Origin of the sequence: Sphingobium sp. SYK-6, assembly GCF_000283515.1 — a bacterium.
Taxonomy (GTDB): domain Bacteria; phylum Pseudomonadota; class Alphaproteobacteria; order Sphingomonadales; family Sphingomonadaceae; genus Sphingobium; species Sphingobium lignivorans.
In genome coordinates, this window is sequence record NC_015976.1 from 2,370,210 (window position 1) to 2,422,349 (window position 52,140).

Below are 52,140 nucleotides of genomic sequence, written 5' to 3' on the forward strand. Positions count from 1 at the left end.
CGACGAAGCGGGACATGTCTACCATGTCGTTCATATCACGATTTCCTCTTCTTCACGCCGCTCCGTCGCCACGAGCCTGGCATTGCTGGCCAGCGCCTCGTGGTAGAGCTTCAATTTCTCGGAAAGCCGGCGCTCAAACTCACCGGCCGCGTTGACGATCGCGTCCTGAATGACGGGATCGGGATAGACCCGGATCGCAGGCATATGCAGGCCGCCGCAGTAGGATAGAAAATCGATCCACTCCCATTCCGCGACCAGCAATCCGGTCTGGCACTGGATCACATAATCGTCGGGGATCGTGCCCTGAAGGACGTGCTCGACCAGCGTCTGGATCTGATACTTCTGGCGCCGTGACTTGCCCTCAATGCCGGCTTTCTTCCCGACGATCTTGCCGTCCGGGCTGTAACCGAGCGTGAAGCCCCAGCGGTTGTTCGTAATGAAGCCGATTTCCTCGACCGGCTCGTAGTGCTCGGCATATGCTGCGCGCGCGAGGATTTCGTCTTCCTGCCCACGCAGCATATCATCACTGACATAGTGCGGCTCGACATAGCCGGTGATGCGCTGGGCAAGCAGTTCGTAGAGGTGCGCCGTCGCCTTGTCGTTCTGCGCAGACTTGAGCGTCTTGGCGGTGATGACGTGCTTCATCTCGCTCGCAGTCAGAAGCCCGCAGCGCGCCTGTAGCCACTGCTCTGAGCCTTGTTCGAACTGGTTGTGGATGGTGATGTGACCGGTGCGCGGCTTGGCCTTGGGCTCGTCGCGCGGTGCCTCGAAAAGCTCCGGTTCGCGATAGTCTGGGGCGAAGGGGTTATCCATGGCTCAAAACCTCAGCGAAACGTTGGGGACTTCGCCGCTGCGGATCAGCAGCACGATCTTCTTGGCGACCTCCTCATCCACGCCACAGGTCATGATTGCCTCCTTGGCGGCCTTCATGACGGCGGTGCGGTGGGCCTTGTCGGCGTCGCGTTTGGCCTGCTCGGCTTGCTCGGCGGCGATGCGGTCGCGTTCTGCCTGTGCAGCACGCTCCACTTCATCCGCGCGCGCTCGCTCGGCAGCCAGTGCTTCCTCATGCTCGCGCTGGATACGCTGGCGCTCGGCCTCAGCAGCAGCTTCAGCTTCACGCTGGGCACGTTCAGCAGCCTCGCGCTCAAGGCGCGCAATGCGCTCGGCCTCGGCCTTCTCGGCCGCGATACGGCGCTCTTCGGCGACACGGGTAGCTTCGGCCTGGGCAGCAACCCGCTCCTGCTCAGCAATGCGCTCAGCCTCGACCCGGTCACGCTCTTCCTTTTCAGCGCGCAGCTTCTCCAGCTCGGCGCGCTCTTCTGCCTCCCGCTTCAACCGGGCCAATGCCTCTTTGAGCACGGAGACAGTCTGATCCTTCGCCGCCTGCGCTTCCGCTGCCAGATCGCCGAACACCTCGGGATCAATCACGATGCCCCAGATGTCGGTGCCGCGCTCCTGCACGCTTTCAACCGTGTCGACGATGGTGACGTTCGCGGCGGCACGGATGCGCGCGATGGTATCGCGGCAGTTGGACAGGCGCTCATTCTCAGCCTGCTCCCAATCGGTCAGGGGCTGGCGGACCTCGGTGGCAAGCGCTTCAAGCCGCTGCTCGATGATCTTTCCGGCCGCGTTGGCCTGCGCGGTCATGTCACGCCATTCCTTGGTCAGCGCGAGCCGCGACTTGTCGATCGCTGCCTTCTGCGACCGGACATTGGCGGCGAACTTGCGCAGCGCTTCCCGGCCCTTGTTCGTGGTCACATCGGCATCAACCGGCGCGTCCGCTTTGAGCTTCTCATAGAAGACATCGAACTTTTCGGTGTCGAGCAACACGATGCCGGGGTTTTTCTGTACCGCGACGACAATGGCCGTCGAATCCTGGGCAGCGTCAAGCAGGGGCGCGGTGGCCATGTCGGTTTCCTTTCGGTTGAGAGAAGTCATCACCCCATCCACCACAGGCTGGCCGCGCACACCCCGGCGCACAGGCCGAGCACGCACCCGGTGTAGAGGCCGCAGACGAACTGCCGCCAGATCGCCTCGCAGGCGTCCTCATCGGTGAGCTGGTGCAGCTCGGCGGGGGGAAGGTGGGTGTATTCACGCATCTCGACCTCCAATGTCCCCGGCGCTCAGCACGCGGGTGATTTCGTCCTCGGGAAGGTTGGCGTCGCGCAGGACTTGCTCGTCACGCTCGCGGCGATCAGGGCGGCCGGCGTCGAAAGCCCGGCTCCATCGATCATATTCCTCGCGGCGATCAGCAGCGTCGTGCGGATCACGCCAGCGTCGCGCCAGCTCATCCAGATTGATCGGCTCGCGTGTGGTGGCGAACCGGCCCTGTGCGTCGCGGGCTTGCTGCGCTGCTTCCGCAAGGGCGGTGTAGTGTGCGAGGGCGGTCATGCGTTCTTGAGCAGCCATCTGGCAAGCTCCTCCACATCGCTCGCCGGAACGTGGATTTCGGCCTCAAATTCTGCATCAGCGTCACCAAACGGGGCCGACCAGACCTCGATATTCGCTCCACCGCTACTGGTCAGACCGACACGGGTGCGGTCGCTGCCAATGAGATGCATACGATATGCCATCACGCACCCCCAACCGGCTGAGAGGGGGGGCGGGCTGCGAGACGAGCGCGAACACTATCGCGATGACTGCACCGCTCTGTGCTCATGCACTCGTATGGCCCCGGCTCTATTCCAAGCCTGCAACCATGAACGCAGCCATATTCTTCGAAGCGCTCGGCCTCGTAATCGTCGATCTCGTCCATGGCGGCTTCAAGGCTGGCGACAGAACCATAGCGGTTGTCGCAGGCATCATCGGCGCCATCGAAATCGTCGTGCCAGTAATGCCAGTCCATCGTGCGCACCGGGATCGGCGGCGGGTCGTACTGGATGTGCCAGTCACCGTAGCGGATAGCGCTCACTTCGCCTCTCCCTGACCAGAGAGGGAGGCGGCTTTGAGGGCGGCCATATCAGCCACAATCGCGCGCACATTGTCATTGTCGCGGAGCCAGCCTTGGCTGGTGAGTTCGCCGACGCGATAATCCAACAAGCGGTCGATAAGGTGCATCGCCCGGCCATTCAGAGCCTCGATGCGCTCGATGTGGGCGGCATAGAAATCGTGAGCGCGGCCCAATTCGGCGCGAAGATAGTCCTGCCACCAGTTAACGTCACCACCGCCGAAATCGTTCAGCAGCCCAGCGTCATAAGCATCAATCGTCATGAGGCCCTCCGGTCGCGGAGAAGGCCGGCAAGGAACTCGTCGGCCTTGTTGATTTCAGTGAGAAGCGCTGCAACCTCAGGGATCTTGTCCTCGGCAATCGAGTGATCGCGGACGACATCGGAAACGAGATCGTAGGCGTCGGCTAGGCGCGGGTCGGCCCAGAGCGTGTAGTGACGGGCACTCATCCCCTCACTCCCCTCGTCAGTCCAAGAGCGGCAGCGCCAAGGCCGTGCTCGTGCGTGCGCCAGTCGAGATATTCCCGTCCGGCGTGTGTAAGTTCGTCGATCGCGGCTTCAGCCTGTGCGAACGTGTCGTCGAGTTCGGTGTCACCAAACACAGGACGGCTGTTCAACTCGGCGAACACAGCATCGAGCATGTCGAGCAGGTCGTGGGTCCGGACCTCGCTCAGGGGGTGGAGGGCGGTGGGGATCATGCGGCCACCAGCTTTCCAGCCTTGCAGACGTACCAAGTGTCGGGGGCGATCCCATCGACACCGGCGATGCCGGCGGCTACCGAGATAATGTTGAGGTCTTGGTCGCGTTCAATAGCGAACAGTGCGTTGCCAGACGCGCCGCGCACCTTGCCCTCGTAAGAGGACATGGCAGCGCCTCGGGTGCCGGTGGCGGACGCAGCGCCTTGGTAGCCGGTGGCGGACGCAGCGCCTAGGTCGCCGGTGGCGGACGCAGCGCCTCGGGTGCCGGTGGCGGACGCAGCGCCTAGGTCGCCGGTGGCGGACGCAGCGCCCTGGTAGCCGGTGGCGGACGCAGCGCCTTGGTAGCCGGTGGCGGACGCAGCGCCTCGGGGGCCGGTGGCGGACGCAGCGCCTCGGGGGCCGGTGGCGGACGCAGCGCCTAGGTCGCCGGTGGCGGACGCAGCGCCTCGGGGGCCGGTGGCGGACGCAGCGCCTCGGGTGCCGGTGGCGGACGCAGCGCCTAGGTCGCCGGTGGCGGACGCAGCGCCTAGGTCGCCGGTGGCGGACGCAGCGCCTCGGGTGCCGGTGGCGGACGCAGCGCCTAGGTCGCCGGTGGCGGACGCAGCGCCCTGGTAGCCGGTGGCGGACGCAGCGCCTTGGTAGCCGGTGGCGGACGCAGCGCCTCGGGGGCCGGTGGCGGACGCAGCGCCTCGGGTGCCGGTGGCGGACGCAGCGCCTAGGTAGCCGGTGGCGGACGCAGCGCCTTGGTAGCCGGTGGCGGACGCAGCGCCTCGGGGGCCGGTGGCGGACGCAGCGCCTCGGGTGCCGGTGGCGGACGCAGCGCCTAGGTCGCCGGTGGCGGACGCAGCGCCTTGGGGGCCGGTGGCGGACGCACCCTCTTTCTGCGTGCAGCGGTCGAAGACATATTTCACCGCGCGGGAAATCAAGTCATGAAGGCTTACCTCGACGCCGATGGTGATCTTGGCCGACGCGATCTTGATCTGATCGTCGGAGTGCATTTCTCCGGACTGGATGACCTCGCAGTAGCGAGACGTGGCCGGAGGGTAATAATTGAAGACCGAGAGTGGGTGAGCATCGGCGTCACAGGCGTGGAAGCCGCCTTCGCAGGCACGGACGGATCCATCATGCTCGAAGGTCTTGCCGATCTCGAACTGATATCCCCGGCAGGAGAGATTGCTGTCGAAGCCCTTGATCGACTTCTTCTCGACAACCGCCGTCTTCGTCGGCTTCTTCGCCATCGTCATTTCCTTCCATCACGCCGGTAGGGGCGATGGAGGGATATATACCGTTTCGGTATTTGCGCGTCAATACCGTTTCGGTATATTTTTAAAGCGCACGCAAAAAGGCCCGCCTGGCGGGGCGGGCTAAGGAGATTGGTGTAGGCCGATCGCGCTAGCGTCGGCCCACTATATGAAGTTCAACAGGTCGCCGGCTGCCTTGGCGTTGATTGCCAAGATATCGGTTTGCAGGTAGATGATACCCGCATCTTTGAAACGCCTGATCGTCTCGTCGGAGAGCTGGCCGTTTTCGTCAACGGGATCGGCGTGAACGTCGAAATAGCCCAGGCAAAAGAATGGGACACCCTTGGTCGGCAGGTTCATGTGGCTGATTTTGAGGCCCAATTGCTCCAAAAGCTCCAGAGCTAGCCAACTGGTTTCCGGCGCAAACCCGAACTGAAGCCGATCAAAACAGCAGATGAAGCCTTTGTCGCGCAGATATCCGACCGTGCCCTCTCGGGCTAAAAGCTGATTTTCGGCATATATCAGCTTAACGCCCCGAATGGTGTTTCCCAATCCTTCAAGGGCGCTCATCTCCCCGCCCTGCAAGTCAAGTTTCACGAAGTCATATTGAGGTTCCGCGTCGAGGCGAACGACCTCAACCTCCACCGTGTCGGCGTAGTGAGCGCCAAGCATGCCGTCATACGACGTGCCGGGCGGCCAATCGGGGTTGGCGCTATTGCCCATGCGCGTTGGAACTGAAAAGCTTGCACGGCCACTGAAATTAGAGACGGCGAACGGGCGCACGTTCAAATTTGGGTGGTCCGCACATACGCGCTCAAGAACCACCACGTTCTCTGGCAGAGGCTCAAAGCATTCTACGCTCGCCGAGTGCCTGTTTTCAGGCTCCAGATGCGCATCCAAAAGCGCGCCATATTGCGTTGAGACTTTACCGACGCCAGCCCCGCAGTCTGCGAACCGGGAAAAGCCAGCCTGATATTTCTTTATCGCGATCGGCAACAGGTCGTCGAGTATGCCTTCACGCTTTCCAGCCATCATGCGTGCGTATAGCGGCTCCGTCAGCATCCACCTCTCCCATTGATATTGCAGGCCAAGCGCAAAGGCTCCTTAACGCGCTTGCAAAATAGGATTCTTCCTATGAGAACATATTGAGAACATCGACTCGGAGGCGACATGCCAAAAGAAATCAGGATGGGAGAGCCGGCCTGCCCCGAACAATGCCCGGACTGCACGCTGCGCTGCGCCGCGATTGTCCATTCTATGGCCGGGCTTCGCCGCCAGCATGAAGAGGCACTTCGACGATATTCTCTTCATCGGATGCGCGCTGACCTTGAAGAGATAAATGAGCTTGGAAAGTGCTTGGAAAGCTCCGCGCGAGCATTCGCGCGCGCTCGCCCTCATCGCCGGCGGTCGCAGTCTGCTCCAGGAGCGTTTGAAACATACGTGTCAGCACGCTTGCAGTAGGAAGCTGGACCGGGAGACTTACAAACGCGCCCTGTTCTGGGGCGCCCAAGCCTCTTTCCAGAAAAAGTTCTGCCTCCGGGACGGATAGCGCCTCGGCGAGTTTTAGCCGAAGCTTCCCGCGCGGCTCGCGCCCACCAGTCTCCCAGCGGCTCACCGTTTCCTGTGCGACGCCAACCCGCTCGGCAAGTTCGTCTTGCTGCCAGCCCCTCTCCTTTCGGAGCCGTATCAGATTCGTTCTGAATGCCATGCCGGTATAATGGTCCACCGGCTGCAACAAATGAATGACCGAAGCGGTATATTGGCTATTGCGGTCAAATACCGTTTTGGTATATGAATGGCTCATGAGCACCTATCAGAGCCTCATTAGGGCATTCGTTGACGACGAAGCCAATTCGCAACTGGCGCTCGCAGCGGAGATCGGCAAGAGCCAAGCCGCTGTAAATCGGTACGCCAACGGCTTGCGCTTTCCGGATGCCGAAACCGCCAGGGCCATTGAGCGCGCCACAGGCGGGCAAGTTCCATTCTCGGCATGGCAGCAAGAAGCTGCTGCGCGGATTGGAATCGAGCCCCCCCAGGACCGCGCGGCATAGATATGGCGAGGACACCTCTCTCTCGCGGCCTGTTCGCCATCATTGACGATGAAGATGAACATCTCGTCGCCGGGATTAAATGGCACGCCCACCCTGTCGAGCGTTCGACAGGGGGATTTTACGCGGTCAATGGCCGCGGTGGCGCAAAGCCGACTTTGGCAGGGCGCCGCTACATGCATCGACTGATCTTGGGCGCTTCGGCTTCTCAGTTGGTTGATCACGTCAATGGCGACGGCCTCGATAACCGGCGCGCAAATCTGCGGATCGCAACGCGGCGGCAGAATAATATCAATCGGCAAACCACCAATCGCTGGGGATTTAGGGGGATAGAGCGCACGGCATCGGGAAGGTGGCGGTCGCTGATAAGAGTTGATGGCCGAAGAATTGCAGGGCCGCTGCAGGACAATGCCATCGACGCGGCGCTGATCTATGACGCCATGGCAAGCCTTCATTTTGGCGAATTCGCCGTCTTGAACTTTCCTAAGCACAAAGAAGCGACCGCGCCTCAAGCCCCCGCCTCCCGGAATGGAGGGCGGCTGTGAGCGCATGGTTCGGCACGGCCTTCCTTGTGCTGGCCTTTTGCGCGTACCTCGCTGCGTGTGCTGCGTCTGGCGTAGCCCCCACGATCGACGGCATTTTGCTTGTTCTGGCGATCATGATTTACCTGCGCCTTTGGCAGATGGAGCGCGACTAAATGCCCGCCTCCTGCCCCAAATGCGGCCTGCGCACTGCCAGCCCGAATCTTTGCGAATGCTTGCCCTCTGACGCCGCGCGCTTTCAGCGCCCCTCTCCCGGCGTCAGCGTCCCGGCCATGCCTCCCTCCAACGTCCATGGTCGGGACATCTTTTCCACCCTTGGCGCGCCGTCCTTCCACCGCGCCAAGCTGCTCCCCGGCCGGGATAATCCCACGCCGGCCGGGGAGCAGTCCGTCGCAGCGCAGGGGGCACAGGCGCGCGACGATCTCAGCAACAAGTTCACCGATGGGTTTGGCGTCGTTCATGCGCCCTCTATCACACACAGCGAGGCACGACATCATGCGTGATACTGCCGACATCATGCGCGAACGCCAACGCGCTATCCGCCGCGAGATCGATCGCCGGGGCATCGCCCTCAAGGCTATCGAGTTCGACGCGGGCATCTCCAACTCGACGCTGCTGTCCTACTTCCCCGGTGGCGATGCGCAGCCGGCGGTGATCCCCATGTCGGCGGTGTTCCGGCTGATCGAGGGCAAGGCGCTGCCGCTGGATCTCATCTCTATGCTGCTGCCAGTGGGGTTCCTGCTGGTGCGGGTGCCGGAAGAGGTCGACTTCGACGAGATCGACGCGCACTGTCGCGCCTTCGTCAAGACGAAAGCCGAGACGCATCGCGAGGACAGTCCGGACAGGCGCGACATTGCCCCGTGCGAGCGCGACACCCTCAATGGACAGGTCGCGCGCCTGCGGGCGGTGGTGGGATGAACCATCTCGGCAAGCGGAGCCTCAAAAGGCTCATCGATGATCTTCACGCTCAGGCTCGTGAGGCGGCGGGGCTGACGAGCGGCAGCGAATGCTATGAATGCGGCGCCTCGGGCAGCGATGTCGCGCGCCTTCTTGAGGATGCCGCGGACACTTTGGAGGCGGCGTCGCGCCATGACCAAGGCTGAGAAAATCCTTCAGGCAAAGCTCAACGCTCTGGTCGCCCATCTGGACGCCACGTCCGGCCCGATGAACGCTGCCAGCCTCTCCCGGTCATACGGCGTGGACGAGGCCCGCGTCACTGAAATTCTCAAGCGCAGAGGAAGGTATCAGCATGGATAGCCCGCCTTATCTGTTCGACCAGTACGCCAAGCGCCACGGCCTGAGCTTCGAGATGGCCAAGCGCGCCCTCCTGATGCGGTCCTACGCCGACCAGGGCAAGAAGATCAAAGAGGCGGCGTCTCTTGTCGGCATCAGCCTCAATAGTGCAAAAACCGTTGCGCGACGCATGCTGATCGATTTCGCTGACTGGCGGCCATATGCCCGTCTGGAGGCAAAGGGGCTGGACCGACCGCAGCCCGGCGAGCGCAATATCGCACAGCCGGCGAATGAGCTGCCGTTGTTCTCATGAAACTCCTCCCCCTCTTCTCCCGCAAGCCAGACCCTCGTGAGCAAGCCATGCGCGATCTGGAGCGCATCGTCCGCGAGACGAGAGAGCGCAACCGAGGATGGGCATATCGCCGCCGCGACCAGCTCGCAGGCGAGCGCAGGAAGCGCTTCGAGGAGGCTATGGGGATATGAGCCTTGACCGCATCATTGATGCCCGCCTGCGCGCCCATGAACGCAACGCCAAGCAACAGGCCGGTATCGAAGCACTCCTTGCCCGCAACGAGACGATCCGCCGGCTCAAGAGACAGGGCGTCCCCGATGAGGATATCGCGCGGCGCTACGGGATCGGCATCACGACCGTGGGGAAGATCAGTGTCGGCAACACGGGGCGGCGATGATGGCTGGATACCCTGGACCGGCGAGCGAGGCTTTCACGGCGATGCGCCGCTACGCGTCCGTTTCCGCAACGGCGACGTCAGCAAGCAGGTCCTTCCCGCGGGCAAGTGGCGCGGACGCTGGGGCCATCCTTTTCCGCGCGATTGGGATTTCGACATCGTCGCTGTGCGTCGGGAGGGGTGAGTGATGCGAAACCGACGCCAGAGCGCCAATATCGACCAGACGATGATATCGGCGCGCGATGCCGAGATCCAGCTTCTGCATCTTCTGACCGGCGCGCGGACCATCGCGCATTTCACGGTCGAAGACCTCTCCCGCATGTATCGCGTGCGCCCGGGCAAGATCGCCCAGATGCTCGCGACGGAGCAGGAACGCAGGAGCCGCCTCCTGTGAACGATATGGCGCACCTGGATTCGCTCACATCGGGCGATCTGCATGAGGAGCCCATTTTCCTCGTGCGCGGGCCTACGGCAATCCCGAAATCGCCGGAGATCGTTCGGCAGCAGCAGTTCCGCAATCTCATGCGTGCAGCCGCGCCGTCTGTGATGGTTTTCGCCAATGCCAATGCCGGCAAACGCAACCCGTTGCTTGCCCGCAAGGAAGGCATTCGCGGCGGCGTTTTCGACATGACGGTGGCGTGGTCAGAGCGTTGCATCGCCTTCGTGGAGATGAAGGGCTTCGACAAGCGCGGCCATGCTGGCGAGCTTCAGCAAAATCAAATCGATTGGGGCAACTCCATGCATCGGCTCGGCTTCCCTGTCGCCTGCTTCTTCGACCCCGTCGAGGCCATCGACTGGCTGCGCGAGGTCGGCTGTCCAATCAGAAATATGAGGTGAGCAATGTCTGAGATCGGCCACAACATTAACGCTACCGATGACCGTCTTCGCCTGCTGATCGAGCGCATCGAGCGCCTGGAGGAGGAAAAGAAAGGCATCGGAGACGATATCCGCGACGTTTACGCGGAGGCCAAGGGCACCGGATACAATCCCAAGATCATGCGGGAGGTTATCAAGCTCCGTCGCATGGACCCCGATGCCCGCAGTGAGCGCGAGGCGGAGCTGGAAGCCTATATGGCTGCGCTCGGGATGGCCTGACATGGCGGTCCACGAAGTCATCTCTGATTTTCTCGACTTCATGGCGAGCGAGGGCGTGGCGCCTACTGATAGCGCCGCGTTCATCAGCGAGATCACGTGCGGCAACGTCATCCGTTTCGATTGCGTCGGTGAGCGCCGGGGCAGCAAGAACGGGTGGGCGAAGCTCTATCTCGACGCGCGCCCGGCCGGTGCGTTTGGCAACTGGAAGATGGGCATCAACAGGCGCTGGTCGAGCGGGACAGCCAATGAGCTGAGCCCCGCAGAACGGCGCGCCCTGCGTGAAGAGTGGGATCGCAACAAGGCGCGCCGTGAAGCCTTGCGCATCGAGGCTCAGCAAGGCGCTGCCCGCGATGCCGCCCATATCTGGAGCACCGCCGACCGAGCGAGCCCGGAGCACCCTTATGCGGCCCGCAAGAGACTGAATGTCGCCCCCCTGCGGCAGCACGGCAGCGAATTGCTGGTCCCGATGTATGACGACGAAGGCGCGATATGGAACATTCAGCGCATCTTCGAGGACGGCAAGAAGCTGTTCATGAAAGAGGCACGGATCGACGGGCTGTTCGCGATTATTGGCGACTTCACTGGTGCGAAAGAGGCCGTGATAGGCGAGGGCTATGCGACGCTTGATAGCGTCAACCAGGCTTCCGGCCTGCCGTGCATCGTGGCCTTCAACACATCGAACCTTCCAAAGGTGGCGCGCCTGTGGGCCGCGCATCGGCCGGACATGGATTTTATCGTGTTCGCAGATGATGACGCTGCGACGCGTGAGAAGATGCTGGCGCAGCATGGGGTCGACAAGAACCCCGGCATCGATGCGGCCGAGGCTGTCGCGAACGAGATCGGCGCGCGTGTCGCCTATCCCACGGGGAGGGTGGCTTGAGCGTGGCTGAAAATCGTGATGCCAATGACGACTTCGTGCAGCATGGGCCAGAGGCGATACGCAAAGCGATCGCTGGCGCGCGCGCGCCCTTCGCGCCCTTCGCGCCATATGACGAGCCGGATAATGATGACGGCCCATTGCCTGGCATCGCGTATCCCAGCGAGTGGCAGGGACTGAGGCCGCCCAATCGAGACTTCGTCATACCTGGCTGGATCGTGCGCGGCTCATGCGGGCTGTTGAGCGGGCAGGAGGGCGTCGGGAAGTCTCTGATCGCGCAGCAGATGGCGACATGCGCTGCGGTCGGCCGCAAGTTCCTCGGTCTCGATATCCAGCACACCAAGGTCATCTATATCACCTGCGAAGACCCGACTGACGAGCTTTGGCGCCGACAGGAAGACATCAACAAGTCGCTCGGCATCGACATGACTGATCTCGAAGGGGCCATGCTGCTGGTGTCTCTAAAGGGAGAGCTAGGCAATGAGCTTGGCACCTTCGATCCGCAGGGCCGCCTATCCCTGACTGCCAGATATCGTCAGATTGAACGCCTTGCCCTCGACTTCGGGGCGGGCCTTCTCTTTCTCGATAATGCCGCGCACCTGTTCACCGGTAACGAGAATGCGCGCCATGAGGTGGCTGTGTTTCTCGGCATCCTGGAGCGCCTGTCGGAGGCCATGAAGGGCGCTGTCATCCTTCTCGCGCATCCGAACAAGCAGCATGCCCAAGGCAACAAGCAGGGCAACGAATATAGCGGCTCAACGGGTTGGAGTGCGCATGTCCGAAACCGATTGTTCCTCGATTGGGCGGACAAGTCCGACACAGGCGATGTGCTCGGTGATGACGGCCGAGTCCTGCGCAAGTCCAAGGCGAACTATGGAAAGAAAGGAGAGGAAATATATTTCCGCTGGCACGAATGGGCTTTTGTCCGCGACGAGGAGCTGCCCGCAGAGGAACGCGCGGCTGTTCGCGTCGAGAGTGCTGCCGGGTTCGAGAATGATTGCTTCATCGCATGCCTGCGTCAGCGCATGAAGGAACAGCGCGCCGTGTCGGAACTGCCGGCATCGCGCACCTATGCCCCCAAGGTCTTCGCAGACATGCCGGAAGCGCGTGGCCTGACGAAGGAGCAACTGGCGGGGGCCATGGATCGCCTGTTCCGCATCAACGCAATCGAGCGCGGCTTTCTCTGGGTCATCAAGGGCGAAGGGAAGACGGCGCATGGCATCCGCGAGGTTGGCCGGAGCAACCGTCAACAGGTGGCAAGGGGGTCCGATGACCTCTCCGATGACCTTCCGATGACCTCTGGCGATAAATCGGGGGAAAACTGAAAATGCTTATTTTTCAAACCGATGACCTTCCGATGACCTTTTCGGAAAATACCCCGATGACCTCCGATGACCTTCCGATGACGTCCGATGACGTCTCCGATGACGTCCCTACCCCCTACGGGGGTATTCCGGGACAGGACGTCCCCGGATACCCCGAGGGGGTGACGGCCGGCCCTTGGCATGATGACACCCACCACTGGCACTGCCCCTGTGGCTGGCACACCCAGGTCAGGGCCGACGCCTTCAGCACCATCAACCCGGCACCAGCCACCCTCCCCTGCCCGGCGTGCAAGGGTGAGGCGAAGAGGAGACCCGCCCATGACGAAGCTTGATCCCGAGACGGTACGCAACGGCGAGCAAGCAGCCGAGCAGGAGCGGCGCATCGCTGAGATGGAACGCAGGATCGAGCAGCTGGAGCGCCAGATGTTCCCGAACTTGTATCCGAGGCAACCATTCATGCCGAGCATCCCGCCGGGCTGGCAGCCGGAATATCAGTGCTCGGTGTGCAAAATGAAGTTCAGCGGCGCGATGGGCTATGTCTGTCCGCGCGGCAATTGCCCATCGCGAGTGACTGCCCTCGCCAACCACAAGGGCAGCGGCGGTGAGTAGGGCTGCTGCGCTGCCTTGCAGCGATCGGTGTCTATCATATGATCCGGGGGCGCCCATGACCCCCGATCGATCAGACGATCTCACCACGGCCTATCTCGCCGGGTTCGAGCGGGGGCGCGATGCCGAGAAGGCTGCGATCGTGGCGTGGCTGATTCAGCAGCCGTCGATTGTCGCTCTCGGCAACTCTCCCAAACACGTGGTGCCGAACCGACCGGCAAAGCTCGCCGCTGCCATCGAACGCAGCGCCCACCACACGGGCCGGAAAACGGAAAATAGGGGGTAGCGCTTGAAAGAGTTCCGTCGTCCGATGCCGGACACGTTCGCGGCCAGCTTTATCGAGCATGGCCATGACCGGGTGCTGGAGGAAATCCACCGGGCATCGTGGAAGACGGTTATGCGCTGGATACACGATCTGCCAGACGAGATCATCGAAGCCCGCGAGGAGCACCTGCGGCGCACCAAATGGCCCAACGGCAGACCGGGCCCGAAACGACGGAGATATGTGATGGGACAGACGTTGACGAGTAAGAGGAGGGGGGCGTGACCAATCCAGTCGGACGCCCCTCGAAGTTCAAGCAGGCCTATTGCGCCGAGGTCGTGAACCACATGGCAGAGGGCGCGAGCCTGACTTCGTTCGCTGCCGAGATCGGCGTTGCGCGTGCAACACTGAACGTCTGGATGGAGGAACACCCGGAATTTTTGGATGCCGTTGGGAGGGCGAAGGCCAAATGCGCGGCCTGGTGGGAACTTCAGGGCCGGAAAATTGCCGTCAATGGTGGCGGTCCGGGGGCATCGACGCTTGCCATCTTCGGCATGAAAAACATGGGCGGCGATGACTGGCAGGAAAAATCATCTGTCGACCTGAGCAATCCGGACGGCAGTATGCGACCGACTGTCGTCAAGATCGTGGCGGCCGATGTCCGAAGCGACGATTGAGTTACCGCCAAAGCTTGTGCCCGTCTTCGGCCCCGCGCGCGGCTCGTTCCAGTACCGGAACCTGCATGGCGGGCGCGGCTCAGGCAAGTCGTTCAATGCGGCAAAAATGGCGGCGGTATGGGGCTATGCAGAGCCCCTGCGCATCCTCTGCACCCGCGAGTTTCAGGTCAGCATTTCCGAGAGCTTCCATGCTGAGTTGAAGGCTGCGATTGCGTCAGAGCCATGGCTTGAGGCGCATTACGACGTTGGCGTCGATTACCTGAAGGGCGCGAATGGGACGCAGTTCATATTTCGAGGGCTGAGGCGCAACGTGCAGTCGGTCAAGTCGCTCGCCAAGATTGACCTGACAATCGTTGAGGAGGCCGAGGATGTGCCGGAAACGTCATGGCTGGCGCTGGAGGCGACGGTGTTCCGGCAGCCTAAGTCGGAACTGTGGGCGCTGTGGAACCCACGGCAGGAGGGAAGCCCGGTCGACAATCGCTTTCGGAAGAGCCCGCCCGCCAACGCGATCACGGTCGAGGTCAACCATTTCGACAATCCGTTTTTTCCACCCGGCCTAGAAACCCTCCGGAGACGTGAGCAGGAGCGCCTTGATCCGGCGACCTATCATCATGTCTGGGAGGGCGGATATCTCGTCAATTCCGACGCTCAGGTGCTCGCCGGTAAGTGGCGGGTCGCCGAGTTCGAACCGGCGGACACATGGGATGGGCCATATCAGGGTGGCGACTTCGGCTATGCGCAGGACCCTACCGCTGCGGTGCGGTGCTACATCCACGGCGACACGCTTTATGTGAGCCACGAGGCGGGCGGGCGCGCGATCGAACTGGATCACATTGGCGCGAAAGTGTGCGAGGCCATTCCGGATTTCGCGCGCCATGTCTCTCGATGGGATAGCGCATCGCCTGGCTCGATCAGCATCATCACCCGCAGCGGCGTCCCGTTAGCCAAGCCAGCGCCCAAATGGCAGGGGTCCGTCGACGATGGCATTCGGTTCCTCCGATCGTTCCGGGAGATCGTCATTCACCCCCGCTGCAAGGCAACGATCAACGAGGCCCGGTTGTACAGCTACAAGGTCGACCGGCTCACTGGCGACATCCTTCCCGTGCTGGTAGATGCGAACAACCACTACATCGACGCAATCCGCTATGCCGTATCCCCAATGATCAAGGGCAAGCGCTTCAACATGGCCAAGCTCCTCGACTGACCGACGACGGTAATCCCCGGCGCTACCCCGCCCTACCCTCATCGCCATGTCTGGTGGCCGCATTCGATCAGTTCGCCTGAAGGACGGGCTCGGCGCTGCCTTTGCCTCGCTCGGGGCGATGAACATGCCGCCCTATATGGCTGGCGCCGGTCTGCTCCCGGGCTTCTTCACGCACCAGCTCGCTATCGCGGCCTACATGGCGTCGGGCATGATGCGCAAGGTCATCACGATCCCGGCCGAGGACCGCGTTCGCGAGTGGCGCGACTGGCAGGCGGAAAAGGACCAGATCGCGGCGATTGAGGCCGAGGAAGAGCGTCTTGGCCTGCAAGGCAAGGTGCTGGAAGCGGAAACCCTGCGCGGCATTGGTGGCGGTGCTCTCGTCATCATCACGGCCGGCGACCATTCGACCCCACTGACGCCCGAGATGATCCGCGAGGGTGGCATCATCGCGATCAACGTCGTCTCGCGCTGGCAGATCAGCGGCAGGGACTGGATCAAAGACCTCGCCAGCCCGGAATATGGCCAGCCCCGCATGTGGGAGATGGACAACGGGGCCGCGACGCGGGCGAACATCCATCCGAGCCGCGTCATCTGCTTCCGTGGCGCGCGCCTGCCCGCCGGTGCCGCAATCAGCGATGAGGATGCTTTTTGGGGCGATAGCAGGCTCCTGCGCGTCTACACCGAGGTTTCCCGCTCCGATGAGGTGCAGGCGTGGTTCGCGGCGCTCGTGCGCAAGGCCAAGCTGCTGCGGTTTGGGGTGTCCAATCTTACCGATTACGATCAGGACGAACTGAACAAGCGCATCGCCCTCATCGCGCAGGGTGAGAACGCGCTGAACGCCACGCTTTACAGCTTGCCCACCAAGGATGGCGTCGGGGAATCTGGCGGCGAAAAGATCGATGACTTTCAGGTCACATGGGCCGGCATCCCGGCCATGATGGACGCCTTCGACCAGCGCGTCGCCGCCGTGTCGGACATTCCGTTCACCCGTCTGACCGGGCGCTCGCCTGCTGGTATGAACGCGACCGGTGCATATGATGACCTGAACTGGGTCAAGGCCGTCACCACAGGGCAGAAACTCGAAACAGGGCCATGCCTCAAGCAGCTTGATCCCTTCCTGCTGGCATCCGCTGGCGTTTCTGGCGAGGACATCTGGTGGCAGTTCGCGCCGCTTTCGACGCCGAGCGAGAAAGAGGCGGCCGACACCTTCGCCGTCATGATGGGCGCGATCGAAAAGGTGCAGGCGACCGGCGCGGTGCCTGATGAGGCCTTCGCCAAGAGCTTCCAGAACTGGCTTGTCGAGAACGGTTACCTGCCCGGCATCGATGTGGCGTTGGAAGATATCCCGGAAGACGAACGTTATGGCGTCGCACCGGATGATGACGGCTCGGATCCAAGTGCAATCCAAGCGAGAGGAGGTGATCCTGACCTATCTGCCGAGCGTGGCGGCTCAGGAAGTGGGGCCGCCCGCCGTGCTGCGAATGACAAAAAGGGCGAGGAATGAGCGTCGACATCATCGAGCGTGGCGAACTGCCCGAGAAAAAGCGCTATGAACTCCGCTGCCTCCATTGCCGCACGAAATTCTCCTTCCTGCGCGAAGACGCTCAATATTGGTCGAGCGTCCGCAATGAGGAAGGCCTGAAGATCGCCTGCCCGGTCTGCCGTCGGGATTGCTACACTGACGGTGTTTGAGCCGTGCGTTACAACCTCGCCCAGCTAGCCCGCCAGCAACGGAACACCCGCCGCCAATCCATCGCCCTGCGCGAGATCGTCATGCCCGGCGTGCTGGCCACGGACCTCTACCGTTCCGTCTACAAGCCGGTTATCGACACATGGACCGCCGCCCTCCCCCGCATTGAGGCGGTCTATGCGCGGACGCTTGCGGAGATGGTCACCGACAGCCCGGCCGATGTGCGCGCGGAGATCGACGGGGCCAGCGCGGCGGTGCAACGGCTGCTGTTGATCCTGACGCCGAACATTCGGGACTGGGCTTTGCGTGTGGAGCGATCCCAGAGGCAGAAGTGGGCTGGCGCGGTGCTCAGTGCCACCGATGTCGCGATTGATTCTCTCATGGGGCCGGAAGACGTGCGCGGCACGCTTGAATCATTCATCGAACGCAATGTGGCGCTGGTGCGCGATGTCAGCGCGCAGGCTCAGGCTCGCATCTCGGATGCAGTGTTTCGGGGGCTCAGTGAACGGCGTCCTGCCCGTAACGTGGCAAAGGATCTGCGCGACGCGGTGAGTCTGTCCCGTAAGCGGTCACTCAACGTCGCCAGCGATCAACTGTCGAAGATCAGCGGTTCGCTCGCGGAGGAGCGCCAGAGGCAGGCGGGAATTGAGCAAGTCATCTGGAGATCGAGCCGCAAGCTCCATCCGCGCAAGCACCATGCCGCGCGCGACGGCAAGCGTTACTATCTGGAGACGAAGCGGGCGGTGGACGGCAGCGAGACAGTCGCGCCCGGCGATTGGGTCTCACAGCCGCCGTTTTGCGGGTGCAGAACGCAGGCCTGGATTGACTTGATGGGCGATTGAGCTTGGCGGGGAATCAGTAAAATGCTAAGAAATTCGGGCCGGTAACGCTGCGTCAACAGCGCCCGGCCCTGACCCTATGATGAGGCGACATCACATGGCTAACCGATCCGATATCACGCCCGAGTTGTGCCGCCAACTGCTCCGCTATGAGCCGGAGACGGGGAAGCTGTTTTGGCGCAAGAGGGGCATGGAATGGTTCTCTGACCGACGTTCCTATTCAACTTGGAACGCGAAGTATGCAGGCAGGGAAGCGTTCTTGGTTCGCACAGAGGACGGATATTTGAAGGGGCTTCTCCTCCGCTCATCATTCCGCGCATCAAGAGTAGTGTGGGCCATTGTGCATGGCGTCTGGCCCAAGGGCGAAATTGACCACATCAACGGGGTGAAGGACGATAATCGGGTCGCGAACCTTCGCGATGTGCCGCGATCCGTTAACGCACGGAATCGTGGCATGCGCCGCAACAATCGCAGTGGGATAACGGGAGTGAAGCTCGACCTGAATTCGCTGCGCTGGCACGCCACCATTCGCGGAAATGGCAAAAACCTGTTTCTCGGCTCGTTCGAGAACAGGGTAGATGCGATCGCTGCAAGAAAGGCTGCTGAGGTCGAGTTTGGATACTCCGAAGGCCATGGGCTTCAACGCTGACGACGGTAAACCCATGCGCATGCCCCGCTTAGTTTCGGGGCATGGTCCAACTATGCGACACCCTTGATGCGTCGAACGGCGTCCGGATTTGCCGGGATGGTTCGCTCGTGGCTGAGGTGTTCGCAGCAAGAACCGGCCTTCAGGATTATCTAGGCCAAGAGGTCGATCCTGATAACAAGCACGGCTTGCGCGACAAGGCCGTCGCGAAGGTCTACCGCCCCGAGAGCGAAGTTTTCAAGCTGGACAGCCTCGCCTCTTATTCGGCGGCGCCAGTGACAATCGACCATCCCCCGGTCGCGGTCACCGCCGACAACTGGCGTGAGTATGGTCGCGGCGAGATCCACGGCGACATTGTTCCGGACGGCCAAAAGGTCCGCGTGCCGATCATCGTCCGCGATGCGCAGGCCGTGAAGGCTGCCACCACCACGCACAAGCAGATTTCCATGGGGTATTCGACGGAACTCGTCTTCCCCACTGACGGCAAGCACCCGGACGGCACCGCCTGCGACGCCTACCAGACCAACATTCGGATCAACCACATCGCTTTTGTTCCTGCCGCTCGGGGCGGGCCGGAACTTCGCGTGATTGATGAGCGCCCCAACTCCCAGGAGAAACCGACAATGAAGATCAGGATCGGCGACGCCGAAGTCGATGCGACGAACGGCGAGGCCGTTCGGATCGCAAATGATGCGCGTGAGGCGCAGTTCAAGGATGTTCAGGCCCGCGCGATCGAAGCAGAGGCCAAGGTGGTCGCTGCCGACGCCGCCGCTGTCGCAAAGGATGCCGAGATCGCATCCCTCAAGCAGCAGCTCGCCGACGCGAAGCTGACCCCGGCCCAGATGCGCGAGGCCGGCAAGGCCTATGCGCTGATCGTCGACAAGGCGAAGGCATCGGGCGTGACCGTGACCGACGCCATGGATGAGGCCGCCATCATGAAGGCGGTCGTCGACAAGGCGATGCCGGGCAACACCTACACCGATGAGCACGTCAAGATCGCGTTCGAAACGCTGACCAAGGACGTGAAGCCGACGCAGGGCGCGACCGTTCAGCCGCTCGGGGCACCGGTCGTTCTTGGGGATGCCGCAGCCGAATTCGCCGACGCCCAGCGCAAGCTCAGCGACCAGCGCCGCAATGCCTGGAAGACGCCCGCTTTCGGCGCGGCGGCGTAAGGAGACATCGACATGGCTATTACGGTTCAGAGCACCTACGCCACCGATTACGCCAAGGGCTATCCGGGCATGATCGCGAACGGCGAGACGAGCAATCGCATCTCGCGCACCGTCGAGGATAGCGCCGGCATCGCGTTCGGCAAGGCCGTCTTTCGCGGGTCCGGCGACCACGGCGTGACCGCCACCCCGGCAGCAAACACCTTCATGGGCGTGACCATCGCTGATCGCGCCATCGTCCCGACGACGGTCAGCGGCGCCGTGGACACCTACCCGCAATATTCGACCGCCGGCATCCTTTTCGAGGGCTGCATCTACGTGATCGTTGGCGAGGACGTGACGGATGGCGCGGCGGCTTACGTCACCAGTGCCGGCGCATTCGTCGACACGTCTTCGAGCAACACCGCCATTCCGGCGGTCTTCGATGAAACTGTTGCGAGCGGCGGCGTCTGCCGTCTGCGCATCGTCCGCTAAGGGGGTAAGACACAATGACTGGTCAGATTTTCACGGACGCGCAGCAGGCGGTGGGGTTCGCAACCCCCGCCCTCTACCGCATGCACTCCACGGTCTTCGAGGAGAAGTATCCGGCGTTCGACTATGCGACCTACATGCCCGTCAATGAAGACGGCGACATGTGGGACGTGGGCACGATCGTCACCAGCCTGAACGGCCCCGCCGGTCGCGCCGAGTATATCTCGGCCAAGGGCTTCGACATCCCGAACGTGTCCAAGCAGATGTCGCAGGGCGTCACCAACTTCTTCCTCGCCGGCTGCGGATACGAGCTTTCGCTTCAGGAGGTGAACCGCGCGTCGAAGATGGGCGTCGATCTGGCGAGCCGCGACGCCTCGGACGCGCGCAAGATCGCGGAGAAGTTCATCTTCGATCGCGGAATGACCGGCTCAACGGAGAAGGGCTTTACCGGGCTCATCAACAACGGCGGCGTGCCGACTGCCAACGTTCCGGCGGACGGCACCGGATCGGCAACGGCATGGTCCACCAAGGACGCCGACAAGAAGGTCCGCGATGTCAATCTGGCCATCACCGACGTGTTCACGAACACGAAGGAAACGGAGATGGCCGACACGCTGCTGCTGCCAACGTCCAGCTTCCTCGACGCGTCGACCGCGCGGGTGGGAGATACGGGGATGACGGTGCTGGCCTATATCCAGGCCAACAACGCCTACACCGCGATCTCCCGGCAGCCGCTCAACATCCTGCCCATGCAGTGGCTGGAAACGGCGGGCGCTTCCTCGACCAAGCGCATGATCGCCTATGCGCGCAATCCGGGCGTGCTGGAATTCTTCCTGCCCGGCGCGTTCACGTTCATGCCGATGCACCCGATTTCCTCGCTCGCGTGGCGGGTGGACGGCATCATGAACGTCGGTCAGCTCGAAATCTATCGTCCGAAGGCGGTCTCCTACCGCGACGGCATTTAAGGAGCGCTCGCCATGAAGAAGCTGACAAACCACACTGCCGGGCCCAAGGGCGTCAACCTCAAGAACGGCACCACGCGCTGGATCGAGCCGGGCGAAACGGTCGAGATCGACGCGGGCGATATCGTCGGAGACGTTCCCGATCTGGGCAAGGCAGGCAAGGCTGAGCCTGACGACGCTGCTCTCATCGATGCCGTGCAGGCTGAGAACGCGGCGCTCAAGAAGGAAGTGGCCGATCTCAAGGCGCAGATCGCCAAGTTCGATGCAGATGGCGACGGCAAGCCCGGCGGGTCGAAGGCTGGTAGCAAGACGCAGAACTGATTTCGTCATCCGATCGACGCACTGAGGCCGCCTCGTCACACACGCGGCGGCCTTCATTTTAAGGACCGCCCATGGCTTATGCCCGCCTCCCCCTCGCCGACTTCAAGGCCAAGTATGTTGCCTTCCCGGCGCTTCAGGAGGCCGCTTACGCAGCATGGGCGAGCGAGGCCGAGGCCGAGATCACGGACGCCTATGGCACCGCGCAACAGCGCGCCACGGAGCTACAGACGGCGCATTACCTCGCATCGCAGGGCATCGGCGGGGCTGCTGGGGCTGATGTGCTGATTGCGACCGGGGCGACCAGTGTCAAATCCGGCACCTTCTCTGCGACCATCTCCGATAGCGTCGTGTCCGCGCGCGCGAAGGGTGGGCTCGGCTCCACGCCCTATGGCATTGAACTCGCCCGCATCCAGCGCCGGTTGTTCGGCTCGCCGCGTCTGGTGGGTTGCGCGAGGCCGTGCCTATGAGCCTTGCCGACGCCTTCGCCGGTATCGGTGCGGCGTTTTCGTCCGCGCTCGGTGGCCCGTTCCATGCGGCGCGCGTGATTGGCGAGACGGACGCGGTCTATGATACGGGCGGCTCCATCGTCACGCCAGGCACTGTGTCATATCGCGACTGCTCCTGCCAGATCGATATCGCCACCGACGAGATGCGCCGGGATGGCAGCTATGTCGATCGCGATGTGCGCTTCATCGTCCTCTCAGCATCGCTCACGGGCAATCTGGGGACTGAGGCGCGCATAGAAGTGCTCGACGGCCCGCACGCCGGCACATGGCTCGTATCGTCGCTTGAGCGGGACCCGGTGGCAATCGGATGGGTCGGGAGGGGGCGAAAGGCATGATTTCGTTGCATGAATCGCGCGGTTCTGCCATAAATCAGCGGGCCGGAATGACGTTGGAGCGTCACCCGGCCCTGACCAAAATGTCTGTTGTGGAGACGATAATGGCTGACGAACGAGTATGCTCGATTGATGGTTGTGGCAAGAAGGTAAAGGGCCGTGGTTGGTGCGCAGCCCATCTATGGCGCTTCCACAACCACGGCGATCCGCAGCAACTTAAGATCAAGCAGCCGCTCGCCGAGCGCTGTTCAGTCTCAGGATGTATTTCGAAGCCGGATCGTGGCCGAAAGGGTCTTTGCGCTCGTCACTACCGCATGACTTATCGGCGAGGCACCACAGCACCCGCTAAAGCGATGGATGGCGAGCCCGAGCAGTGGCTCCGCGAAAGGGTAAGGTATTCTGGTGATGAATGCCTAATTTGGCCGTTCGCTCGGGGCGGGGATGGGCGAGGCCGGATAAACTGCGCAATTGGAGCGCAGGCTCACAGAGTTATGTGCATTCTGGCGCACGGCGAACCTGTCGATTCCAATTTGCAGGCCGCCCATTCTTGCGGCAGGGGGCACGATGGTTGCGTTAACCCAAAGCATCTGCGCTGGGCAACCCCGTTAGAAAATGCGGCCGATCGCGTTGCCCACGGCACGCAGGTTCGCGGCGAGGATTCATCCAGCTCGATTTTGACTGAAGATCAGGTGCGAGCGATCAGGCTTTTGCAAGGAAGCTTCTCGCAAGGTCGGCTCGGGCGGATGTTTGGAGTTGATGGGGAGACTGTTGCAGACGTCTTGAATGGTAGGACTTGGGCATGGCTCGATCAAAAATGATTGGAGCCAAGGCACATGTCGCTCGCCTGCGAAAATTAGCTGGCGAAGCGACTGTTAGGAGAGTCGGTAAAGCTCTCTTCGCTGCCGGAGAACTCATCCAGGTCGAGAGCCAGATCGGCATCACCTCAGGTGCGGTGTCGGGGAAAAATCACACCCCCGGTCCCGTAGGCGGCTACCCGAATGCGGACACTCACCTGCTCGCGGACAGCCACGAAACTAATCAAATCGCGCCCCTTGTCGTCGAAATATCGGTAAACGCTCCTTACGCCGGCTATGTCCATGATGGCACGTCGCGCATGGGCGCTCGCCCCTACCTTCAACTCGCCCGCGACGCAAAGAAAACCGAGGTCACCCAGCTCGTCCGCCGCGCCGTGGACCGCGCCGTCAAGACCAGCAGAGGAACTGAATGATGCAGACCGTGAAGTTCGCAAAGACCTACCGTCACAAGATCGATGCCCTGCGCGAGGCGCGCTATCCGGCGGGCGCCGAAATGGAAGTCAGCAACGAAGTCGCCGCTGCCGCCGAAAAGGCCGGCGCTCTTGAGAAGGGACCAAAGAATGGCGGGAGACCTGCTCCGGCAAACCGAACGGGCAGCAACGATCAGCCTGAAAGCTGATGCGGGCCTTGCCGCCCTTGTTCCGGCGGCGCAGATCGAACCCGTCGCCGAGGCTCCCGCTTGGCCGTTCATTCGCCTTGATGGAACGCAGGCCATTCCGCAGGGCCGGGGATGCACGGCGCGCTCGGAAGTGACGTTCCTTGTCCATTCGTTCGCCAAGCCCCGACGCAATGGTTCAGGACAGATGGTGGAGACGGCGCGCGATCACGCTGCCCGGATCAATGAGGCCGTGGTCGAGGCTCTACAGGCCCACGCCTATGAGGTCGAAGGCCGACACTACAAGTTCATCGTCCGCTCGTCCCGCCTCATGATGGACGCTGGCGAGGCGGATGCGTGGCATGCGATTTCGAGCGTGCTGGCGCGCGTCTACAACGGCTGATATACAGGGCAGATGGATCAACCCCTCGCCGAGCGCATGTTGCGTGCCCTGTTGATCCAGCTCCTCAAATCCGAGGCTATCGATCCGGACGACATCGATGCGGCGGCTGACAGGCTGGCGGCCGATGGCGATGGCGAGGCGGCTCATGAAATGCGGTGCCTCATCGTCGAATCCATGGCGCCAGAGCAATCGGATTGGGAGGCAGATCAGCGGCGCTCGCGTTTCCGGGTCGTGGACGGCGACGACGGTAAACCCACGGCGTAGCGCGTCCTAACCTTCGGCCATCATGAAGCCGGAGATATGCCCGTGAGCCTTCCCGTTGAAGCCGATTTCGCTGTCGTGAAGATGGGTGATGGCGCCACCCCCGAGGTCTTCACCATCCTGTGCGGCCTCGATCAGGTCAACATCAGCCGCACGGCGAACACCACCGACCGCGCGCGCCGCGACTGCGCCGCTCCGGGCACGCCTGCATATCGGCGATCGCGCACGAACAGCAAGCAGATGGACATCACGGCCAACGGTGCGATTAATATTCCGGACATCGCGCGCTACAATGAAGCGCTCGGCAAGGTGAAGAACTACGAAATTCACCTCGGCAAATACGACAACACGCCCGAGGGCGAAATCATTCACCTGATCGAAGGTGCGTTCAACCTCACCTCGGCGACCAGCGGCGTCGGCGATGAAAGCAATGCCGACGTGGCTCTGGCCAGCGATGGCATCTGGACCGAGGGCGCCCCTGAATAATGGAAACCCGCGTTGAGGCCGCTTTCGCCGGTGGCCGATACAGCTTTTGGCTTCCCATGCCGCGCATCGTGGAAATCGAGCGCGGTCCCCAGGGCTTCCGGCACGACAAGCGCTACCCGGTCTCGATCTTCCAGCTTTATGACGAGATCGGCGGCGGGCTCGGCGTCCATGAGGACAAGCCCGTCTATCTCGGCGGCGGCACGGCCATCATTGCTGATGCCCGCAACGTTATCCTGCAAGGCCTGATCGGCGGCGGCAAAGCGTTGGTCGACGGGCAGGAGATCGAGGTCGGCCCGATGCGTGCCGCTGAACTGGTCGAATCCTATCTTTTCCCGAATGCGCCGGCCGTCGAGGCCGCGTTCCTCGCGTGGACGATCCTCAATGCCGCGATCAACGGTGTGCAGTTAAAAAAAAAGGAAGCAGCCGAAGACACGGTAAAATCTCCGCGATCTCGAAAGGGCAAATCCTCGCCAACTGCGGACAGCTAGGGCTCGATTGGGAGCGACTGTCGCTCAGCGGCTATTTCGAGGCGCTGGAGGCGCATAACGCAGCGAACTCCGGTGAAAAGCCCAGTTCAGGCGGTGATCCGGAGCAGCTTGGGGCGGTCATGGCAGCGCGCTTGGCGGCAGAGGGGCGCTTTGTCGGGGCGCATCGGGGCGCACCCTAAAACGTCGCAGCCTTCATTTTCACGAAGGCCTTGCTGTCTGTCGTGCCGAGGAACTTCCGGCCGTCCTTGAATACTGCCACGAATGTGACGTCTTTCCCGCGCCCTCCCGCAAGCAATCCTGCGAGCAGCCCGACCGGGCCAAGCAATGTGGCGCCGACTATACCCCATCCGACAGTGCCGCCGACCCGCTTTACGGCCTCTTCGGTGGCCTGTTCGATCGATTGGAGCTGAGATGCCGGGATGCCCTCAAATCCTCCCCAGCCTCCCTTCGGCAGCGCAAAAGAGCCGAAGGTGAATTGGCCGGCCCCCTTGCCCCAATCACCCGCATGAACATGAACCTTGGCCATCACCTTCCTCCATGATCGAAAGCCGCCATCCTCACCCGACGACGGTAATCCACTCCAATCATGAAACCTAGCATGATGGCATGCCCGAGGTCGATCCCGTCATCCTCCGCTTGCTGGTCGACAACGGCAAGTTTCAGGCCGAGATGCGCAATACGGCGCGTCTCGTGGAGAGCACCATGGGCAGGCAAGAGCGCTCTGTCCAAAACCTTGAAGCGCAATTCAGGAAATCGTCAGGCGCGATAGGCGCGAGCCTGAAGGGGCTGGCCGGGACACTGGGCGCCGCCTTTACCGGGCGCGAGCTGGTCGGGCTGATCGACGGCTTCACCCGCGTGCAGAACAGCCTTCGCGTCGCCGGGCTTGAGGGGCAGGAACTCGCCAAGGTGCAGCAACAGCTCCTTGAACTGTCGGCGCGCTACGGCGTGTCGCTGGAAAGCCTGTCCTCCCTGTTCGGCAACGCCACGCAGGCCGGCAAGGAACTCGGCGCATCTCAAGCAGAGATCGTCAGGCTGACCGAGGCGACGGCGCAATCTCTGCTCATCACCGGCACCAGCGCCACGGCGGCATCCGGGGCCATCCTCGGGCTTCAACAGGCGCTCGCCTCCGGCACAGTGCGCGCAGAGGAATTCAACCAGATCAACGAGGGCGGCCTGCGCCCCTTGTTGCAGGCGGCGGCAAACGCCGAGAAATATGGCGGTTCGGTCGCCAAGCTGCGGCAGGCCGTCATCGACGGGAAGGTCAGCAGCCAGGAATTCTACCAGGCGATCCTTGCCGGTGCCACGGCGCTGGAAAGCCAGGCCGCCAAGGCGACGCTGACGATATCCGGCGCATTCGAGAGCCTGAACAGTCAACTCACCGCCTATGTTGGCGAGGCCGCAAAGGCCAATGGCGTCTCGGCGGCGCTGGCGATCGGCATCCAGAAGCTGGCCGACAATCTCGACCTCGCAGCCGGAGCCCTTGCCGTTATCGCTGCCGTGCTGGCCGGGCGCTTTGCCGCGAGTATGGTTGTGGCCGGTGCGGGCCTTGTTCGCACGCAGATCGCAGCCGCCACGACCGCTGCCAGCTTCAATGCGATGACGCTTCAAGCGACACGCGCATCAACCGCTCTGACCACTGTTGGTGCGGTTGGCGCCGCGACTGGAAGGGCATTGCTCGCTGCGTTCGGTGGCCCGGTTGGGTTGGCCGTCACGGCGCTGACCCTTGGCGTTGGCTATTATGTGATCCAGGCCAATGCCGCGAAAGCCGCATCTGAAGACCTGAAGAACCAGCTTCAGGTGTCCGCTGACAGCCTCAGCGCGGCTGAGGAGCGCGCCAGAAAGGCTGGCGTCGAGGTCGAAAACCTTGGCGATAAGTCGTCATCGGCGACAGGCGACGTGTTCAGCATCGGCCGGGCGATGAAATTCGCATCCGACGCCGCATCGCAACTGGCCAAGAACGCGAAATTCGCTGCGGCCGCAACGGCGACATTGCGCGCCGTCGAGGCAGAGCGCCGGATTGCCGAGATCGATTCATACGGAAAGCCAAACGAAACGCTTTCGCGCATCAATGCCGCGCTCGGCGGGCAGAAGTCAAACGAGGTCATCAACAAGGCATTCGAGAGCCTGCAAGCGGAGAGGGGCGCGCTTCAGGCCATCGCGCAGAACGCGCGGCAGGAGGCGAAGGTCATTCTCGCAACGCCTGATGCAGCGTTCAATGAAAAGAGCCCCGCTCCTGCGCCGGCAGGCGATGACAAGAAAAAGAAGAAAGGCCGCGCCGGCCCGACTGCGGAAGAAATCGAGGCCCGCTTCCAGAGCGAGCTTTCAAACGAGATACAGCGCACCATCGAAGCGCGGCGCAGCATCGCGATCGGCGCCGAGGAACAGGCTGCGCTTGAGCGGCAGGCGCTCGCCATCGCCGTCGAACGCTACAAATCCGACGTGCAGGCGGACAAGAACTACTCCGATGCGCAGAAGGCCGCCCTTCAGGCGCAGGCCGACAAGACAGCCGAAATCGAGCGCGAGCGGATCAACATCAACGAGCGCGAGGCACTGGCGCGCGAGCAACTTGACGTCATGTCCGGCGAGATCGCCAATGACCGCGACATCGCTTCCGCACAGGCCCGGTTGGCTGAGACGAGAGATGAGCGCGCGCGGCTTGAGTTCAGACTTCTTGACCTCGCCTATGAGCAGGAGCGGGCGGAACTTGAAGCGGTTCTCGCCAGCGAAACCGCCACCAAGGCGCAGAAGGACATCGCCAACGCGCGCCTCGCCATCCTCGGGCAACTCCGCGGAATGGAAGCCGAGGAAATCGGCCGCCGCTATGAATCCCCCCTTGAGCGCCGTCGCCGCGATGTTCGGGAAACCGCCGCCAACATGGGCGACGCGATCCAGAATATCGAGCTGGATGCAGTTGATCGCCTCACCGATGGTCTTGCCGACGCCTCGACGGAGTTCATCAAGCTCGGTGGCGTTGCGGGCGATGTTCTCAACGGCATCATTCGTGACATGATCCGCCTTGCCGCGCAGCAGGCGATTTTCGGTGGCGCGGGCGTTGGCGGCATTCTCGGCACGATCGGCGGGTTGTTCGGGATCGGCGGCGCCGGGGCCGCAGCATCCGGCGCCGACATCGTGTTCAATCCCCAGACTGCCGCGAAATATGGGTTTGCCTCCGGTGGCTACACGGGCGACGGCAATCCGGGCGACGTGGCCGGCTTCGTCCACAAGGGCGAGTATGTGATCCCCGCCAGCGCCGTGCAACGCATCGGGGTCGCCAATCTCGACGCCCTGTCGTCAGCCCGCTCAATGACCGGCGTTTCGGCGGCCTCGCCTGCCTCCGCGATGAATGGCACGATCCGGGTCGCGATCACGATGGACAACGACGTGTTCACGGCGCGGGTGCAGGAGGCGAGCGTTCCTGTCGCCGTGGAAGTTGTGCGCCAGAACGGCCCAGGCCTCATCCAGGCCGCGAAGGCTGAGACGATGCGCGACATGACCCGCCCGCGCCTCTGACGACGGTAATCCAGTTCCGGCCATCGCCCTACCCTCGCGCGCATGGCCGAAATCACCATGCCTGCCGGCGACCTTGAAGATGTCGAGATCGAACTTGACCAGAATTTTCAGGTCAACCGCAGCGCATGGACCGGACGCAGGCGTGTCACTGGCATGCCGGGCGTGCAGAAATGGTACGCCAGCGCGACGGTTCCGGATATCGCGACGGAGGAAGACGAGCGCCCGTGGCGCCTGTTCCTGCTCTCCCTGCGCGGCCCCCTGAACTGGTTTCGCTTCCCGGTCGCGTGCAGCCAGCGCGCCGGCTCTAACCCCACGGTCCGTGCCGGTGGCGGGCCATTCACTAGCCTTCCGCTTGAGGGGCTACCGAACTCGGCGACCGTCCTGAAAGGTGGACAGTATATGACCGTGCCCCTCCCGTCCGGGAGGCATCGGCTCGTGATGCTTACCGCCGATCTGGTCACGAACGGCTCCGGTCAGGGGACAGCCACGTTCGTCCCTGAACTGACCGAGACGCCAACGACCGGGGCGATAGTCGAAACGATCAACCCCTTCCTCATGGCGGCACTCACTGACAGTCGGCAAGGCTGGAAGCTCAGCAATGGCGTGAGCGTCTTCCAGATCGTCGCAGAGGAGGCGTTGTGAGCCGCCCCGACGCAACGGCATCGGCGGCGCTGGATCACGACTTCATCCGCCCGGGCTTTTTCTGCTTCCTCGACATCGTCGGCGATCCGTTTCGCATCAACACGCTCGGCGTGGACCTGCTCATTACCGGCACGCCCTATCCGGAAATGAACGACCAGACGTTCCTTGGGGTAACCGGCAGGCTCGTTGATATCGGCCCGGTCAATGTGAAGGGCGGCGGCTCTGACAGCGTCATGGCCAGACTCTCCGGCCTGCGCGATCTCGACAACGATACGCTGAACACGATCGGCGACCGCGCCAACTGGCAGGGGCGAACGGCGATGCTCTGGCGGATGATCCGCGATGTGGCTGGTGCCCAGCAGGGCGCGATCCAGCACTATTACACGGGATACATGACCTCGCTCGCCATTTCCGGCGAACCGCAGTCGCAGACCATCGAACTGACCATTGAAAGCTACCTCGCTGCATTCAGCGAGGCGAGTAACCGGACCTATCTCGATCAGGAATTGTTCGATCCCGGCGACCTGTCGGCACGCGCCAGCATCGCCATCGCGAATGGCATATCCGGCAATCCGCTGATGAGCAACACGCAGACCAATTCCGGCGGTGGCGCTCGCCCGGTCGGATATTCCGGGCAGCCGCTCAAATGATCGCGCGTCGCCCCGATTGGGAGGTGCGGCTGTCCGCATATCTCGCTGAACGGTTCGATGCGATCGTGTTCGAATGGGGGGCGAGCGACTGTGCCCTTTATACGGCCGATGCCGTGCTGGCGATGACGGACGCTGACATCGCCGCGCGGTTCCGGGGCAAATATTCGACGGCGGCTGGCTCGGCCAAAGCGCTCAGGAAATATGGCGCCGGGACGCTCAAGGACACCTTCGATACGCTGCTTCCGCCCAAGCCTGTCGGCTACGCCCGGCGCGGGGACGTTGTGATGCACGACGGCGCGGTTGGCATCTGCATCGGTGCCGATGCGCTTTTCATGCGGCTCCCCGAGGCTGGGCCGGGCCTTGAGCGCATTCCCCGGCCGGACTGGTCGCATGCCTGGAGCGTCGGATGAGTGGCGTTATAAAGGCGGTCGGCAAGGTCGCCGGCATCGTCGCGGCGGGACTCGCCATCGCGACCGGCGTCGGGGCAATCGCTGGCGCGACCATTATCGCAGGCATCGCGTCGGCTACGGCTGTCATGACCGTGGCCGGTGTCGTCTCGGTCGGCGCCTCGCTGCTCACACGCCCCAAGGCGCCCTCCGTCTCTCCTGCAACGACCGACCGCCTGACGGCGAGTATCGACACGAAGGCCTTTCGCAAGCTCGGGTTCGGCAAGACGGCGCTGGCGACTGATATCCGCGATCAGGAGATCACCGGCGCGGAGCAGGACGAGGTCCACCGGTTCGTTGTCCTTGCCAGCCACAAGATTGCATCGATCGATGAGCTTTGGCTTGACGACAAACTGGCGTGGACGGCCACCGGGGGTATCGCCGCCGAGTTCCTGGGATATCTCGGCGTCGAGGGCTACACCGAGGGGAGCGCGGCGAACGCCAAGAACATCAGCCCGCGCATGGGTAACACGCGCCGATATACCGGCCTTGCGTGGATGTATCTGCGCTTCAAGGTCTCGGGCAACAGCAAGAAGGCCGAAAGCCCGTTCGCGCAGTCCATCCCGTCGCGCGTCACCATCGTTGGCAAAGGCGCATTGGTCTATGATCCACGCCTCGACAGTACCGTTCCGGGTGGCTTCGGCCCCATGCGTGCGGACGATCAGACTACCTGGGGCTGGGATGATGACGCAGCCCGCAACCCGGCCCTGCAAACGCTCTGGTATCTCCTTGGCTGGCGCATCCAGAACCCCGTCACGAGCGAATGGCGTCTCGCTGTCGGCAAGGGGATTCCGCCGGCACGCATAGACCTCGCCAGCTTCATCACGGCGGCGAACCTGTGCGATGAGCCGGTGGCGCTCGCCGGTGGCGGGACGCAGCCGCGCTATCGCAGCGACGGCCTGTTCTCCGAAGGTGATCCCACGTCGGTCGTGCTGGACCAGCTCAAGGCCAGCATGAACGCCGAGCTGGACGACCTCGACGGCAAGATCAGGATCACGGTCGCGCACAACGACCTCGCCACGCCGATCGCCGACTTTTCCGAAGACGACATTCTGGGCGCCTTCACATGGGATCAGACCGCGCCGCTTGAAGAAATGTTCAACGTCGTGCGCGGCACGTTCATCGATCCGTCGCCTCAGTCGCTTTATCAGGCGGTCGACTTCCCGGAAGTGCGCATCGATAGCCCTGACGGGATTGATCGCTATCAGCCTGTCAATTTCCAGACCGTGCAGGATGCGCGACAGGCCCAGCGACTCGCCAAGCAGCGCATCGCGCGGATGCTCTATTCTGGTCGCTTCACGGCGACTTTCGGTCACCGCGCATGGAGGGTTCAGAAGAACGACGTTGTCCGTTTGACCTTCGCCCCGCTTGGGTGGACCAACAAGCTGTTTCGTGTCGTCCAGACCGCCGTTCAGGTTGACGGCCAAGTGCCGATGGTACTCCAGGTTGAGCATGCAGATATCTATCTGTGGGATGCTGACGAGCGCCCGGCAATCGAGCCCGTAGAACCAACCACCTATGACCCGTATCTGAACCCCATCTATCAGGATATCGTCGATCCGAAATATGGCGACGGGACGTCAATAGATGATTTTCGAAGCACGGTTGAAACTCAGATAGGAGATATACAGGACGCACTTGAAGGCATCAGCGGAGAGTTTGTCCTTACCGGCCAACTAACCAATCCTTCCTTCAATATATTCGCATATGCCGATGGAACTCTGGTATCCACAGCCGGGGCTTCCGGCACTTTCATCGTCAAGCAGGGCAATACTGTTGTCCCGGCATCGTCTGTCGAGTTCAGTTCTTCCGCTTCTGCGGGTGTGACAGGCTCTATAAATGCGGACGGCGATTATTCGGTCACCGGCCTTACCGTCGACAATGGCTCACTTACGCTGACCGCAATATATGCCGGCGTGCCACTGACTCAGATATTCAAGGTCACCAGGACGATAGTCGGTTACGAAATCGTTTCCTCTCTGCCGACCACCAATCTGTTCGAAGGCCGCGTCGTGTTCCTCGATACGGACGGCAAGCTCTATCGCTATCACGCCAGCGCATGGACGAAGGCTGTTGAGGCCACGGACATCTCCGGACAGATCATTGCGAGCCAGATCTCCGATGGCGCGGTCAGCATCGCCAAATTCGCGTCGGGCATACAGCCGGTGGCAATCGTCAGCAGCGTGCCGGGCTCTCTGTCCACCCGCGCCGTGTTCAATACGACCGATGGGAAGCTCTATCGCTGGAATGGTTCGGCCTATGTCGCTACGGTCCCCACGACCGATCTGACGGGCACCATCATAACGGCGCAAATCGCAGATGCGGCGCTGACCACGGCCAAATTCGCATCCGGCATACAACCCGTGACGATTGTCAGCGCCGTGCCGGGCTCGCTCTCGACGCGCACCGTCTTCAACACCACCGACGGCAAGATGTACCGCTGGAATGGTTCGGCCTATGTGGCGACTGTCCCGACCAGTGATCTCACCGGCACCGTCACGGACGCGCAGATTGCCGGGATGGCCGCGAGCAAGGTCACAGGAACGCTGTCTGACAGCCAGCTTGCGGCGATTTCGGCGGCGAAGATCACCGGGCAAATCACCTCGACGCAGATCACGGACGGCGCGATCAGCACGCCCAAGCTCGCCGCCGGTTCCGTTACCGCCGCCCAGATCGCAGCTGACACCATCACGGCAGCGCAGATCGCGGCGGGGGCAATTACGGCGTCTGAACTGGCAGCTGGGTCAGTGATTGCCGGGAAGATCGCTGCGGGCACTATCCAGGCCATTGACATCGCGGCTGGGGCGATCACGACCGCCAAGCTCGCCGCGGGCGCGGTAACGGCGAACGAGATCGCCGCCGATACGATCACGGCGGGGCAAATCGCCGCAGGCGCGATCAGCGCCAGCGAGATCGCGGCCGGTGCCGTGGTGGCAGGAAAAATCGCCGCCAATGCCGTCACGTCCAATGAGATACTTGCCGGGAGTATCACCACGGCGAAAATCGCCGCCGGAGCGGTCACAGCGACGCAGATCGCAGCTGACACCATCACGGCAGCGCAGATCGCGGCCGGCGCGATCTCGGCAAGCGAGATCGCCGCCGGGGCGGTCACCACCAACAAGCTGGCGATTATTCCGGAAAGCCTGATACCGGACCCCTATTTCCGCGACCCGACCTATTGGGCCGGTGGCGGCGTGGATGCTGGGGGTTGGTTCCCGGAAAATAGCGCTACCGGTAACTTCATAGAGGCGCTTGGTGCCCCAAGCGGCCTCACGCTGGCGCCGATCGGAGCGACGATTAAGTATGCATGGGGCGCAGTGCTGCCGTTCTCCGGCGTCGGTCAGGTGCTCAGGCTTCGCTTCAGGGCGCTCAATCCGGGCGCTGATGCCATGATTGCGACTCTGTTGTTCCGCGACAAGAATAATGCGGTCATTCCCGTCTATCTCTCGATCAATATCCCCGCCGGCACGTCCTCACCGCAAACATTCACCGCGCAGCAAGTCGTCCCAGAAGGCACCTGTTTCATTCAGCAGGTCGTCTACAATGATGGATCAGTCGCGAGCGCCAGTCACCGATCGATCACCGCGCTCAAGCTGGACGTAGCGGCGAGCGCCGAACTGCTCGTCGACGGCAGCATCACGGCTTCCAAGATTGTCGCCGGCTCCATCACCGGCGACCGTATCGCCGCCAACACGATTGCGGCCGGGAATATCGGCAGCGAGCAGATCACGGCGGACAAGATCGCGGCGGGGGCCATCATCGCCGGGAAGATCGCGGCCAACGCCGTGACCGCGCTGACAATCGCGGTGGATACGATCACGGCCAGCAAGTTCGTGACGGACGCTGGCGTCGATCTGGCGGCCATCGTTCCGGGGGCGATCAACACGGCGACCAGCGCCACGCAGGTGAGCCCCGTGAACATGAACGACACCACCAGCTCAAGCCTGCCCCTGCTCGCGACATCGGGCATAGCGTGCGGCGCGGACGATTTCATTTATCTGCGAATTCGCGCGCAGATCACCGCGTCCTCAAGCTTCATCGGCATCGTCTATGTCGACCGCTACGTCAACGGGGTCCTCAGTTCGACGCTCGGGGGCTATATCGGGGACAGCAACAGCTTTCTGGGCGTCTCCGGGGCCCAGACGCGCACATTTACCGTGGAAGACGGCACGCATCCGGCCGGGCTGATCCACTATGTCCTGCGCGCGGTCTGCACCGGAGGGACGGCTACGTTCAATAATTCGTACATCTCCTATCGAAGGTTCGCGATGAAATGACCGTGCATCTGTTCGTCGTGGACCCCGAAACCGGCATGTCGATCAGCCGCATCGAAGTCGCGTCCGTCGAGCTGGCTGCGCAATATCCGACGCCTGACGGCTACAGCCTCTACGTCTTTAACGAAGCGCTCGGAGACCCTGCCGATTTCCACACGGCGAAGGATGGGGACGAGATCATATTCGTGCTGCGCGCGGCCGATCCCGGCGTTGAACTGGCCCTCGCCAAGGTCGAGCGCTGGGAAGCGGTGAAGCGCATCCGCGACGCAGCGTTCCTCGTCACGCCCACGGTGTTCGGCAGGTTCGACAGCGATCAGGCGGGGCGGGACAATATCGCTGGCAAGCTCGCCGAGTTCCGCGAGCTTGAGGCGCTCGGCATGGCGCTGCCGGAAGCAGTGACATGGAAGCTCGCCGACAACACGTTCATCGATACCCTGACGCCGACGCAGCTCCGGCAGGTCGGCGTGCGCTTCTCCCAGTATCGCAGCGATGTCTACGCGCGGTCGTGGGCGTTGGAAACGGAAATCGGCGCTGCGACTTCAATCTCAGCGCTCATGGCGATCGACATCCATGAAGGCTGGCCAATAACCTGAAAGGACCTGACATGAATGACTTGCACGACCTGGTCACATCCGAGCCCTATGGCGCGATGATCGCCGCGCTGGAAGCGCTGCAGCCCACCTATCTCGCTGATCCCACGATGGCACCGCATATCAACGGATCGCTGACCTGCCTGCGCAACCTGCGCGCCGCCACGCCCGCCCCAGAGACGGAAGGCGATCCGGACGAACCGGAGCCAGCGCCCGTATGAACCACCGACGACGGTAAACCGAAACTAGCCGCCTGCCTACCCTTGCTGCGAACCTCAACAGGATCGCGGCATGGCTCTCGGCGAACTTACTCTTTCGACCACTCAGGGCGTGCAGGGCAGCCCGTTTCAGGCGACGATCAACGGCCTGACCACTGGCAATGTCGAGGTGTTGGCCGATGGCTCTCCGGGGTTCTCGACGGTCAACGGAAAGCTCCGCAGTGAAGGCCTGCCCTACCCCGTCTCGACCGTTGTGCTGCGCGAATATGAGCCGGGCGTCGGCGTCGGTTACCGGGACAGCAGGATCGACATTCTGGCCGCCACGACCGCCTCTAGGCTGGCCCTTGCCCAAAGCATGATCGCCGATGGGCGGACACTGGTGCGCTGGAGCACGGCGGGGGCTGTGCAGGCAGATGGGTCTTACGAATATCGGGTCTACGCCGAGGACGATCTCGGCGCCACGACAAGTGCGCTTGTTGGTAGCGCCACCCCCACGCCGACGCCGACACCCGGGACCGATGCGGTGCGGGTCGCCGTGTCGACCGGCTATCATTCCGGCAGCGATTCCGGCATTCAGGCGGCACTGGCAGGCAACAAGACGCTCAAGAGCCGGTTGACCCGCTCCATCGCGTCCGGCGCGACGGAGACGTTCGCATGGCGGCTCGCCGAAGCCGTCCCGGCCAACGGCCTCGATATCCTCTACATGGTATCGGCCACGGGCGGCGCGGTTGCCGCAGCCTACTCTCTCGACAGCACGAACGGCAGCAACGGCACATGGACCGCGCTTACCGCCGCCATGGCCTGGCCGACCAACAACGGCGGCGCCGGCGGCACAGCGCTCGGCGCGCATTATCGCCGCCAGCGGGTCAAGGGGCCGGGCACGGAACTGCCCAGCGGCGCATGGGTGCGGCTGGCCATCACCGCGCCCACCGGCGGCGCCTCGCTCTGGTATCCCGCGCTGTATCTGCGCCCCGACTTCCGGGCGAACATCTTCGCCAGCATCGGCGCATCGCTCGAAGCCTATCCGGTCAACAGCAAGGAGATGGAGGACGCCATCGTGGCGGCCGACCCCGGCGCCGACCCGATCTGGTTCAACTGGGCGCTTGGCGGCGCGACGCTCGCCCATCAGGCATCCGACGCGGCGGCCGGTCTTGCCCTGTGGGGGGACATCGTCGGGGCCGTCTATGAGGGTAATAGCGGTGGCAACGATGTCACCGCCGCGCGGCCGATTGACGATGATAGTCCGAGCGCCCTGACGGCGCTTGGTGATGCCTATGACGCCTATGTCGCGACGATCGCGGGCGGCATCCCGGCATGGGCGAAAATCTATTCCATCCGCCGCACCTTCCGCGCCTATTCGGGTGTCACGCCAACCGCACAAGCTGGCGGCATGCTGCCTTATGAGCAGCAGGTCTTCGGCCCCCGGATCGCGGCGCGCGACGCCAGCCTCATCTCCGCCGCGACAGGGGTGCAGCACTGCGACCTCTACATTCCCGCGATGCGCAGGCGCGCCGCTGCATCGGACGGCACGCACTGGTCCCTCAGCCTGCCCACCGGCAGTGTCTACGACTGGATGCGCGCCGAGATCATTCGCACGGTCTACGCGCATTTCCGAACCGGATCATGGCCGACGAAATCCTATGCCGAGATGCTTGTCGAGGCCGCCGAGTGGAGCCGGGATGTCGACGATTGCGACGAGGCGCAATGGGCACTCGACAGCCTGCCATCGAGCACACTTAAGACGTCCCTCTCCGCGCGCGTGACGGCGGCCTATCCCGCCGTGATCGATCGGTTTGGCAGCGCGGACGGCACCAATCTCAGCGCTCACACGGCCGATTCGGGGCAAGCCTGGGCGGCGCAATCCGGCGCCATGCTCATCAATGCCGGGCGCGTCTATCCGAGCAATGCCTCGGCATACAAGATGACATGGACGCCCCCGTCGGCGGTCTACAAGGCCGGCGCGACCTTCTATTGTGCGAGCGACACGGCCGTGGGTTACGGCATGCTGCTGCGTTACACGGACGGCAGCAATCGACTGCGCGTGGGTTATGACAGCGCCAACGACAAGATCGAGCTGGCGCAGACCGGCGGTACCCAACTGCTCGCGGCATCTGTGCTGACGCCGATCGTCGGGCGGAAGATCAAGCTCATGGCGGTGCCGCCGGAGATGGCCGACAGCGATCACTGGGAAGTCTGGCAGGGCAATGACCTTGGCGACTGGACCAAGGTCATCGAGGACAGCGCCGACGCCATCACCTACAGCGCAGCCTCCAGCATCGGCCTGCGCTGGGCCAACAGCCAGACCACAACGACCGGCAATCAGTGCGACGCGGTCTGGGCGCAGCCGGCGTCATGAACGCTCCGTCCCGCATCGATGTCGCCGGGCAACCGCCCTGCTGCCCCTGCTGCAACCGGCCGATGCCGCTGAAAGTGCAGCGCGGCCGACTCATGGTCATGAGCGAGCCCTGGCGCACCTTCTGGGATGGCCGGGAAATCCCGCTCTTCGGGCGCATGGAGAGCCGATATCTCTCGCTGCTGTTGCGGTTCGGCGAGGTGGGGCTCGGCGCCTTCGAGATGCTGCTGGGCGAGGACACGAGCGCGCGGGCCGTGCCCGTCCATATGAGCCGCCTGCGCAAGGCCCTGATCGGCAAGCCCGTGAAGATCGAGAATATCCATGGCTGGGGATACCGGCTCAAAATGGAGGACAATCCATGATGCGCCTGATTGCCCTCACCCTCGTCATCGCATCCCCTGCTGCGGCCCAGCTCAACCAGCTCGTGCGGCCCACCGCGCCGGGTGTTGCGCCCGCAGAGACGGGTGTCCCGACCCAATGGCATGTCCAGGCCTATATGGACAGCGCGCCGATCCCCGCTGCAGGTGGGCGGGACACGCGCATCGCGACGATGGATGCCCGGGCCGCACTGGCCTGGGCCATGGCCGATCATGACGCGCTGCTGAGCCGGATCGGCATCGACCCGGCCGAGCGCAAGGCCATGACCGCCGCTGCCGCCAAGGCGGTGCGGCTGCGTCCCCTGCTTGGGGAGGCCAGTGCGGACACCTTTATCGATGTCGAGGCGAGCGGCACCGGCGGGCGCAGGAGCTACGTGCGCATCGTGGCCACCCCCGCGCCGCAGTGATCTGGAGAATATAACATGGGGCGCACACTGAACATGGACAGCGATTTTCTGGACTGGCTCAAAGTCGGCGGGGCGGCCGGCGTCGGTATTGGCGGTGGCGCCGGCGTCTTCATGGGCCTGCTACTGTTTTTTCGGTGGATGCTCAACTTCATTGCCGGGCGAACCGACATCAATCAGCAGCGCCTCGATACGGTCCAGCACCAGTTGATCGAGGGGCTGCGTCGGGATGTCGCTGAACTGAAGGCAGAGAACAAGGCAATGCGCGCCGAGCTGGCGCAGTGCAACGAAAAGCACGCCGAACAAGCGCAGGAGATGGCGCTTTTGCGCGCTCAGCTCGGCATCAAAGGCGTGATCGCGCAGGAGGCCGCGAAGGTCGCTGCGGCTGACACGCTGGCACGAAAGGAGCGCGGCGAATGAGCGTCGATATCATCAAGACAGTGCAAGGTCATCTCAATATCCCCGCAGATGGCGTAGCAGGCCCGCAGACGTGGAATGCTATTGCCAAAGCTCTTGGCCTGCATAGTGCGGCTGCTCCGGGCATCCCTGATGACTACTGGCCGATGCTGAGCAAGATCGAAAGCAATGACAGGCCCTATATCAAGGCGCCGACATCAAGCGCGTCTGGCCTTTACCAGTTCATCAAATCGACGTGGCTGGGCGAAGGCGGCAAGTGGGGCAATGATCCCTCGCAGGCGTTCGGCGGCCTCAAGCCAACGGTCGAGGAACAGCTTGCCCGCGCGAAGACCTTCACGGAAAAGAACGCGCAGTTCCTCCGCAACCGGGGCATCCCGATCAACCGGGCATCACTCTATGCTGCGCACTTCTTTGGCCCGGCGACCGCCGCGAAGGTGATCGAGGCCGATGTCAACGCGCGCGCCGACCTGATCGCCGGGGATGCCGCGACAAAGGCCAACCCGTCCATTCTGAAAGGGAAGACAGTCGGCCAGTTCCTATCGTGGCTGCACGGGAAGACAGGGGCTTGGGCGCGGTGACCGACCCCCGCATTATCATCGGCACTCTGTTTATCGTGGCCTACTACGCCACACTATGGGTTATTGGCTTCCGACCTATGCCTGTCGAGAACGTCTCGCTGATTAAGGATGCGATGCTCCAGCTAGGCCCCCCGGTTGGGATCATCATCGGCGCACTGTTCCGCAGTGACAGGCGCGACGAAGAGGCCACGCAGAACACCGGACGCGCATTTGACGCCATCAAGGCTGCATCGGAAGGTCGAACGGTCCAGATCGATCAACCTGCTGACAAGCCTGTTCCGGTGAAGGAAGAGTGACCCGGCGCAGTGTGCTTCACTACTCGGCTGATCAAACCTTTCACTTCGAGAGGCCGGCCGGGTTCTATTAGAGAAATTATATCATGATCCCCCTCACCTCTGCAATAGCCTTCACGCGAGGAAACTGGAAACTGATCGGAGTAGGCGCTCTGGTGGTGGCGCTTGCCATTTCCCTCGCATGGGGTTTCCGGGTGGACGGCCTGCGCGCGGCCCGCACGGCAGAACGGGACCAGTTCGCACGCGAGAACAGGACATGGGCGGACAAGCACGCCATGCAGGAGCGATCGATCGTGGACCTGACCCGTGCCCTTGATGCCAAGAGCGCCGAGAGCGACAGGCGCGCCGAGGCTTACAGACAGCAGGCCGAGGATGATGCCCGGCGCCTCGCCGCGATGGACAAGGCGGCGACCACGACGGACCAGCGGATTGCCCGGCTGCGCGAGATCGCGAAGCAGGGGCCGTCCATGTGCGGCGTCGACGATGAGCTACGGGAGGCACTGAGCGGCATATGAGAGCGATACTGATACTGGCGGTGCTTGGCCTCACGGCCTGCGCCAGGACCGTTCCGACGCCGCCCGCGACGCAAATCAAGATCGTGCGGGAGGTTGTCGAGGTTCCTCGACCTTGCAATGCCACAAAGCCGAAGCGCCCCGAGCCGATGGCGCGCCCGCTGCCGACCGATCTGCGGACGCTCGTCGCCTTGCTGGCGGCCAAGCTGGAGGAATATAGCGGCCCGGGCAAGTTCGCTGATCGCATCGAGGGAGCACTGGATCAGTGCACGAAGGAATGACCTGTTAAGCGCCTGCCATTTCGCGAACATGTTTTCGGGACGTGTTAAGCAAAGTGGCGAGGTGCGCTCGATATCACGCATTGTGCAGCACTCGGAGGCTGCGCCTCGCCTTCAAGCCCGATGCCGAAGCAGAGCGGGAACCTCGTGACACAGCTATTGGCACCCTTGGGTCGTCACCCTCACACAGCCACCTTCTCCGGGCGACCGCGTCACAGCTCTGATATACTGGATTCACGCTCCAACGTCAAACCGCCATCCACCCCCAGCACAGCCACACAAGGCCGAGAGTGAAGCGGGCGCCGAGAAGGAAGTCAGACATCTTTCTGCTCCTCCAGGATTGCGCGGACGGCTAGACCGAGCGGGGTGAGGCGATAATATGTACACCCGGCGCACCCATCCGGCCATTCACGTTGCACCAGAGATGAATGACGGCACTCCAGTGCTGCCACTGCCTGCCGGGTAACACCTCTTGGCGGCGGACTATATTCCCCAGTCATACGCCTAATTACGCTTCTCTGCGCCTCGCTCAGCCGCGATGCTATCTCGGAGGGGGTGGTCATTCTGACTGCTCCGGGGTGTTGAGAGAGGCGAGATGCGACACTGCTTCGCTGTACGCCCGGTTCAAAGGCTCATCGCACAGTCGCAAGACAATCTCGTCGTCAACCGCCTTCGCCAGTGCCGCCAGCTTCTTCTCTGCATGCTCTGCGCGCTGGCGTTCGGTGGCGAGAAGATCGGCCATCCGGTCAGTCGTGTCCAGAATGGCGCCTATTGCGATCTTGACACCATGCTGGTTATCAAGGTCACCCCGCAAACAACGTTCCGCCTCGCCGATGGCAAGGGCGACACCTTTCTCTGCCGCATGTGCCTCCATGTACTGGAGGTAAACTTCCCGCGCGCGGCGCAGAACCACCAGCCCCGCCGCTGGCACCGGATCGGGCGCGGTCATGGGCGCATATACCAGTCGGATTTGCAGCAACGCAGGCAAAGCACCCTCACAAATTCCGGATGAGGGAACTTCGGCAAAACGGGCGGCAGCGGCTTACGCTCAACCGTGCGCATCTTGTGGATGCCCATCCTACAGAGCCATCTATGCTTTCCGAAGTCGCTCACTTACCGCTCTCCAGCTTGGCGAGGGTGGCGCGGGTACGTTCTTCAAACGTTTCAGCCATGACGGACGGTTTTCCTGAAAGGGTGCTTATGAGGATATTGAGCGCGGCAAACCCGTTCGCGGCGTCTTTCAGCGCCTCCAGCACCTCCTCCCGCGCGGCCGATGGTCCGGCGTGGGTGAGGCGGTGGGCAGCAAGGGTGGCCGCAACTTTGTCAATATCCGCCTCATAGTATCCGTCATGCGAAACAATGTTGGCCGCAGATACCAATTGGTCGGCTAAGGAGTAATCAGCATCCGTCACCCCAACGGCAGGCGGCGGGGGAGTGGAGCGCTTGTTCCATGCGGTTATGGCTTCGTCAGATGTTGCAAGCATCGGGCCCGCGCAATCGCAGATATCGCACTCAACCACAAAATATGGCGCGCTCTCTGCGTTTTGGCGTACGGCAAGCTTGTCCGCATTATTGCACCATGGACACGGCAGCAGTTCCCCCGCCCCATCTTGCGGCTGCTCGGCCGATGTGGGCGCAGGGGCGGCGGGCGTGGTCAGCAAATAGTCGAGGGCGCGCTGCCAGAACGGATCAAGCCACCCCTTGAAGTCGGCAATCAATTCAGCGCGCGAAATCGGGTCGCCGCTATCGTTGTAGAACAACGTCTCGGCTCCCTCGTGGTTTTTCGGCGCGGACGGAAAAACCTCACCGAGGCCCTGCTCGGCGGCGGCGGGCGTGGGTGTCTGTGTCATGCACGCTTCCTTTCAATGAGAAGGGGGATATCCGATCGAGGAAGGTCATGGGCAGCACCTCGGAGAACCGCCGCAGAGGTTCATGTCGTCGCCATAGACGAACAACTCCACCTCAACGGGCCACTCGGAAGGGTTGCCGCACCGGACGCAATCGAACTCGATCCTGCCATTCCGATAGGTGAGGCCGTCAGGTAGGCCGAGAATGTCACTCGCGTCCCATTCGTCGCAAGGGTCGTAACCGATGCGGTCCAGAAGGTAGCGAAGGCCAAACAGGGTGACTATGCGGCCAGAGATCGGCTTGCTGGCGGGCCGTGTATCAGCTCGGAGGCTCACCCCTCCGCCCCTGTGTTTGAGGGGGAGAGGCGGGCCTGAAGCGCGCGCTCGTGTTGCGCCAGTATCTGGTCAACGCGCTGCGCCATGCGGTAAGGGTCGCGTGAGTGCCCCACATGCCACCCCTTGCACTTGGGACACCAATAGACATTCATCGCGCAATTTTTCAGCCGCTTGACGACGATGCAGGCGATTTCTCTTGTCCGGTGACGCTTCTTGCCGGAGCATCCGTCTCTGCTCACTGGTTCAACCCCTGTTCGCGTGCGGCATTCAGCCGCGCCATTGCTGCATCGCTGCCGCCTTGATCGGGATGGGCTTTCATGGCGAGCGAGCGATAGGCGGCATTGATTTGCTCACGCGTGGCCGAAACAGGCACGCCAAGCACCTGCCACCACTGCTCCGGCGCAGGGAGCGCCTGATAGCCCGCAAAGGCCTGCGCTGCCGTGCCGACGCCCCAGCGATCCATCCCGCGCAGTGCCTCGATGTGCTTGGCAATGGCAGCGATATTATCTGCCACTCGATCCCACTTGTCGCAGGCGAGCACGGTGTCTTTGCCCTGCAAGCGGAAATAGACAGCGGCACCGGGGTCTTGCGGCTCTGGCTGGCCGGAGCGCGGATTACCATCAAGGCGCGTCTCCAGATTTGTGGAGAGCGTCACATAACCGGCGCGCAGCATGTCCAACTCATTCTGGAGCCGGGCACGTGCATCTGCGACGGTGAGATTGGTCTTGTATCCGTTGCGCCCGGTCGTGCCGAACTTCGCGCTGGAGCGGTATCGCTCCCGTGGCCAGCCAGTTGGCCATTGAAGCGGGAACGCTTGGACACCAGTATTGGCACTAGTCATATCAACGCACCCCTATGCGTTCGTGTGGCAGGCCTCGGTCGCGCTGGCAGGCGCTGCCGGGCCGTTCATGACTTCACCGCGCGAATGCCTTCGATGATCTCTTCAAGCTCGTCGACATATTCGTCTCCATTCCCGGGAAACTCGGTCACGCCGGTAGAAGGGTCGTAAGAGCCATGCTCCTGCACGTATTCGTCGCGGCGCTTCTCAACGAATTTGGCGGCAAGCTCGATGCCAGCGGTGAGTTGCGTTGTCACCGCTGCCCCCTCTTTGAGGCAGCGAGGCTTGTCGGGGACGACCTCGTACTCATGAAAGCCAGTTAGCTTGACGCTATAGGGTCGATAATGTTCGGTGGAGCGAATGTCCGCATACCCGCAGTCAACGGCGGCGGCATGAACGGCATGCTCGATCTTGTTGATGTGGAACGCCTGCCAATTTAGGTTGACGTTCGCTTTCTGGGATGCCTTCGGGCCTTCAGCGTGAAGCGCCCTATCGGACAACTTCTGCATCTTCCTGCGCTCGTCGCGCAGGTTCTTCACTGCGTTGAAGAGGCGCTCCACGTCTTCAAGGTGCGCAACCATTATGCTGCCACCTTAAATTCAACCCAGAGGTTAGAGTGAACGCGAGCCTTGTACTGATCGCCGTTCACGTAAAGCTTGAAGTCGTCTATCCAGGTCGGGAAGCCTTCGACCTGCGCGCCGGAGAAGCAATTATCAAGCGAGTACACGCGAACATCCGTGGCAGCTGCGATTGCCGAGGTGAATTCCTTCGAGTTCTTTCTGACTGTCCGTTCCATCGTGCTTGCCTCCGTATCTGATATGAGTTATTTATCTCATATCACTTATAGGGTCAATACCTCATATGAGAAATAATGCAGCCTTGGCACACAAAGTCATATGCGATACGCCCCGACGCGTGGGCAGAATCAAACGATGGGCCGAGGACATGCAGGCGCGGTTCGCCGAGGGGACGTTCGCGCGCATCGCGCGTGTGCTGAAGGATGGCGAGGACCGCACAGACTTCGTGCGCGAGGCCGTCGAGGCAGAGCTTAAGCGGCGAGAGAAGTAGCCTCGGGGGCGATTGCAGGCGCTGCCGGGGCCGTTTGTTTCCGTGAACAGTAAGGGAACAGGTTGTGCCACTTTCTGTGACACCATGAACCGATGCGGGGCGCGTGTTTCGCGCTTTCCTAGTTGACCGTGTAGCCCGGAAAACCTAGGGAAATCCCCAATCGCCGGATTAGCACAGTGGTAGTGCAGCGGTTTTGTAAACCGAAGGTCGGGGGTTCGAATCCCTCATCCGGCACCAGCAATCCACCACAACCACCACCATTTAGATGTTTGATCTCCAAGTGTGATGGTACGATTGCCAAACTCACGCAAGCTTCCGTCGTTGCATTGATGCTCTCCGTTCGAGGAAAACGCCTTGTCTCGGTGTCTTCCAAACCGTCGCAGGCCAAATTTTTAAATCGAGCTCAGCTGCTTCTCAGATGCGCGCAATCAAAAGGCAATCGCGGCGGCCCAACTCTCGTTTCCCCGTTTGTTTCCTTCGTGCCATTCGCTATTGCAGGCTTAAATGCGATCGAGCCCAGAATATCCCTACCCGTTAAGGATCGCGAGCCGCTGGCTGAAACTCTCCATCCATGCGGACGCTTTTCGTTCCAATCCTCCTGCTTACCTGACGGCCCTATGGTGGCGTCTTTGTCGCAAGAAAGTACGTTCGCGCAGCCAGTTGGCTCCGTTGCTCGGCACTTCAAGAAGAGCCTACGATGCGTGGGTGCTCCGGAAAGAAAAACCCAACCCTCCCGATCATCTTCGTGGAACGGCACCCTCCATACTGGCGCTGGTCGAGGGCGGCGCGGATCAGGCACTTGTGGAGCAAACTCTACGGAATCTGGCCTCCGAAGGCCTGCCGTCCTTGGTGATCGGCTCGGAGAATACGCCTACCCTTTCCGAGGCGATCCAGAAGATCGACTGGAGTGTCGCGCCCTGGCTGATGCCGATTGCGGCTGGTGATAAGCTCGCCGCAAGCGCCGCAAGCGCCTACCGAGCCGCGATCTCCGGGACGGAATCACGGCTGGTATATGCCGATGACGATCTTCTGACCCGAAAGGGCCGGCGCACCGCGCCGCATTTCAAGCCCGACGGGAACAGCGAGCTGTTCTGCCATTTCGACTATCTTTCGGGCACCTGTGTGCTGCGTGCATCTCGCGACGAGTTGGAGGCGATTGCGGGGGCGAACGACTGGATGCGCCAGCTGGTGTTTCAGGCGATGGGAAAGGAGGCGCCGCTGCATGTTCGCAAGATACTGCACCACAGGAACGATCGTCCGCGTCCCCATGTGCCCCCGGCTCCTGCAGTTCTGTCACGGGACTTGCCGCCCATCACTGTCATTGTTCCCACACGCAACCGAGCGGATCTGCTGAAAACTTGCATCACAGGCATCGCGCGCACGGACTATCCGGACGTGGACGTGATCATCGTGGACAATGACAGCGACGATCCGGAAACCCTGTCCTTTCTCGCCGGTCTCGAGCCGGCGCGCCACCGGGTGATACGCCACCCCGGCGCGTTCAATTATTCGGCGATCAATAATCGTGCCGTGGAGCAGGCGCGCACCCCGCTTCTATGCCTGCTGAACAATGACATCGAAGTGATCGAGCCGGGCTGGCTGGCGACACTGGCGGTTCAGGCCGTGCGCGAGGATGTTGGGGCGGTGGGGGCTCGCCTGCTGTATCCGGATGGTCGGATACAGCATGCAGGCGTCGTGATCGGCATGGGCAATGCAGCTGGACATGCCCATCGCTTCCTGCGTCCCGAGGAAGAGGGTTACTTCCATCGCCACGCGCTGCCCCAATTCACCTCGGCAGTGACTGCGGCGTGCCTTGTGGTTGAGCGAGAGCGATTTCTGGCGGTGGGCGGGCTCGACGAGCGGCTTTTCCCGGTCGCCTTCAACGATGTGGACCTTTGCATGCGCCTCAATCGGCGGGGATGGCAGTCTTTTTATGAGCCTCGTGCGACGCTGATCCACCATGAATCGGTTTCACGCGGGTTTGACCGCGACCCTGCCGGAGCGGCGCGGTTTGCCGGGGAACTGGCAGCGCTCAAACAGCGATGGGGTACTGACACGGCAGTCGATCCCTTTCATCATCCGCAGCTAAGCCGCGCGAGTGAGCTTTTTGTCGTGGACCTATAAAAACATTATGTTGGTCGAACCAGAAACCAGGTCCGTTGGCCGAATTGCGTTGCCGGAAGTAACCCTGTGCGCGGTCACGTCAGTTAATATTGCGGCGACTATTCAAGCATTGGAGAGGAGCCTGGGTGAAATTGACTTCGGGGCCTGTAAGCTGTTTACCAATAGGCCGGTTTCGATCGATCCTCGGAAAATTACGGTTGTTCCGATATCACGACTGGAATCGTCAGCCGCTTATTCCGATTTTCTCCTCTCGGCCCTGGCGGACCATGTAGAAACCTCCCACTGCCTGGTAACACAGTGGGACGGGCATGTGATCGCCCCGCATTTATGGCGTCCTGAATTTCTCGCTTATGATTACATAGGAGCAAGCTGGCCCCAGTTCGACGATGGCCATGATGTCGGGAATGGAGGCTTTTCCCTGCGCAGCAAGCGTCTGATGGAAGCCTGCAGGGAGCCGGAGTTCAGGAAGTCCCACCCGGAAGATATCGCCATCGGGCGAGTCAATCGCACCTGGCTTGAAAGCAAGGGGATGCGCTTCGCGCCGCGGGCGCTCGCCGATCTCTTTGCGGCGGAACGGGCAGGAGAACTCGGGAGCGGCTTTGGTTATCATGGCGTGTGGCACATGCCCCGCGCGATTGGTGTCGAGGCTTTCTGGTCCCTGTATCAGGGTCTCGATGATCGCGGCACGATCAAGCACGATTTTGCGCGTATCCTGGGGGAAGTGGGGCGCGGCGCCGGGGGCCTCCCGCGCGCGATCAGAATGATTTTGGACCATGTCGCAGATCGGCTAAGGGGAAGTGGCCGTGATGACGCCCATGCCGGCCCGGCAGAAAGGCCTGACGAATTGTGATGAATCCTCTTCCCGGTGTGCCGCTGGTCGAATCGCCTTTGTTTCCCAAGCTTAAGGATTCGCTGGGATTAACGGCCGAAGAGGAAAGGATCGCGACCAGCCTCCATGAAAATGGCTATGCCGTGCTGGACTTCCCGGATGCCGACCTTCACGCGCGAATTGAACGGATCAAGCATAACCTGGGGCCGCGATACGGGATCGATTTCAACGATCCGCAAAGCGACAAGACTGTAGGCGAACGCCGCATCCAGGATGCCTGGACATTTGACGAAGATGTGCGCGCAATCGCTGCGAATGCCGCAGTGATGGACCTGCTGAGCAAACTTTATGGCCGTCGCGTTTTTCCTTTTCAAACGCTGAACTTCCCGGTGGGAACGCAGCAGGACGCCCATTCCGATTCAGTCCATTTTTCGAGCCTCCCCGAACGTTTCATGTGCGGAGTGTGGCTGGCAATGGAGGATATTGGCGCCGACGCTGGTCCGCTATTCTATTATCCCGGATCGCATCGCTGGCCGATCATGACGAACGCGATGATCGGGCGGCGAGGCTTCGGTAGCGACCTGCAGTCCGCGCAAGATCCCTATGGGCCGGCCTGGGACGCAATGCGGGACGCGTGCGATGCTCGGCAGGACATTTTTCTCGCGCGAAAAGGGCAAGCCCTGATCTGGTGTGCGAACCTGCTGCATGGCGGCACGCCTCAGGCCAACCCCCATCTCACGAGATGGTCACAGGTGACCCATTATTATTTCGATGACTGCATCTATTATACGCCGGCTTTCTCCGATGAAGCATTGGGGCAACTGCGGTTGCGCGACCTCGTGGGAATTGATGACGGGCAACCCCGCCTCAATCGCTACCTGGGGGAAGCACTGCCAAAAACTCCTGTAACGCCTCGTGCTTCCTTCCGGCGGCGCTTAATAAAGAGGATCCGAATTTGATGAACGTGGCGGTCAGTATTTTCATCGAAGGGGGAGCATCAACGCAATGACGGAGCTCTGTGGTGAGCCCGTAAATTTGGACAGAGTGCTAGGCGTTAGTCCTGGCATTTGACGAGTTAGATCGAGTGTGAATCTTGGGCTCGATTGTCCCGATTTCGCAGATGTAGGAGCGAGACTCTACCTCTGGCCTGTAACAATGAACCGCCCCGGGATTGCCGGAGGCCCGAACTCCTGAGAGGAAGGGTCTACGATGAGCAAGACGACGAACAAGTTTGCACCGGAGGTTCGTGAACGGGCGGTCCGCATGGTGCTGGATCACGAAGGCGACCATCCGTCCCGCTGGGCGGCGATCACATCCATTGCCGAGAAGATTGGCTGTTCGGGGCACACGCTGCTGGAGTGGGTGAAAAAGGCCGAGGTGAACAGCGGCAAGCGAGCCGGCGTGCCCACCGAGGTGGCTGACAAGCTCAAGGCGCTGGAGCGCGAGAACCGCGAGCTGCGCCAGGCCAACGAGATCCTGCGCAAGGCCTCCGCATATTTTGCCCAGGCGGAGCTCGACCGCCCGTTCAAGCGATGATCGCGTTTATCGACGAGCATCGCGGTGATTATGGGGTCGAGCCGATCTGCCGGGTTCTGCCGATCGCCCCATCCACCTACCATGAGCACCTGGCGCAGCGGCGCGATCCCTCGCGGCTATCTCCACGTGCTCAGCGTGATCAGATGTTGAAGCCGGAGGTGGTGCGCGTCTTCACCGAGAACTTCGGCGTCTACGGCGTGCGGAAGGTGTGGCGACAGATGCGGCGCGAAGGCTTCGATATCGCCCGATGCACGGTGGAACGGCTGATGCGCGATCTTGGCTTGCAGGGCGTGATCCGCGGTAAGCCGGTGCGCACGACGATGAGCGACAAGGCCGCGCCTTGCCCGCTCGATCAGGTGAACCGGCAGTTCCATGCGCCGGCACCGAACATGCTGTGGGTCTCGGACTTCACTTACGTCGCGACGTGGTCGGGGTTCGTCTACGTGGCCCTCGTGATCGACGTCTATGCCCGCTATGTCGTGGGCTGGCGGGTGAGCAGGACGGCGCACGCCAGCTTCGTGCTGGATGCCCTCGAGCAGGCGATCCATGATCGGCGTCCTGTCCATCGCGGTGGCCTGATCCACCACAGCGACCGCGGCAGCCAGTACGTCTCGATCAAGTATACCGAGCGCCTTGTCGAAGCCGGGATCGAGCCATCGGTGGGCAGCGTAGGGGACAGCTATGACAACGCTTTGGCCGAGACGATCAACGGCCTTTACAAGGCCGAGGTGATCCACCGGCGAGGTCCGTGGCGATCCTTTGAGGCAGTCGAATACGCCACGCTGGAATGGGTGGACTGGTTCAACAACCGCCGGCTTCTCGCGCCCATCGGCAATATACCACCGGCCGAAGCGGAGAAACGCTACTACGCCATGGTGGACGACACTCCCACGGCCGCATAATTTAAGCCGAATGGCCTCCCACAATCCCGGGGCGGTTCATATGGCCTCCGCCGGATGCAATAACGCGGGCTCTCACGATGCGCGCCGCATCACCGCCTGAGCGCCCCCGGCGCAAAATCCGCTTGGTAGCACCACAAAAGCAGCCCGATGCAGCGTCATAAACGGCACCATCCTCAACAATCAGACGGCAATCCATCTTTCGCAAAGGTCTCGTGTGCGCGGAAGTTGACGCGGCGCTCGGCGCATCTGGGGTGCAGACGCAAAGTCTGCGAGATAATCTGTATCGCCGCCCTCAACGCTATGATCCGCAAACGACACCTATCGCACGCGCATAAGCATCAATAGCCGCCCAATCACCCCTTCTGCGCGCGGACGAGGTCCAGCACGGACTGGGCATGCTCATGGCGGCAGATCAGCAGGTCGGGCAGATAGACGTCGCGCTGATTGTAGATGAGCGGTGATCCATCGATCCGGGAACAATGGAGCCCATGGGCCAGCGCAACCGCGGCAGGGGCGCAGCTGTCCCACTCATATTGCCCGCCCGAATGCAGGTAGATGTCCGCCTCGCCGCGCACCACGGCCATGGCCTTCGCACCGGCCGATCCCATGGGCACCAGCTGCGCGCCGAGCGCGCTGGCGACTGTGACCGCTTCCGCAGCGGGACGGGTCCGGCTGACCAGCATGCGCAGGGTCTCGGGCGGCGGCGGCACTGGCGCGGGCCGGTCCGTGCGCAGGATTTCGCCCAGGCCGGGCAGCGCGACGGCGCCGATGACGGGCTGCCCGTCAATGGCCAGCGCGACATGAACCGCCCAATCGGTCCGCTCTTCGCCATATTCGCGCGTGCCGTCGACCGGGTCGATGATCCACACGCGGGATTTCTCCAGGCGCTCCGGCGTATCCTTCGCTTCTTCGGACAGCAGGCCATCATCGGGCCGCTGCGCGCGGATGGCATGGCAGAGGAACGCGTTGGCGGTCTGGTCACCGGCCTTGCCGAGCGCCTTGCCCTCGAACAGGCCGGAAGCGCGCACCTCCAGCAGCAGCCGGCCCGCGACTTCGGCGAGCTGTGCCGCCAGTGCCGCGTCGCTCAATGCCATCCGAGCAGCCTTTCGATGATCTCGTCGGCGGCCTGCTCGGGCGTGATCGCGGTCGTGTCGATGCGTATCTCAGCCGCCTCGGGCGCTTCATAGGGGCTGTCGATCCCGGTGAAGTTCTTGAGCTCACCGGCGCGCGCCTTGCGATAAAGGCCCTTCACGTCCCGTCGCTCGGCCTCGGCCAGCGGCGTGTCGATGAAGATTTCGAGGAACTCGCCTTCCGGGATCATCGCCCGCACCATTTCCCGCTCCGCGCGGAACGGGGAGATGAAGGCCGTGATCACGATCAACCCGGCATCGGTCATGAGCTTCGCAACCTCACCGACCCGGCGGATATTCTCGATCCGGTCCGCTTCGGTAAAGCCAAGGTCCTTGTTGAGCCCATGGCGCACATTGTCGCCGTCGAGCAGGAAGGTATGCCGGTTCATCCGGTGCAGCTTCTTCTCGACGAGGTTCGCGATGGTCGATTTGCCCGAGCCGGAAAGACCGGTGAACCACAGCACGGCCGGCTTCTGGTTCTTGAGGCCGGCATGCATCTCCCGCGTGATGTCCACGGCCTGCCAGTGGACATTCTGGGCACGGCGCAGGGAGAAATGCAGCATGC

At 62.3% G+C, this 52,140-nt stretch carries 76 protein-coding genes, 1 tRNA gene and 1 other annotated feature (2 of these 78 running past the window's edge); of the genes, 56 read left to right on the plus strand and 21 right to left on the minus strand.

Translation table 11 applies throughout. The annotated features are described in order from the left end of the window. The 13 genes from SLG_RS20390 to SLG_RS20925 all read right to left on the minus strand — a co-directional run. Positions 1-16: the 5' end (the start) of a hypothetical protein gene (locus SLG_RS20390; protein WP_148276558.1), read on the minus strand. The gene continues 644 nt to the left of window position 1, outside the view; the window shows 16 of its 660 coding nt (coding positions 1-16); it begins with the start codon at positions 14-16; its stop codon lies off the left edge, out of view. Between the two features lie 14 nt (positions 17-30). Beyond that, a complete protein-coding gene (locus tag SLG_RS10740; protein ID WP_014076489.1) occupies positions 31-813 on the minus strand; it encodes a YqaJ viral recombinase family protein in 783 nt (260 codons plus the stop codon). A 3-nt stretch (positions 814-816) separates the two neighbouring features. Next, complete coding sequence (locus SLG_RS10745) at positions 817-1,908, minus strand: hypothetical protein (RefSeq protein ID WP_014076490.1); 1,092 nt, start codon at positions 1,906-1,908, stop codon at positions 817-819. A 29-nt stretch (positions 1,909-1,937) separates the two neighbouring features. Further along, positions 1,938-2,099 carry a hypothetical protein gene (locus SLG_RS21725; RefSeq protein WP_014076491.1) on the minus strand — a complete coding sequence of 54 codons (162 nt, stop codon included), beginning with the start codon at positions 2,097-2,099 and terminating at the stop codon, positions 1,938-1,940. Beyond that, on the minus strand, positions 2,092-2,409 hold the full coding sequence (locus SLG_RS10750; RefSeq protein ID WP_231848661.1) for a hypothetical protein: 318 nt from the start codon (positions 2,407-2,409) through the stop codon (positions 2,092-2,094). The genes SLG_RS21725 and SLG_RS10750 overlap by 8 nt, the downstream gene beginning before the upstream one ends. Further along, positions 2,388-2,573 (minus strand): hypothetical protein, encoded by a 186-nt coding sequence (locus tag SLG_RS10755; protein ID WP_041391922.1) that lies wholly within the window; start codon positions 2,571-2,573, stop codon positions 2,388-2,390. Before SLG_RS10755 ends, SLG_RS10750 begins: the two co-directional genes overlap by 22 nt. Then, positions 2,573-2,911, minus strand: a complete 339-nt coding sequence (locus tag SLG_RS10760) for a hypothetical protein (protein WP_014076494.1) — start codon at positions 2,909-2,911, stop codon at positions 2,573-2,575. The genes SLG_RS10755 and SLG_RS10760 overlap by 1 nt, the downstream gene beginning before the upstream one ends. Continuing rightward, the gene (locus tag SLG_RS10765) at positions 2,908-3,210 is read right to left on the minus strand and encodes a hypothetical protein (RefSeq protein ID WP_014076495.1); all 303 of its coding nucleotides are present in this window, start codon (positions 3,208-3,210) and stop codon (positions 2,908-2,910) included. Before SLG_RS10765 ends, SLG_RS10760 begins: the two co-directional genes overlap by 4 nt. Next, complete coding sequence (locus tag SLG_RS10770; RefSeq protein WP_014076496.1) at positions 3,207-3,395, minus strand: hypothetical protein; 189 nt, start codon at positions 3,393-3,395, stop codon at positions 3,207-3,209. The genes SLG_RS10765 and SLG_RS10770 overlap by 4 nt, the downstream gene beginning before the upstream one ends. Continuing rightward, a complete protein-coding gene (locus SLG_RS10775) occupies positions 3,392-3,643 on the minus strand; it encodes a hypothetical protein (protein ID WP_014076497.1) in 252 nt (83 codons plus the stop codon). Before SLG_RS10775 ends, SLG_RS10770 begins: the two co-directional genes overlap by 4 nt. Continuing rightward, positions 3,640-4,881 carry a DUF7666 domain-containing protein gene (locus tag SLG_RS10780; RefSeq protein ID WP_041391924.1) on the minus strand — a complete coding sequence of 414 codons (1,242 nt, stop codon included), beginning with the start codon at positions 4,879-4,881 and terminating at the stop codon, positions 3,640-3,642. Before SLG_RS10780 ends, SLG_RS10775 begins: the two co-directional genes overlap by 4 nt. Positions 4,882-5,049: 168 nt before the next feature. Then, positions 5,050-5,946 (minus strand): FkbM family methyltransferase, encoded by an 897-nt coding sequence (locus SLG_RS10785; RefSeq protein WP_014076499.1) that lies wholly within the window; start codon positions 5,944-5,946, stop codon positions 5,050-5,052. Between the two features lie 193 nt (positions 5,947-6,139). Beyond that, on the minus strand, positions 6,140-6,688 hold the full coding sequence (locus SLG_RS20925) for a helix-turn-helix transcriptional regulator (protein ID WP_083853462.1): 549 nt from the start codon (positions 6,686-6,688) through the stop codon (positions 6,140-6,142). On the opposite strand from SLG_RS20925, the gene SLG_RS10795 reads away from it, so the two are divergent. From SLG_RS10795 to SLG_RS10965, 35 genes are all read left to right on the plus strand, one after another. Continuing rightward, positions 6,687-6,935: a helix-turn-helix domain-containing protein gene (locus SLG_RS10795; RefSeq protein WP_231848662.1), complete on the plus strand. Its 249-nt coding sequence runs from the start codon at positions 6,687-6,689 to the stop codon at positions 6,933-6,935. The two genes, SLG_RS20925 and SLG_RS10795, sit on opposite strands and share 2 nt — an antisense overlap. A 2-nt stretch (positions 6,936-6,937) precedes the next feature. Beyond that, positions 6,938-7,477: an HNH endonuclease gene (locus tag SLG_RS21350; RefSeq protein ID WP_014076502.1), complete on the plus strand. Its 540-nt coding sequence runs from the start codon at positions 6,938-6,940 to the stop codon at positions 7,475-7,477. Further along, entirely contained in the window at positions 7,474-7,629 is a 156-nt protein-coding gene (locus tag SLG_RS21730) for a hypothetical protein (protein WP_014076503.1), read from the plus strand. The genes SLG_RS21350 and SLG_RS21730 overlap by 4 nt, the downstream gene beginning before the upstream one ends. Positions 7,630-7,689: 60 nt before the next feature. Then, positions 7,690-7,977, plus strand: a complete 288-nt coding sequence (locus SLG_RS10805) for a hypothetical protein (RefSeq protein ID WP_231848663.1) — start codon at positions 7,690-7,692, stop codon at positions 7,975-7,977. Further along, the gene (locus tag SLG_RS10810; RefSeq protein WP_014076505.1) at positions 7,970-8,392 is read left to right on the plus strand and encodes a hypothetical protein; all 423 of its coding nucleotides are present in this window, start codon (positions 7,970-7,972) and stop codon (positions 8,390-8,392) included. Before SLG_RS10805 ends, SLG_RS10810 begins: the two co-directional genes overlap by 8 nt. Positions 8,393-8,563: 171 nt before the next feature. Beyond that, a complete protein-coding gene (locus tag SLG_RS21735) occupies positions 8,564-8,731 on the plus strand; it encodes a hypothetical protein (RefSeq protein ID WP_014076507.1) in 168 nt (55 codons plus the stop codon). Further along, on the plus strand, positions 8,724-9,020 hold the full coding sequence (locus SLG_RS10820) for a hypothetical protein (protein ID WP_014076508.1): 297 nt from the start codon (positions 8,724-8,726) through the stop codon (positions 9,018-9,020). The genes SLG_RS21735 and SLG_RS10820 overlap by 8 nt, the downstream gene beginning before the upstream one ends. 166 nt (positions 9,021-9,186) lie before the next feature. Continuing rightward, positions 9,187-9,396, plus strand: coding sequence for a hypothetical protein (locus SLG_RS10825; protein ID WP_014076510.1), 210 nt, complete (start codon positions 9,187-9,189; stop codon positions 9,394-9,396). Positions 9,397-9,577: 181 nt separating this feature from the next. Then, positions 9,578-9,787 (plus strand): hypothetical protein, encoded by a 210-nt coding sequence (locus SLG_RS10835; protein ID WP_148276561.1) that lies wholly within the window; start codon positions 9,578-9,580, stop codon positions 9,785-9,787. Continuing rightward, positions 9,784-10,230 (plus strand): hypothetical protein, encoded by a 447-nt coding sequence (locus SLG_RS10840; RefSeq protein WP_014076512.1) that lies wholly within the window; start codon positions 9,784-9,786, stop codon positions 10,228-10,230. The genes SLG_RS10835 and SLG_RS10840 overlap by 4 nt, the downstream gene beginning before the upstream one ends. Positions 10,231-10,233: 3 nt before the next feature. After that, on the plus strand, positions 10,234-10,488 hold the full coding sequence (locus SLG_RS10845) for a DUF2312 domain-containing protein (RefSeq protein WP_014076513.1): 255 nt from the start codon (positions 10,234-10,236) through the stop codon (positions 10,486-10,488). Position 10,489: 1 nt separating this feature from the next. Beyond that, a complete protein-coding gene (locus SLG_RS10850; RefSeq protein WP_014076514.1) occupies positions 10,490-11,368 on the plus strand; it encodes a hypothetical protein in 879 nt (292 codons plus the stop codon). Positions 11,369-11,370: 2 nt separating this feature from the next. Then, positions 11,371-12,690, plus strand: a complete 1,320-nt coding sequence (locus SLG_RS10855; RefSeq protein WP_041391929.1) for an AAA family ATPase — start codon at positions 11,371-11,373, stop codon at positions 12,688-12,690. Between the two features lie 318 nt (positions 12,691-13,008). Then, positions 13,009-13,299: a hypothetical protein gene (locus SLG_RS10865; protein ID WP_014076516.1), complete on the plus strand. Its 291-nt coding sequence runs from the start codon at positions 13,009-13,011 to the stop codon at positions 13,297-13,299. A 55-nt stretch (positions 13,300-13,354) separates the two neighbouring features. After that, positions 13,355-13,582: a hypothetical protein gene (locus tag SLG_RS10870; protein WP_014076517.1), complete on the plus strand. Its 228-nt coding sequence runs from the start codon at positions 13,355-13,357 to the stop codon at positions 13,580-13,582. 24 nt (positions 13,583-13,606) lie between these two features. Next, the gene (locus tag SLG_RS10875) at positions 13,607-13,843 is read left to right on the plus strand and encodes a hypothetical protein (protein ID WP_014076518.1); all 237 of its coding nucleotides are present in this window, start codon (positions 13,607-13,609) and stop codon (positions 13,841-13,843) included. Beyond that, complete coding sequence (locus SLG_RS20400; protein WP_014076519.1) at positions 13,840-14,235, plus strand: putative terminase small subunit; 396 nt, start codon at positions 13,840-13,842, stop codon at positions 14,233-14,235. Before SLG_RS10875 ends, SLG_RS20400 begins: the two co-directional genes overlap by 4 nt. Beyond that, positions 14,216-15,439: a PBSX family phage terminase large subunit gene (locus SLG_RS10885; RefSeq protein ID WP_014076520.1), complete on the plus strand. Its 1,224-nt coding sequence runs from the start codon at positions 14,216-14,218 to the stop codon at positions 15,437-15,439. Before SLG_RS20400 ends, SLG_RS10885 begins: the two co-directional genes overlap by 20 nt. Before the next feature lie 46 nt (positions 15,440-15,485). Then, positions 15,486-16,943 (plus strand): phage portal protein, encoded by a 1,458-nt coding sequence (locus SLG_RS10890; RefSeq protein ID WP_014076521.1) that lies wholly within the window; start codon positions 15,486-15,488, stop codon positions 16,941-16,943. Continuing rightward, complete coding sequence (locus SLG_RS10895) at positions 16,940-17,131, plus strand: hypothetical protein (RefSeq protein ID WP_014076522.1); 192 nt, start codon at positions 16,940-16,942, stop codon at positions 17,129-17,131. The genes SLG_RS10890 and SLG_RS10895 overlap by 4 nt, the downstream gene beginning before the upstream one ends. A 3-nt stretch (positions 17,132-17,134) precedes the next feature. Continuing rightward, positions 17,135-17,971: a phage minor head protein gene (locus SLG_RS10900; RefSeq protein ID WP_014076523.1), complete on the plus strand. Its 837-nt coding sequence runs from the start codon at positions 17,135-17,137 to the stop codon at positions 17,969-17,971. 94 nt (positions 17,972-18,065) lie between these two features. Then, positions 18,066-18,617, plus strand: coding sequence for an HNH endonuclease (locus SLG_RS20680; RefSeq protein ID WP_014076524.1), 552 nt, complete (start codon positions 18,066-18,068; stop codon positions 18,615-18,617). 41 nt (positions 18,618-18,658) lie between these two features. Continuing rightward, complete coding sequence (locus SLG_RS10910; RefSeq protein WP_014076525.1) at positions 18,659-19,786, plus strand: DUF2213 domain-containing protein; 1,128 nt, start codon at positions 18,659-18,661, stop codon at positions 19,784-19,786. Positions 19,787-19,798: 12 nt separating this feature from the next. After that, positions 19,799-20,257 (plus strand): structural cement protein Gp24, encoded by a 459-nt coding sequence (locus tag SLG_RS10915; RefSeq protein WP_014076526.1) that lies wholly within the window; start codon positions 19,799-19,801, stop codon positions 20,255-20,257. Positions 20,258-20,271: 14 nt separating this feature from the next. Further along, the gene (locus tag SLG_RS10920) at positions 20,272-21,219 is read left to right on the plus strand and encodes a DUF2184 domain-containing protein (RefSeq protein WP_014076527.1); all 948 of its coding nucleotides are present in this window, start codon (positions 20,272-20,274) and stop codon (positions 21,217-21,219) included. Between the two features lie 12 nt (positions 21,220-21,231). After that, complete coding sequence (locus SLG_RS10925; RefSeq protein ID WP_014076528.1) at positions 21,232-21,537, plus strand: hypothetical protein; 306 nt, start codon at positions 21,232-21,234, stop codon at positions 21,535-21,537. Positions 21,538-21,608: 71 nt separating this feature from the next. Next, positions 21,609-22,004, plus strand: a complete 396-nt coding sequence (locus SLG_RS10930; RefSeq protein ID WP_014076529.1) for a DUF4054 domain-containing protein — start codon at positions 21,609-21,611, stop codon at positions 22,002-22,004. Next, complete coding sequence (locus tag SLG_RS10935) at positions 22,001-22,378, plus strand: hypothetical protein (protein WP_014076530.1); 378 nt, start codon at positions 22,001-22,003, stop codon at positions 22,376-22,378. Before SLG_RS10930 ends, SLG_RS10935 begins: the two co-directional genes overlap by 4 nt. A gap of 101 nt (positions 22,379-22,479) precedes the next feature. Beyond that, positions 22,480-23,193, plus strand: coding sequence for an HNH endonuclease (locus SLG_RS21355; RefSeq protein ID WP_231848666.1), 714 nt, complete (start codon positions 22,480-22,482; stop codon positions 23,191-23,193). Beyond that, on the plus strand, positions 23,190-23,603 hold the full coding sequence (locus tag SLG_RS10940; RefSeq protein WP_148276726.1) for an HK97 gp10 family phage protein: 414 nt from the start codon (positions 23,190-23,192) through the stop codon (positions 23,601-23,603). Before SLG_RS21355 ends, SLG_RS10940 begins: the two co-directional genes overlap by 4 nt. Continuing rightward, entirely contained in the window at positions 23,600-23,809 is a 210-nt protein-coding gene (locus SLG_RS21740) for a hypothetical protein (protein WP_014076532.1), read from the plus strand. The genes SLG_RS10940 and SLG_RS21740 overlap by 4 nt, the downstream gene beginning before the upstream one ends. Then, complete coding sequence (gene gp17 / locus SLG_RS20930; protein WP_158512715.1) at positions 23,751-24,188, plus strand: tail completion protein gp17; 438 nt, start codon at positions 23,751-23,753, stop codon at positions 24,186-24,188. Before SLG_RS21740 ends, gp17 begins: the two co-directional genes overlap by 59 nt. 12 nt (positions 24,189-24,200) lie before the next feature. Continuing rightward, positions 24,201-24,452, plus strand: a complete 252-nt coding sequence (locus SLG_RS10955; protein ID WP_014076534.1) for a hypothetical protein — start codon at positions 24,201-24,203, stop codon at positions 24,450-24,452. A gap of 36 nt (positions 24,453-24,488) precedes the next feature. Beyond that, the gene (locus tag SLG_RS10960; RefSeq protein ID WP_014076535.1) at positions 24,489-24,935 is read left to right on the plus strand and encodes a hypothetical protein; all 447 of its coding nucleotides are present in this window, start codon (positions 24,489-24,491) and stop codon (positions 24,933-24,935) included. A gap of 56 nt (positions 24,936-24,991) precedes the next feature. After that, positions 24,992-25,423: a hypothetical protein gene (locus SLG_RS10965; RefSeq protein WP_148276564.1), complete on the plus strand. Its 432-nt coding sequence runs from the start codon at positions 24,992-24,994 to the stop codon at positions 25,421-25,423. 175 nt (positions 25,424-25,598) lie between these two features. On the opposite strand, the gene SLG_RS10970 is transcribed toward SLG_RS10965, so the two are convergent. Beyond that, a complete protein-coding gene (locus tag SLG_RS10970; protein WP_014076537.1) occupies positions 25,599-25,949 on the minus strand; it encodes a hypothetical protein in 351 nt (116 codons plus the stop codon). 80 nt (positions 25,950-26,029) lie between these two features. On the opposite strand from SLG_RS10970, the gene SLG_RS10975 reads away from it, so the two are divergent. The 15 genes from SLG_RS10975 (at position 26,030) to SLG_RS11045 (ending at position 40,968) form a co-directional block, all read left to right on the plus strand. Continuing rightward, entirely contained in the window at positions 26,030-28,933 is a 2,904-nt protein-coding gene (locus tag SLG_RS10975; RefSeq protein WP_014076538.1) for a tape measure protein, read from the plus strand. Positions 28,934-28,975: 42 nt separating this feature from the next. Further along, a complete protein-coding gene (locus SLG_RS10980; protein WP_014076539.1) occupies positions 28,976-29,575 on the plus strand; it encodes a hypothetical protein in 600 nt (199 codons plus the stop codon). Beyond that, positions 29,572-30,225 carry a hypothetical protein gene (locus SLG_RS10985; RefSeq protein WP_014076540.1) on the plus strand — a complete coding sequence of 218 codons (654 nt, stop codon included), beginning with the start codon at positions 29,572-29,574 and terminating at the stop codon, positions 30,223-30,225. The genes SLG_RS10980 and SLG_RS10985 overlap by 4 nt, the downstream gene beginning before the upstream one ends. Beyond that, positions 30,222-30,635, plus strand: coding sequence for a DUF6950 family protein (locus SLG_RS10990; protein WP_014076541.1), 414 nt, complete (start codon positions 30,222-30,224; stop codon positions 30,633-30,635). The genes SLG_RS10985 and SLG_RS10990 overlap by 4 nt, the downstream gene beginning before the upstream one ends. Continuing rightward, positions 30,632-34,948, plus strand: coding sequence for a hypothetical protein (locus SLG_RS10995; protein WP_014076542.1), 4,317 nt, complete (start codon positions 30,632-30,634; stop codon positions 34,946-34,948). The genes SLG_RS10990 and SLG_RS10995 overlap by 4 nt, the downstream gene beginning before the upstream one ends. After that, a complete protein-coding gene (locus SLG_RS11000; protein WP_014076543.1) occupies positions 34,945-35,538 on the plus strand; it encodes a DUF4376 domain-containing protein in 594 nt (197 codons plus the stop codon). Before SLG_RS10995 ends, SLG_RS11000 begins: the two co-directional genes overlap by 4 nt. Positions 35,539-35,549: 11 nt before the next feature. Beyond that, on the plus strand, positions 35,550-35,756 hold the full coding sequence (locus tag SLG_RS11005) for a hypothetical protein (protein WP_014076544.1): 207 nt from the start codon (positions 35,550-35,552) through the stop codon (positions 35,754-35,756). Positions 35,757-35,826: 70 nt separating this feature from the next. Continuing rightward, on the plus strand, positions 35,827-38,109 hold the full coding sequence (locus tag SLG_RS11010; protein ID WP_014076545.1) for a hypothetical protein: 2,283 nt from the start codon (positions 35,827-35,829) through the stop codon (positions 38,107-38,109). Further along, complete coding sequence (locus tag SLG_RS11015; RefSeq protein WP_083853371.1) at positions 38,106-38,468, plus strand: winged helix-turn-helix domain-containing protein; 363 nt, start codon at positions 38,106-38,108, stop codon at positions 38,466-38,468. Before SLG_RS11010 ends, SLG_RS11015 begins: the two co-directional genes overlap by 4 nt. Further along, positions 38,465-38,890, plus strand: a complete 426-nt coding sequence (locus SLG_RS11020) for a hypothetical protein (RefSeq protein WP_014076547.1) — start codon at positions 38,465-38,467, stop codon at positions 38,888-38,890. The genes SLG_RS11015 and SLG_RS11020 overlap by 4 nt, the downstream gene beginning before the upstream one ends. A gap of 15 nt (positions 38,891-38,905) precedes the next feature. Further along, entirely contained in the window at positions 38,906-39,307 is a 402-nt protein-coding gene (locus SLG_RS11025) for a hypothetical protein (RefSeq protein ID WP_014076548.1), read from the plus strand. After that, positions 39,304-39,882 carry a peptidoglycan-binding domain-containing protein gene (locus SLG_RS11030; RefSeq protein WP_014076549.1) on the plus strand — a complete coding sequence of 193 codons (579 nt, stop codon included), beginning with the start codon at positions 39,304-39,306 and terminating at the stop codon, positions 39,880-39,882. Before SLG_RS11025 ends, SLG_RS11030 begins: the two co-directional genes overlap by 4 nt. Beyond that, a complete protein-coding gene (locus SLG_RS11035) occupies positions 39,870-40,178 on the plus strand; it encodes a hypothetical protein (RefSeq protein ID WP_041391936.1) in 309 nt (102 codons plus the stop codon). Before SLG_RS11030 ends, SLG_RS11035 begins: the two co-directional genes overlap by 13 nt. Positions 40,179-40,261: 83 nt before the next feature. Next, the gene (locus SLG_RS11040; protein WP_148276565.1) at positions 40,262-40,690 is read left to right on the plus strand and encodes a hypothetical protein; all 429 of its coding nucleotides are present in this window, start codon (positions 40,262-40,264) and stop codon (positions 40,688-40,690) included. Then, on the plus strand, positions 40,687-40,968 hold the full coding sequence (locus SLG_RS11045; protein ID WP_014076552.1) for a hypothetical protein: 282 nt from the start codon (positions 40,687-40,689) through the stop codon (positions 40,966-40,968). Before SLG_RS11040 ends, SLG_RS11045 begins: the two co-directional genes overlap by 4 nt. 556 nt (positions 40,969-41,524) lie before the next feature. Here SLG_RS11045 and SLG_RS11050 read toward each other — a convergent pair. The 5 genes from SLG_RS11050 to SLG_RS11070 form a co-directional block, all read right to left on the minus strand. After that, on the minus strand, positions 41,525-41,914 hold the full coding sequence (locus SLG_RS11050; RefSeq protein ID WP_014076553.1) for a hypothetical protein: 390 nt from the start codon (positions 41,912-41,914) through the stop codon (positions 41,525-41,527). 160 nt (positions 41,915-42,074) lie between these two features. Continuing rightward, positions 42,075-42,815 (minus strand): Lar family restriction alleviation protein, encoded by a 741-nt coding sequence (locus SLG_RS11055; protein WP_014076554.1) that lies wholly within the window; start codon positions 42,813-42,815, stop codon positions 42,075-42,077. A gap of 568 nt (positions 42,816-43,383) precedes the next feature. After that, entirely contained in the window at positions 43,384-43,821 is a 438-nt protein-coding gene (locus tag SLG_RS11060; protein ID WP_197535667.1) for a J domain-containing protein, read from the minus strand. 233 nt (positions 43,822-44,054) lie between these two features. Beyond that, positions 44,055-44,567 (minus strand): hypothetical protein, encoded by a 513-nt coding sequence (locus SLG_RS11065; protein ID WP_014076556.1) that lies wholly within the window; start codon positions 44,565-44,567, stop codon positions 44,055-44,057. After that, positions 44,567-44,782 carry a hypothetical protein gene (locus SLG_RS11070; RefSeq protein WP_041391941.1) on the minus strand — a complete coding sequence of 72 codons (216 nt, stop codon included), beginning with the start codon at positions 44,780-44,782 and terminating at the stop codon, positions 44,567-44,569. The genes SLG_RS11065 and SLG_RS11070 overlap by 1 nt, the downstream gene beginning before the upstream one ends. Before the next feature lie 119 nt (positions 44,783-44,901). Between SLG_RS11070 and SLG_RS21745 the strand changes: the two genes are divergently transcribed. The 6 genes from SLG_RS21745 to SLG_RS11105 all read left to right on the plus strand — a co-directional run bounded on the left by SLG_RS21745 (position 44,902) and on the right by SLG_RS11105 (position 50,445). Beyond that, positions 44,902-45,054, plus strand: coding sequence for a hypothetical protein (locus SLG_RS21745; RefSeq protein WP_158512716.1), 153 nt, complete (start codon positions 44,902-44,904; stop codon positions 45,052-45,054). Positions 45,055-45,216: 162 nt separating this feature from the next. After that, positions 45,217-45,291 (plus strand) — tRNA-Thr (locus tag SLG_RS11080). Positions 45,292-45,558: 267 nt separating this feature from the next. Next, positions 45,559-47,178, plus strand: coding sequence for a glycosyltransferase family 2 protein (locus SLG_RS11085; protein ID WP_014076557.1), 1,620 nt, complete (start codon positions 45,559-45,561; stop codon positions 47,176-47,178). After that, positions 47,153-48,028 carry a DUF5672 family protein gene (locus SLG_RS20935; protein WP_269453879.1) on the plus strand — a complete coding sequence of 292 codons (876 nt, stop codon included), beginning with the start codon at positions 47,153-47,155 and terminating at the stop codon, positions 48,026-48,028. Before SLG_RS11085 ends, SLG_RS20935 begins: the two co-directional genes overlap by 26 nt. Further along, positions 48,028-48,966 (plus strand): phytanoyl-CoA dioxygenase family protein, encoded by a 939-nt coding sequence (locus SLG_RS11095; RefSeq protein ID WP_014076559.1) that lies wholly within the window; start codon positions 48,028-48,030, stop codon positions 48,964-48,966. The genes SLG_RS20935 and SLG_RS11095 overlap by 1 nt, the downstream gene beginning before the upstream one ends. Positions 48,967-49,216: 250 nt before the next feature. After that, a protein-coding gene (locus tag SLG_RS11105) for an IS3 family transposase (RefSeq protein WP_148276566.1) occupies positions 49,217-50,445 on the plus strand; the annotation gives its coding sequence in 2 pieces (ribosomal slippage) (positions 49,217-49,505 and positions 49,505-50,445; 1,230 coding nt in all). Continuing rightward, positions 49,498-49,614: a sequence feature (AL1L pseudoknot), on the plus strand. (Overlaps the previous gene by 117 nt.) A 353-nt stretch (positions 50,446-50,798) precedes the next feature. On the opposite strand, the gene SLG_RS11110 is transcribed toward SLG_RS11105, so the two are convergent. Together SLG_RS11110 and cysN are read right to left on the minus strand one after the other, a co-directional pair. Beyond that, positions 50,799-51,539: a 3'(2'),5'-bisphosphate nucleotidase CysQ gene (locus tag SLG_RS11110; RefSeq protein ID WP_014076562.1), complete on the minus strand. Its 741-nt coding sequence runs from the start codon at positions 51,537-51,539 to the stop codon at positions 50,799-50,801. Next, positions 51,530-52,140, minus strand: partial view of a sulfate adenylyltransferase subunit CysN gene (gene cysN, locus SLG_RS11115; protein WP_014076563.1) — the final stretch only. 1,297 nt of this gene lie beyond the right edge of the window; 611 of the gene's 1,908 nt are visible here — the last part of the coding sequence; the start codon falls outside the window, past its right edge; its stop codon occupies positions 51,530-51,532. Before cysN ends, SLG_RS11110 begins: the two co-directional genes overlap by 10 nt.

Excerpts from the sequence above, each read along its gene's own strand:
- SLG_RS10740 (WP_014076489.1), bottom strand. The coding sequence starts at position 813 with ATGGATAACCCCTTCGCCCCAGACTATCGCGAACCGGAGCTTTTCGAG.
- SLG_RS10745 (WP_014076490.1), bottom strand. The coding sequence starts at position 1,908 with ATGGCCACCGCGCCCCTGCTTGACGCTGCCCAGGATTCGACGGCCATT.
- SLG_RS21725 (WP_014076491.1), bottom strand. The coding sequence starts at position 2,099 with ATGCGTGAATACACCCACCTTCCCCCCGCCGAGCTGCACCAGCTCACC.
- SLG_RS10750 (WP_231848661.1), bottom strand. The coding sequence starts at position 2,409 with ATGGCTGCTCAAGAACGCATGACCGCCCTCGCACACTACACCGCCCTT.
- SLG_RS10755 (WP_041391922.1), bottom strand. The coding sequence starts at position 2,573 with ATGGCATATCGTATGCATCTCATTGGCAGCGACCGCACCCGTGTCGGT.
- SLG_RS10765 (WP_014076495.1), bottom strand. The coding sequence starts at position 3,210 with ATGACGATTGATGCTTATGACGCTGGGCTGCTGAACGATTTCGGCGGT.
- SLG_RS10770 (WP_014076496.1), bottom strand. The coding sequence starts at position 3,395 with ATGAGTGCCCGTCACTACACGCTCTGGGCCGACCCGCGCCTAGCCGAC.
- SLG_RS10775 (WP_014076497.1), bottom strand. The coding sequence starts at position 3,643 with ATGATCCCCACCGCCCTCCACCCCCTGAGCGAGGTCCGGACCCACGAC.
- SLG_RS10780 (WP_041391924.1), bottom strand. The coding sequence starts at position 4,881 with ATGGCGAAGAAGCCGACGAAGACGGCGGTTGTCGAGAAGAAGTCGATC.
- SLG_RS10785 (WP_014076499.1), bottom strand. The coding sequence starts at position 5,946 with ATGCTGACGGAGCCGCTATACGCACGCATGATGGCTGGAAAGCGTGAA.
- SLG_RS10795 (WP_231848662.1), top strand. The coding sequence starts at position 6,687 with ATGAGCACCTATCAGAGCCTCATTAGGGCATTCGTTGACGACGAAGCC.
- SLG_RS20925 (WP_083853462.1), bottom strand. The coding sequence starts at position 6,688 with ATGAGCCATTCATATACCAAAACGGTATTTGACCGCAATAGCCAATAT.
- SLG_RS21350 (WP_014076502.1), top strand. The coding sequence starts at position 6,938 with ATGGCGAGGACACCTCTCTCTCGCGGCCTGTTCGCCATCATTGACGAT.
- SLG_RS10810 (WP_014076505.1), top strand. The coding sequence starts at position 7,970 with ATGCGTGATACTGCCGACATCATGCGCGAACGCCAACGCGCTATCCGC.
- SLG_RS21735 (WP_014076507.1), top strand. The coding sequence starts at position 8,564 with ATGACCAAGGCTGAGAAAATCCTTCAGGCAAAGCTCAACGCTCTGGTC.
- SLG_RS10820 (WP_014076508.1), top strand. The coding sequence starts at position 8,724 with ATGGATAGCCCGCCTTATCTGTTCGACCAGTACGCCAAGCGCCACGGC.
- SLG_RS10825 (WP_014076510.1), top strand. The coding sequence starts at position 9,187 with ATGAGCCTTGACCGCATCATTGATGCCCGCCTGCGCGCCCATGAACGC.
- SLG_RS10845 (WP_014076513.1), top strand. The coding sequence starts at position 10,234 with ATGTCTGAGATCGGCCACAACATTAACGCTACCGATGACCGTCTTCGC.
- SLG_RS10850 (WP_014076514.1), top strand. The coding sequence starts at position 10,490 with ATGGCGGTCCACGAAGTCATCTCTGATTTTCTCGACTTCATGGCGAGC.
- SLG_RS10865 (WP_014076516.1), top strand. The coding sequence starts at position 13,009 with ATGACGAAGCTTGATCCCGAGACGGTACGCAACGGCGAGCAAGCAGCC.
- SLG_RS10870 (WP_014076517.1), top strand. The coding sequence starts at position 13,355 with ATGACCCCCGATCGATCAGACGATCTCACCACGGCCTATCTCGCCGGG.
- SLG_RS10875 (WP_014076518.1), top strand. The coding sequence starts at position 13,607 with ATGCCGGACACGTTCGCGGCCAGCTTTATCGAGCATGGCCATGACCGG.
- SLG_RS10885 (WP_014076520.1), top strand. The coding sequence starts at position 14,216 with ATGTCCGAAGCGACGATTGAGTTACCGCCAAAGCTTGTGCCCGTCTTC.
- SLG_RS10890 (WP_014076521.1), top strand. The coding sequence starts at position 15,486 with ATGTCTGGTGGCCGCATTCGATCAGTTCGCCTGAAGGACGGGCTCGGC.
- SLG_RS10895 (WP_014076522.1), top strand. The coding sequence starts at position 16,940 with ATGAGCGTCGACATCATCGAGCGTGGCGAACTGCCCGAGAAAAAGCGC.
- SLG_RS20680 (WP_014076524.1), top strand. The coding sequence starts at position 18,066 with ATGGCTAACCGATCCGATATCACGCCCGAGTTGTGCCGCCAACTGCTC.
- SLG_RS10910 (WP_014076525.1), top strand. The coding sequence starts at position 18,659 with ATGGTCCAACTATGCGACACCCTTGATGCGTCGAACGGCGTCCGGATT.
- SLG_RS10915 (WP_014076526.1), top strand. The coding sequence starts at position 19,799 with ATGGCTATTACGGTTCAGAGCACCTACGCCACCGATTACGCCAAGGGC.
- SLG_RS10920 (WP_014076527.1), top strand. The coding sequence starts at position 20,272 with ATGACTGGTCAGATTTTCACGGACGCGCAGCAGGCGGTGGGGTTCGCA.
- SLG_RS10925 (WP_014076528.1), top strand. The coding sequence starts at position 21,232 with ATGAAGAAGCTGACAAACCACACTGCCGGGCCCAAGGGCGTCAACCTC.
- SLG_RS10930 (WP_014076529.1), top strand. The coding sequence starts at position 21,609 with ATGGCTTATGCCCGCCTCCCCCTCGCCGACTTCAAGGCCAAGTATGTT.
- SLG_RS10935 (WP_014076530.1), top strand. The coding sequence starts at position 22,001 with ATGAGCCTTGCCGACGCCTTCGCCGGTATCGGTGCGGCGTTTTCGTCC.
- SLG_RS21355 (WP_231848666.1), top strand. The coding sequence starts at position 22,480 with ATGGCTGACGAACGAGTATGCTCGATTGATGGTTGTGGCAAGAAGGTA.
- SLG_RS10940 (WP_148276726.1), top strand. The coding sequence starts at position 23,190 with ATGATTGGAGCCAAGGCACATGTCGCTCGCCTGCGAAAATTAGCTGGC.
- SLG_RS21740 (WP_014076532.1), top strand. The coding sequence starts at position 23,600 with ATGATGCAGACCGTGAAGTTCGCAAAGACCTACCGTCACAAGATCGAT.
- gp17 (WP_158512715.1), top strand. The coding sequence starts at position 23,751 with ATGGCGGGAGACCTGCTCCGGCAAACCGAACGGGCAGCAACGATCAGC.
- SLG_RS10955 (WP_014076534.1), top strand. The coding sequence starts at position 24,201 with ATGGATCAACCCCTCGCCGAGCGCATGTTGCGTGCCCTGTTGATCCAG.
- SLG_RS10960 (WP_014076535.1), top strand. The coding sequence starts at position 24,489 with ATGCCCGTGAGCCTTCCCGTTGAAGCCGATTTCGCTGTCGTGAAGATG.
- SLG_RS10965 (WP_148276564.1), top strand. The coding sequence starts at position 24,992 with ATGCCGCGCATCGTGGAAATCGAGCGCGGTCCCCAGGGCTTCCGGCAC.
- SLG_RS10970 (WP_014076537.1), bottom strand. The coding sequence starts at position 25,949 with ATGGCCAAGGTTCATGTTCATGCGGGTGATTGGGGCAAGGGGGCCGGC.
- SLG_RS10975 (WP_014076538.1), top strand. The coding sequence starts at position 26,030 with ATGCCCGAGGTCGATCCCGTCATCCTCCGCTTGCTGGTCGACAACGGC.
- SLG_RS10980 (WP_014076539.1), top strand. The coding sequence starts at position 28,976 with ATGGCCGAAATCACCATGCCTGCCGGCGACCTTGAAGATGTCGAGATC.
- SLG_RS10990 (WP_014076541.1), top strand. The coding sequence starts at position 30,222 with ATGATCGCGCGTCGCCCCGATTGGGAGGTGCGGCTGTCCGCATATCTC.
- SLG_RS10995 (WP_014076542.1), top strand. The coding sequence starts at position 30,632 with ATGAGTGGCGTTATAAAGGCGGTCGGCAAGGTCGCCGGCATCGTCGCG.
- SLG_RS11000 (WP_014076543.1), top strand. The coding sequence starts at position 34,945 with ATGACCGTGCATCTGTTCGTCGTGGACCCCGAAACCGGCATGTCGATC.
- SLG_RS11005 (WP_014076544.1), top strand. The coding sequence starts at position 35,550 with ATGAATGACTTGCACGACCTGGTCACATCCGAGCCCTATGGCGCGATG.
- SLG_RS11010 (WP_014076545.1), top strand. The coding sequence starts at position 35,827 with ATGGCTCTCGGCGAACTTACTCTTTCGACCACTCAGGGCGTGCAGGGC.
- SLG_RS11015 (WP_083853371.1), top strand. The coding sequence starts at position 38,106 with ATGAACGCTCCGTCCCGCATCGATGTCGCCGGGCAACCGCCCTGCTGC.
- SLG_RS11020 (WP_014076547.1), top strand. The coding sequence starts at position 38,465 with ATGATGCGCCTGATTGCCCTCACCCTCGTCATCGCATCCCCTGCTGCG.
- SLG_RS11025 (WP_014076548.1), top strand. The coding sequence starts at position 38,906 with ATGGGGCGCACACTGAACATGGACAGCGATTTTCTGGACTGGCTCAAA.
- SLG_RS11030 (WP_014076549.1), top strand. The coding sequence starts at position 39,304 with ATGAGCGTCGATATCATCAAGACAGTGCAAGGTCATCTCAATATCCCC.
- SLG_RS11040 (WP_148276565.1), top strand. The coding sequence starts at position 40,262 with ATGATCCCCCTCACCTCTGCAATAGCCTTCACGCGAGGAAACTGGAAA.
- SLG_RS11045 (WP_014076552.1), top strand. The coding sequence starts at position 40,687 with ATGAGAGCGATACTGATACTGGCGGTGCTTGGCCTCACGGCCTGCGCC.
- SLG_RS11050 (WP_014076553.1), bottom strand. The coding sequence starts at position 41,914 with ATGACCGCGCCCGATCCGGTGCCAGCGGCGGGGCTGGTGGTTCTGCGC.
- SLG_RS11055 (WP_014076554.1), bottom strand. The coding sequence starts at position 42,815 with ATGACACAGACACCCACGCCCGCCGCCGCCGAGCAGGGCCTCGGTGAG.
- SLG_RS11060 (WP_197535667.1), bottom strand. The coding sequence starts at position 43,821 with ATGCTGCGCGCCGGTTATGTGACGCTCTCCACAAATCTGGAGACGCGC.
- SLG_RS11065 (WP_014076556.1), bottom strand. The coding sequence starts at position 44,567 with ATGGTTGCGCACCTTGAAGACGTGGAGCGCCTCTTCAACGCAGTGAAG.
- SLG_RS11070 (WP_041391941.1), bottom strand. The coding sequence starts at position 44,782 with ATGGAACGGACAGTCAGAAAGAACTCGAAGGAATTCACCTCGGCAATC.
- SLG_RS11085 (WP_014076557.1), top strand. The coding sequence starts at position 45,559 with ATGCGATCGAGCCCAGAATATCCCTACCCGTTAAGGATCGCGAGCCGC.
- SLG_RS11095 (WP_014076559.1), top strand. The coding sequence starts at position 48,028 with ATGAATCCTCTTCCCGGTGTGCCGCTGGTCGAATCGCCTTTGTTTCCC.
- SLG_RS11110 (WP_014076562.1), bottom strand. The coding sequence starts at position 51,539 with ATGGCATTGAGCGACGCGGCACTGGCGGCACAGCTCGCCGAAGTCGCG.